Source organism: Nostoc sp. DSM 114161 (assembly GCF_052692665.1).
Map to the genome: position 1 here is coordinate 4,272,215 of NZ_CP195141.1, position 57,671 is coordinate 4,329,885.

Annotated in this window: 42 protein-coding genes and 3 pseudogenes (1 of these 45 cut by a window edge); 19 read left to right on the top strand and 26 right to left on the bottom strand. The window is 40.6% G+C overall.

The window, feature by feature from the left end; translation table 11 throughout:
• From NSTC745_RS18525 to NSTC745_RS18535, 3 genes are all read right to left on the bottom strand, one after another.
• Positions 1-226, bottom strand: the 5' portion of a protein-coding gene (locus tag NSTC745_RS18525) for an MAPEG family protein (RefSeq protein ID WP_096538973.1). 170 nt of this gene lie to the left of the window's left edge; 226 of the gene's 396 nt are visible here — the first part of the coding sequence; the start codon lies at positions 224-226; its stop codon lies off the left edge, out of view.
• 119 nt (positions 227-345) lie between these two features.
• On the bottom strand, positions 346-849 hold the full coding sequence (locus NSTC745_RS18530) for a DNA recombination-mediator protein A (RefSeq protein WP_096538972.1): 504 nt from the start codon (positions 847-849) through the stop codon (positions 346-348).
• 91 nt (positions 850-940) lie between these two features.
• Positions 941-1,480, bottom strand: coding sequence for a PadR family transcriptional regulator (locus tag NSTC745_RS18535; RefSeq protein WP_445638453.1), 540 nt, complete (start codon positions 1,478-1,480; stop codon positions 941-943).
• Positions 1,481-1,578: 98 nt separating this feature from the next.
• On the opposite strand from NSTC745_RS18535, the gene NSTC745_RS18540 reads away from it, so the two are divergent.
• A complete protein-coding gene (locus tag NSTC745_RS18540; RefSeq protein ID WP_445638454.1) occupies positions 1,579-2,085 on the top strand; it encodes a DUF4188 domain-containing protein in 507 nt (168 codons plus the stop codon).
• 136 nt (positions 2,086-2,221) lie between these two features.
• Here the strand turns inward: NSTC745_RS18540 and NSTC745_RS18545 are convergent, their stop codons facing one another.
• A complete protein-coding gene (locus NSTC745_RS18545) occupies positions 2,222-3,316 on the bottom strand; it encodes a phosphotransacetylase family protein (RefSeq protein ID WP_445638455.1) in 1,095 nt (364 codons plus the stop codon).
• Positions 3,317-4,278: 962 nt separating this feature from the next.
• Complete coding sequence (locus NSTC745_RS18550) at positions 4,279-4,779, bottom strand: fatty acid hydroxylase (RefSeq protein WP_445638456.1); 501 nt, start codon at positions 4,777-4,779, stop codon at positions 4,279-4,281.
• A gap of 908 nt (positions 4,780-5,687) precedes the next feature.
• Here NSTC745_RS18550 and NSTC745_RS18555 point away from each other — a divergent pair.
• A complete protein-coding gene (locus NSTC745_RS18555) occupies positions 5,688-5,834 on the top strand; it encodes a ribbon-helix-helix protein, CopG family (RefSeq protein ID WP_096538967.1) in 147 nt (48 codons plus the stop codon).
• Between the two features lie 440 nt (positions 5,835-6,274).
• Here NSTC745_RS18555 and NSTC745_RS18560 read toward each other — a convergent pair whose 3' ends face one another.
• Positions 6,275-6,454: a RepB family protein gene (locus NSTC745_RS18560; RefSeq protein ID WP_445638457.1), complete on the bottom strand. Its 180-nt coding sequence runs from the start codon at positions 6,452-6,454 to the stop codon at positions 6,275-6,277.
• Positions 6,455-6,896: 442 nt separating this feature from the next.
• Here NSTC745_RS18560 and NSTC745_RS18565 point away from each other — a divergent pair, with 442 nt between their 5' ends.
• Complete coding sequence (locus NSTC745_RS18565; protein ID WP_445638458.1) at positions 6,897-10,457, top strand: WD40 domain-containing protein; 3,561 nt, start codon at positions 6,897-6,899, stop codon at positions 10,455-10,457.
• A gap of 2 nt (positions 10,458-10,459) precedes the next feature.
• Here NSTC745_RS18565 and NSTC745_RS18570 read toward each other — a convergent pair whose 3' ends face one another.
• Positions 10,460-11,596, bottom strand: coding sequence for a 3-oxoacyl-ACP synthase III family protein (locus tag NSTC745_RS18570; RefSeq protein ID WP_445638459.1), 1,137 nt, complete (start codon positions 11,594-11,596; stop codon positions 10,460-10,462).
• A 13-nt stretch (positions 11,597-11,609) separates the two neighbouring features.
• The gene (locus tag NSTC745_RS18575; RefSeq protein WP_445638460.1) at positions 11,610-13,367 is read right to left on the bottom strand and encodes a ScyA-related TPP-binding enzyme; all 1,758 of its coding nucleotides are present in this window, start codon (positions 13,365-13,367) and stop codon (positions 11,610-11,612) included.
• Positions 13,368-13,706: 339 nt separating this feature from the next.
• Between NSTC745_RS18575 and NSTC745_RS18580 the strand changes: the two genes are divergently transcribed.
• On the top strand, positions 13,707-14,456 hold the full coding sequence (locus NSTC745_RS18580) for a haloacid dehalogenase type II (protein WP_445638461.1): 750 nt from the start codon (positions 13,707-13,709) through the stop codon (positions 14,454-14,456).
• 335 nt (positions 14,457-14,791) lie between these two features.
• Positions 14,792-15,043 (top strand): annotated as a pseudogene (locus NSTC745_RS18585) (DUF5895 domain-containing protein); the annotation flags it as partial.
• A 5-nt stretch (positions 15,044-15,048) separates the two neighbouring features.
• On the opposite strand, the gene NSTC745_RS18590 reads toward NSTC745_RS18585, so the two are convergent.
• On the bottom strand, positions 15,049-16,107 hold the full coding sequence (locus tag NSTC745_RS18590) for an IS630 family transposase (RefSeq protein ID WP_445636532.1): 1,059 nt from the start codon (positions 16,105-16,107) through the stop codon (positions 15,049-15,051).
• 64 nt (positions 16,108-16,171) lie between these two features.
• Between NSTC745_RS18590 and NSTC745_RS18595 the strand changes: the two are divergent.
• Positions 16,172-16,798: pseudogene (locus NSTC745_RS18595) on the top strand (DUF5895 domain-containing protein); the annotation flags it as partial.
• A 126-nt stretch (positions 16,799-16,924) separates the two neighbouring features.
• Here the strand turns inward: NSTC745_RS18595 and mltA are convergent.
• Both mltA and NSTC745_RS18605 read right to left on the bottom strand, forming a co-directional pair.
• Positions 16,925-18,184: a murein transglycosylase A gene (gene mltA / locus NSTC745_RS18600; RefSeq protein WP_445638639.1), complete on the bottom strand. Its 1,260-nt coding sequence runs from the start codon at positions 18,182-18,184 to the stop codon at positions 16,925-16,927.
• A 3-nt stretch (positions 18,185-18,187) separates the two neighbouring features.
• The gene (locus tag NSTC745_RS18605) at positions 18,188-18,442 is read right to left on the bottom strand and encodes a hypothetical protein (RefSeq protein WP_096538960.1); all 255 of its coding nucleotides are present in this window, start codon (positions 18,440-18,442) and stop codon (positions 18,188-18,190) included.
• Between the two features lie 307 nt (positions 18,443-18,749).
• Between NSTC745_RS18605 and NSTC745_RS18610 the strand changes: the two genes are divergently transcribed.
• Both NSTC745_RS18610 and NSTC745_RS18615 read left to right on the top strand, forming a co-directional pair.
• Positions 18,750-18,986, top strand: a complete 237-nt coding sequence (locus NSTC745_RS18610; protein ID WP_445638462.1) for a DUF4278 domain-containing protein — start codon at positions 18,750-18,752, stop codon at positions 18,984-18,986.
• A 251-nt stretch (positions 18,987-19,237) separates the two neighbouring features.
• Positions 19,238-20,623 carry a protein kinase domain-containing protein gene (locus tag NSTC745_RS18615; RefSeq protein WP_445638463.1) on the top strand — a complete coding sequence of 462 codons (1,386 nt, stop codon included), beginning with the start codon at positions 19,238-19,240 and terminating at the stop codon, positions 20,621-20,623.
• Between the two features lie 186 nt (positions 20,624-20,809).
• Here NSTC745_RS18615 and NSTC745_RS18620 read toward each other — a convergent pair whose 3' ends face one another.
• The gene (locus tag NSTC745_RS18620; RefSeq protein ID WP_445638464.1) at positions 20,810-21,724 is read right to left on the bottom strand and encodes a c-type heme family protein; all 915 of its coding nucleotides are present in this window, start codon (positions 21,722-21,724) and stop codon (positions 20,810-20,812) included.
• A 181-nt stretch (positions 21,725-21,905) separates the two neighbouring features.
• Here NSTC745_RS18620 and NSTC745_RS18625 point away from each other — a divergent pair, with 181 nt between their 5' ends.
• Entirely contained in the window at positions 21,906-22,784 is an 879-nt protein-coding gene (locus tag NSTC745_RS18625; protein ID WP_445638465.1) for a phosphate/phosphite/phosphonate ABC transporter substrate-binding protein, read from the top strand.
• 438 nt (positions 22,785-23,222) lie between these two features.
• Here NSTC745_RS18625 and NSTC745_RS18630 read toward each other — a convergent pair whose 3' ends face one another.
• Positions 23,223-23,627: a VOC family protein gene (locus NSTC745_RS18630; protein WP_096538955.1), complete on the bottom strand. Its 405-nt coding sequence runs from the start codon at positions 23,625-23,627 to the stop codon at positions 23,223-23,225.
• 15 nt (positions 23,628-23,642) lie between these two features.
• Positions 23,643-24,239: a tRNA-(ms[2]io[6]A)-hydroxylase gene (locus tag NSTC745_RS18635; protein WP_073643084.1), complete on the bottom strand. Its 597-nt coding sequence runs from the start codon at positions 24,237-24,239 to the stop codon at positions 23,643-23,645.
• Positions 24,240-24,565: 326 nt separating this feature from the next.
• Between NSTC745_RS18635 and NSTC745_RS18640 the strand changes: the two genes are divergently transcribed.
• Positions 24,566-25,825 (top strand): alkaline phosphatase PhoX, encoded by a 1,260-nt coding sequence (locus NSTC745_RS18640; RefSeq protein ID WP_445638466.1) that lies wholly within the window; start codon positions 24,566-24,568, stop codon positions 25,823-25,825.
• A gap of 67 nt (positions 25,826-25,892) precedes the next feature.
• Here the strand turns inward: NSTC745_RS18640 and NSTC745_RS18645 are convergent, their stop codons facing one another.
• From NSTC745_RS18645 to NSTC745_RS18655, 3 genes are all read right to left on the bottom strand, one after another.
• Positions 25,893-26,765 carry a polyphosphate kinase 2 family protein gene (locus tag NSTC745_RS18645; RefSeq protein ID WP_445638467.1) on the bottom strand — a complete coding sequence of 291 codons (873 nt, stop codon included), beginning with the start codon at positions 26,763-26,765 and terminating at the stop codon, positions 25,893-25,895.
• Positions 26,766-26,778: 13 nt separating this feature from the next.
• On the bottom strand, positions 26,779-27,255 hold the full coding sequence (locus NSTC745_RS18650; protein WP_445638468.1) for a hypothetical protein: 477 nt from the start codon (positions 27,253-27,255) through the stop codon (positions 26,779-26,781).
• A 150-nt stretch (positions 27,256-27,405) separates the two neighbouring features.
• Positions 27,406-28,665: a proton extrusion protein PcxA gene (locus NSTC745_RS18655; protein ID WP_445638469.1), complete on the bottom strand. Its 1,260-nt coding sequence runs from the start codon at positions 28,663-28,665 to the stop codon at positions 27,406-27,408.
• A 445-nt stretch (positions 28,666-29,110) separates the two neighbouring features.
• Here NSTC745_RS18655 and NSTC745_RS18660 point away from each other — a divergent pair.
• A pseudogene (locus tag NSTC745_RS18660) lies at positions 29,111-30,013 on the top strand (IS4 family transposase); the annotation flags it as partial.
• A 302-nt stretch (positions 30,014-30,315) separates the two neighbouring features.
• On the opposite strand, the gene NSTC745_RS18665 reads toward NSTC745_RS18660, so the two are convergent.
• The 3 genes from NSTC745_RS18665 to NSTC745_RS18675 all read right to left on the bottom strand — a co-directional run bounded on the left by NSTC745_RS18665 (position 30,316) and on the right by NSTC745_RS18675 (position 34,099).
• Entirely contained in the window at positions 30,316-30,675 is a 360-nt protein-coding gene (locus NSTC745_RS18665) for a VOC family protein (protein WP_445638470.1), read from the bottom strand.
• A 142-nt stretch (positions 30,676-30,817) separates the two neighbouring features.
• Entirely contained in the window at positions 30,818-31,429 is a 612-nt protein-coding gene (locus tag NSTC745_RS18670) for a Uma2 family endonuclease (RefSeq protein WP_445638471.1), read from the bottom strand.
• Positions 31,430-31,504: 75 nt separating this feature from the next.
• Positions 31,505-34,099, bottom strand: coding sequence for a tetratricopeptide repeat protein (locus NSTC745_RS18675; RefSeq protein ID WP_445638472.1), 2,595 nt, complete (start codon positions 34,097-34,099; stop codon positions 31,505-31,507).
• A 1,130-nt stretch (positions 34,100-35,229) separates the two neighbouring features.
• Between NSTC745_RS18675 and NSTC745_RS18680 the strand changes: the two genes are divergently transcribed.
• The gene (locus NSTC745_RS18680) at positions 35,230-36,948 is read left to right on the top strand and encodes a PAS domain S-box protein (protein ID WP_445638473.1); all 1,719 of its coding nucleotides are present in this window, start codon (positions 35,230-35,232) and stop codon (positions 36,946-36,948) included.
• 691 nt (positions 36,949-37,639) lie between these two features.
• Here NSTC745_RS18680 and NSTC745_RS18685 read toward each other — a convergent pair.
• The 3 genes from NSTC745_RS18685 to NSTC745_RS18695 all read right to left on the bottom strand — a co-directional run bounded on the left by NSTC745_RS18685 (position 37,640) and on the right by NSTC745_RS18695 (position 44,848).
• Positions 37,640-41,584 carry a beta strand repeat-containing protein gene (locus NSTC745_RS18685; RefSeq protein ID WP_445638474.1) on the bottom strand — a complete coding sequence of 1,315 codons (3,945 nt, stop codon included), beginning with the start codon at positions 41,582-41,584 and terminating at the stop codon, positions 37,640-37,642.
• A 927-nt stretch (positions 41,585-42,511) separates the two neighbouring features.
• Positions 42,512-43,876, bottom strand: a complete 1,365-nt coding sequence (locus NSTC745_RS18690; protein ID WP_445638475.1) for a cytochrome P450 — start codon at positions 43,874-43,876, stop codon at positions 42,512-42,514.
• A gap of 369 nt (positions 43,877-44,245) precedes the next feature.
• Positions 44,246-44,848, bottom strand: a complete 603-nt coding sequence (locus NSTC745_RS18695; RefSeq protein ID WP_445638476.1) for a glutathione binding-like protein — start codon at positions 44,846-44,848, stop codon at positions 44,246-44,248.
• Positions 44,849-45,000: 152 nt separating this feature from the next.
• On the opposite strand from NSTC745_RS18695, the gene NSTC745_RS18700 reads away from it, so the two are divergent.
• The gene (locus tag NSTC745_RS18700; protein WP_445638477.1) at positions 45,001-45,204 is read left to right on the top strand and encodes a hypothetical protein; all 204 of its coding nucleotides are present in this window, start codon (positions 45,001-45,003) and stop codon (positions 45,202-45,204) included.
• On the opposite strand, the gene NSTC745_RS18705 is transcribed toward NSTC745_RS18700, so the two are convergent.
• The gene (locus NSTC745_RS18705; RefSeq protein WP_445638478.1) at positions 45,201-45,623 is read right to left on the bottom strand and encodes a hypothetical protein; all 423 of its coding nucleotides are present in this window, start codon (positions 45,621-45,623) and stop codon (positions 45,201-45,203) included. The two genes, NSTC745_RS18700 and NSTC745_RS18705, sit on opposite strands and share 4 nt — an antisense overlap.
• Positions 45,624-45,896: 273 nt before the next feature.
• On the opposite strand from NSTC745_RS18705, the gene psb34 reads away from it, so the two are divergent.
• The 6 genes from psb34 (at position 45,897) to NSTC745_RS18735 (ending at position 54,468) form a co-directional block, all read left to right on the top strand.
• Entirely contained in the window at positions 45,897-46,067 is a 171-nt protein-coding gene (gene psb34, locus NSTC745_RS18710) for a photosystem II assembly protein Psb34 (RefSeq protein ID WP_445638479.1), read from the top strand.
• A gap of 1,048 nt (positions 46,068-47,115) precedes the next feature.
• Positions 47,116-48,177 carry an alpha/beta hydrolase gene (locus tag NSTC745_RS18715; protein ID WP_445638480.1) on the top strand — a complete coding sequence of 354 codons (1,062 nt, stop codon included), beginning with the start codon at positions 47,116-47,118 and terminating at the stop codon, positions 48,175-48,177.
• A 338-nt stretch (positions 48,178-48,515) separates the two neighbouring features.
• Positions 48,516-49,838: an FADH(2)-oxidizing methylenetetrahydrofolate--tRNA-(uracil(54)-C(5))-methyltransferase TrmFO gene (trmFO, locus tag NSTC745_RS18720; RefSeq protein ID WP_445638481.1), complete on the top strand. Its 1,323-nt coding sequence runs from the start codon at positions 48,516-48,518 to the stop codon at positions 49,836-49,838.
• Between the two features lie 231 nt (positions 49,839-50,069).
• Positions 50,070-50,192: a hypothetical protein gene (locus tag NSTC745_RS18725; RefSeq protein WP_445638482.1), complete on the top strand. Its 123-nt coding sequence runs from the start codon at positions 50,070-50,072 to the stop codon at positions 50,190-50,192.
• Positions 50,193-50,398: 206 nt separating this feature from the next.
• Complete coding sequence (locus NSTC745_RS18730) at positions 50,399-53,071, top strand: beta strand repeat-containing protein (RefSeq protein WP_445638483.1); 2,673 nt, start codon at positions 50,399-50,401, stop codon at positions 53,069-53,071.
• Between the two features lie 611 nt (positions 53,072-53,682).
• Complete coding sequence (locus NSTC745_RS18735) at positions 53,683-54,468, top strand: hypothetical protein (protein ID WP_445638484.1); 786 nt, start codon at positions 53,683-53,685, stop codon at positions 54,466-54,468.
• A 220-nt stretch (positions 54,469-54,688) separates the two neighbouring features.
• On the opposite strand, the gene NSTC745_RS18740 is transcribed toward NSTC745_RS18735, so the two are convergent.
• Both NSTC745_RS18740 and NSTC745_RS18745 read right to left on the bottom strand, forming a co-directional pair.
• Positions 54,689-55,666: a hypothetical protein gene (locus NSTC745_RS18740; RefSeq protein ID WP_445638485.1), complete on the bottom strand. Its 978-nt coding sequence runs from the start codon at positions 55,664-55,666 to the stop codon at positions 54,689-54,691.
• A 108-nt stretch (positions 55,667-55,774) separates the two neighbouring features.
• On the bottom strand, positions 55,775-56,998 hold the full coding sequence (locus NSTC745_RS18745) for an MFS transporter (protein ID WP_445638486.1): 1,224 nt from the start codon (positions 56,996-56,998) through the stop codon (positions 55,775-55,777).
• Positions 56,999-57,671 lie beyond the last annotated feature (673 nt).

The following is a 57,671-nucleotide window of genomic DNA, read 5'->3' on the forward strand; positions in this document are numbered from 1 at the left end:
CACCAGTTACGTATGCCATGAATGCGGCTGCGGCAAACACCATAAACGCCTCAAAGGAGTTCTGATGTGCCCAGGTGGCTCTTTGAGCGTATGGTGGCAATTTATCAAATATGGCGCGAGGGGCAGAAGTATCGTACCCAACACGCACGCGGGCATAAGCTACTACTAAAAATGGCACGTAAATTAGAACGGCAGCAGCAGCGATGGAGTACAAAAAAATTATCATTTTAGTTATTAGTCACTAGTCATTAGTCATTGGTCATCGGTCATTGGTCAAATACATAGACGTGCTTTAGTTTGATTGCCACGAACTAGGACAAAGGACGAAGGACTTTTGACAAATGACTAATCAAAGTAGAAGAGTGTCACCACTTTTCTTTGTTCTTCTGCATCTTGACAAGTTTGCAACAAAGTGCGGCTGTCGTGAAACGCAAAACAAATTAGTTGCTGGCAACGAGAGACAATTTCTTTGTTGCACAAGTAACTTGCTTCGGCAAGAGACAGGTTATCATTACTGGGATTTTCCACCAGATGCATTACCTGTTCTAGTTGCTGGCGCGATTCTAAGGGCTGGCGTTCCAAGCTTTGGGGCAGAATCACGGTTAATAAGTTTGGATCGGCCCGCGTTGCTCCCCGGATGGCAGCAGAATTTGTACCTGTGGCACCAGAAGTGATGATCCGATTACCCGATAAAACTAGGGCATATGTCATCATTTCAATAAGATTCTGATGTGTAATCGGCACATGACGAGAACCCAGCAAGGCAATTCTTTTAGAACCCGTTTGCTGGATTGTCGCTAGTTCTTGCGCTAATGTATCGACGTTAATAAGGTCTGTTGACTGACTCAAAGATAGACATGCATCAGATTAAACGACCCAGCTATTCTACCAAAGAGCGTGTAGGTGCGAGGCAAACCGAGTTAGACATCACTACAATTTTTCACTTTTTTTGGTTGAGTGACTGAATTACGCGATCGCACCAAGCCAGCCAATGTCTTTCATAAGTAATTCCATTCAAGAGAGTCAAATACTGAAATTGCTGTGGTTCTGACAGTTCTTGAGGATTCTGAAAGTAATGCTGTTCCAAATCCTCGTATGTAGATAATTTTTCTAAGTGGGCTTTTTGATGTTGCTCTATTTCTGCCAAAATCGTCTCCTTAGGAGCAACATAACCAGCAAAAATTTTTACAAGTAAATCATCTTTTGTCGGCGTGGGTTCGCAAGGTTGAGCAATCCACTCTTTTAACTGCTGTTCTCCCAAGCCTGTGACCCTGTAAACCTTTTTATCTGGGCGCCCTGCTTGCAGAACCGTCTCGCAACTAATCCACTTTTGGTCTTCCAACTTCGACAACTCTCGATAAATCTGCTGGTGGCTGGCTGACCAAAAAAAGCCTACAGAGCCATCGAATCGCTTTGCTAAATCATACCCACTACAAGGGGCCTCAACAAGAGCAGCTAATATCGCGTGGGCTAATGCCATGATTTTTAATTCACTACTTGACTTATGCAACTAATTGCATAATTATATTCATATGCAACTAATTGCATATTACTCGAAAACAACAAGGAATGTAACTCATGCCTCAAGTAATGCCAGGAAGATTTACCGCCGAGATTGATGAACCCTTCGTTGTGTTTCTGATTGGGATGAGAATTAATAAGTTCTTTGCTTTTTCTAAATGGATTCCTACAGCTAGGGCAATGTCGCCGATGCTACGCAGCCTTCAGCAGAATCCCGAAAAAGGGTTTTTAGGGGGAGAAGGTTTTGTTTACTCGCGGGGAGTAGGGCTGATTCAGTATTGGCGATCGTTTGAGGATTTAGAGCGTTTTGCCAGAAATCCCGCAGATGCACATCTAGAAGCTTGGCAAAGGTTTAATCGATCCATTGGTGCTGATGGCAGTGTTGGTATTTGGCACGAAACATATTTAATCGAGCCGGGAAAATATGAGGCAATTTACGGAAATATGCCTGTATTTGGATTAGCTGCCGCAACTAAGCACGTCCCAGCTAAAGGACGAACGGAAACAGCACGCCGTCGCTTGGGAGGTGACAGCGAACCTGCTGTGCCTTCGCCTGGGGGATGAGGGGCAGGGGAGGCAGGGGAGCAGAGGAGAATAATTAAAAATCAATGCCTTTCCCCTTTCCCCTTTCCCCCTTTCCCTTTTCCCTTTCCCCTTTTACCTTTTCCCTTTCCCCTTTCCCCTTTTCCCTTCCCATGCCTTAAGACAATGCCGTTGCGGGAGTTAAACCGAGTTTAGATAACAGGCGGTCAATGTCAAAATGCTCAGCCATCAGCTGGCGAATATACTGAACCTTAATCGGTTCGTGGAGACGGACTTGACCAAAAGTCCGGTCAACAATTTCGACTGTGGTTAGGGTGTCTAAGTCAACAGATAAAATGGGAATTTCTAGTTCTTCAGCACGGCTGAGAATGAACGGTGGGGGTGGTAGTTGCCCGGTGAGAATTAAACATTGGGTTGAAGTTTCTAAAGCAGCCTGCTGAATTTCGACGCGATCGCCTCCTGTTACCACTGCCATATTCCGGCGTTTGCGGAAATACTTCACAGCCGAGTTGACATTCATGGCGCCAATTGCCAGACTTTCCACCAACAAATCTAGGCGATCGTTGCGACACAGAACGTCGGCCTTTAATTGCTTAACGAGTTCGCCAACACTCACACTACGCAGTAAATCGCTATTTGGCAGCATTCCCAGCACTGGAATATCCCGCTGTTCCAAAAATGGGCGTAACACAGTGTCAACCGCTTTTAGTTCTGCCACAGGGATATCATTGATGACGACACCAATCAAGCGATCGCCCATACGCTGCTTAGCAGGCAATAATGCCTCAATTGAAAGCAACGATTTATAACGGGCTACTAACAGCACGCCAGCATCCAATACCTCAGCCACTTGTAGTAAAGATAAGTCAAACAAACTGCCTTCAGACAAATCACCAGGCCCCTCTAGCAACACCAAATCTCCTGGCAACATTTGTGAATATTGCTGTAATAGCGACTGCTGATAATTTGTTTTGTCCTCCCCACGCAAGCGTTTTTGCACATTTAGTTCATCCAAAGCCAGCATTGTAGGTGCAACACGGTTTTCGGGCAGATTCAGACTATGAGCGATGAACTGAACATCTTCTTCAATTACAGTTCCGCTAGACGAATTCAAACACGTACCGAGCGGTTTACCGTAAGCTATATCCAGTCCTTTTTGCTGTAGCTGATGAGACAAACCCAGAACAGTTGCAGATTTACCGCTGTAAGTCTCGGTTGATCCAATCAGCAAATATTTAGGGGATTTGGGCACACATGCACTCCTAATTTCAAAAGTCAGAAGAACCCACTAGGTGTTTCCTAATTCTAGTTCGTTCTGGCAAAAGCCTCTCGCTCCTAGAAACTAGGATTTATCAGAATATAGCCCTTGGAGCTTGGATGCAATACACGACGATACACAATAGGAAATTATCTGAAGCGAATTTGAAAAATGATTGTTACAGGTAAGCATTACTCTACCCCACCGTATCTTGAAAAGATAGTAAGTAGAAGGCAGGAGGGAAAAGCCAGTTTTTATTAGGGTTTTAAACTTTTGTATTTTACATTTAATTATGTCTACCTACTTAATTGCTAGCGAGTGTTGCTAAATTGCCATATGAATCCAGATGTAGAGCCGTTGCAATTGCAACGTCTATACACAATCGTCTTCATACATAAAATCAGCAAAGGCTGGCAGCTAATTATCTTTAGAAAAATTGTGTCTTTATGGCTTGAATTTAACCTCCATTCACTACACATTAAAGGTATTTACGGTTAAATTTTCCAATTTAATGTGTAACTGATGGGGAAACAGACTAAGGTCAACTAGCTTTTATGTATGTAGCCGTAGCCCGTGAAAGATAGCCCTTCTAGATCTGAGAATAGGGATTTGTTGTTTCTGATAAATATAAATCTGTCAATAGTAGTATTGACTAATTTTCTAATTTGGAACTTAAAAATCAGATAATCGTATATTATCTCGAAAATAGAGACTAGGCCCGAGAAAAGCAAATATTTTTATTAGATAACGGTCTAGCTGAAAAATGGAAAATGGCAGTAGAGAATGCAGAGTGTGGCGAGTGGAGAGATAGGGAAGCAAGGGGACAAGGAGAATAACTTCTCGTATCATTTCACGAAATTATTGATACAAATCATTCTTCTTGCTCTCTTTGCCTCCTACCTTCTGCTTCTGCCAATGCCCTATTTAAAAAATTTTTAGTTAAGCACTAGCTTCGGTTAAATACGAGAGTAGCGGAAACGAACCCTTAACAGACGTAGCCAGCGCAACCAAATTTGTGCAGGTTGTTCAAAGAAGGTAAAAATGTCACCAAAACCTAAATTAGTTTTGTGATGATGCAACCAGTGTCTCTCTGGAGTAGTAATAAATAGAATTTGGCATAAAATATTTACAGGCTTTGGAGTTTGCCAACCTAAGACGCTTATGTGCCTCCACCATACATGAAACTGACCAAGCAGTAGTCCAACAATAACGCCGATGGGAGAAAAAGACCACAGAACTACTGCTATGAGTATGTAAGGCAAAGCTCCCAAGATCCCATCTAAAAGAACTTGAGGGTTGAAAGTTAATATAGCGTAGTGACGAAAGTCCTTTTTCCAGGAGTGGTGCGTTTTTAAATGAAGGCTACCGAAAACATGCTCTGGTACGTGGTAAAAGAATGTAGATAGGAAATCGCCAAATAATAGTAATAACCAAGCAACAGCGATAGCCTCAAGCATTTTTACTCCTCAAGTTTAGTAACAAAACTCCACAGAAAATATCCAAATTTCATGCTGTCCGCGCAGACAGATGGTTTCCCAGTATCCAATAAGTATTTGTGTATCTTATGGGCCTACGCTCTAGTTAATTTGGTTGGCTCAAAGTTTATGTAATTCAGCAAGTTGCAGTTTCATCAATCTACAATCCTCCACGCACTAAAAAGTTAATGGGAAGAGCCTTGAATTTGGCTTCTACCTTTGGGTCGATTCAGAGAATACATCTATAAACCGATGGGAATACCGTATTTTAACACGGTTACTAAACAATCTTCTTACTAAGGCATACAGCTTGAGCAAAGATTGAGTTAAAATTAGTACAAATTTAGGTTAAGGCTTACTTGGACATTTTTGATTGCAAATTACTTGGAATTCAGCCCTATGTGGAACTGACCGCAAGGATGAAACAGTCCTTGTCCAAGGAAAATGAGGTTGTTGAAATGAGTAAGGCAGGTTGACAATCAAGTTGCTCGACAACAAAATCTGGGGTATCAATAATTAACTGGATACCGTAGCGAGCAAAGTATTTAATACTACTGAAATATTCTATCGATGTAGTAGGCGATCGCCTCTGGTTTTTGTGTCTGGATTTTTAGAACTTACGCACTCAAGGTCTAAATTAAATCGTCTTAACCACTCTTAACAAGCAAAGCTATTTCTATACTAAAAAGCGCTAGTTTACAACCGTATATGTCAAAAAAATAGGTGATTAAAAATGCAAGAGATCGGAAAGTACAACTGCAATATTACAATATTTACAAATTATCCTAATTTTACGTGTATCTTTGCAGATCCGAAATTTAGGTTACTTTCCAGTCGGAAAGGTAAAATCAGGTTTTGAAGTTATCAATACACGATTTAATTGTTTGAGCATGAATAAAAAATGGGCGGTCAAGCGAATTACTGTAAACTTGGCATCTAATGAAGCCAAGAACCTGGAAAAGTATTGCGAACAGACGGGCAGGCCAGCAACGGATGTCATTCGAGAACTCATTCGAGCGTTGCCAGTGATGAAATGAAAAAATGAAAGTAGTTCGCAATTTATTAGTAACGATGGAAAGGTAACAGTTTAACGATGGCGTGCTGCGATCGTTTACACCTGGCGCAGTACGCCATCATTAAGCTGCCTATGCTATAGGCACAAGAAATACACGCGCAACTACGTGGAATTTAAGTAAGGAGATTATTCTCTTGATAAGGCGATTCTAATCATTAAAAAGGTAACCTTTGAAACAGACTAGAACGCGGTACGTATGTCCGAAAAAAATATTATTCTTTTTGGAGTGCCTTTAAAAAGGCTTTATCGGGTTTGTTGGAATTATTCTTACCTTTTCTCCTCTATTGTTATTTGTAAACAAAATGACATAATAAACATTGTTAGATTGCACAATCGGGAGTCAGAGAACGTTTCTCAAGTTGAACTGTGGATATTCTGGATTCCAAACTTTTGAAACTTAGGTTATGGTAACGAGCGAATGAGTTCCTCAATCACATCCGTTGCTGTTTTACCAGTTTGTTCGCAATACTTTTCAAGGTTCTCGGCTTCATCTGATGTCAGGTTTATAGTGATTCGTTTGAGCGTCCTTTTTTTTGTGGATGTTGCTAAATTAGAAAATCTCTCTACGGCAGTATCACTCATTGTATTGATAGACTAAATATTTACAAACTTTCTTTATCAAGATTGCCAATTCACAACGGTCTTTACCAGTGAAAATCGAGATTTTAAGATTGAACTTAAGCTTTAAGCCCAAATCAGATTACTGAAAAGTTAATGTATTAAGCAACTAACATCACACGCGATCGATTTGGCATTACCCAAGTGCAACAAGCTTTTAGTTAAACAGATGATGTCAGCAAAACCCCAGACATTAGATTGTCTATTGAGTAATAGATTTTAACTTATAAAAACCATTGGATCGCCCAATGCACCTTCGATCGCTGAACATTTTGGCGTTACACTTTTTTTAAATCCTCTGCAATACGCAATTATTTTAATGTTATAAAAACTACTTAATATCTACAGCGACCTCGTAGATAATTCTTCCTAGTCACAGGTGATTAAGCAAACGGTGAATTAATACATGACTTTACAGAATTGGAAACGCAAGCGTGGCGTTGCACTTACTACTAAAGGTTTGCAAAAAATAAAAGAAGCAAAGCATCAGTCAGAAGCAAAGGAAAATTTTGGAGAAGCAAAGGAAAATTTTGGAAACAGATACACTCTTGAAGAAATGAGCGCACGCTCTGGATTGTATTCCGGTACAATCTCGAAAGTATTGAATCGAGAAGGAGGGGTTGATAAACAGACTATTGAAAAGCTGTTTTCAGCTTTCTCATTAAAAATAGATAAAAGCGACTATTCAAGCTCAAATAGTCGTCTACATTGGGGAGAAGCTATCTTTACATCAGTTTTTTATGGACGTACAGAAGAACTTAGTACGTTAGAGCAATGGATTCTTGATGAAGACTGCCGATTAGTGACAGTATTAGGAATAGGGGGTATTGGTAAAACAGCACTGTCTGTCAAGTTTGCTCAACAAATTCAAGAAAACTTTGAGTATGTGATTTGGCGATCGCTACGAGAAGCCCCACCTGTTAAAGTTATTCTCAGTAGCTTAATTCAATTTCTCTCAGACGAACAAGAAACAGAAGCTAATTTACCAGAAAGTTTTAGCGATCGCGTATCGCGCCTACTTGATTATTTACAAAATAATCGTTGTTTACTAATACTTGATAACGCAGAATCAATTCTCCGCAGTGGTAGCCGCGCTGGAGTTTATCGAGAAGGATATGAAGAATATGGTGAGCTTTTAAGGCGGGTAGGAGAAGCTACTCACCAAAGCTGCTTATTGCTCACTAGTCGGGAAAAACCAAAAGAAATAGCATTGCTGGAAGGAGAATCGCTACCTGTTCGCTCTTTACCACTAAGTGGGTTAAAAGTAGCGGAAGGACAAGAAATCTTAAAACTTAAGGGGCTATCTGCCGCAGAAGAACAATGGAAATTAATGATTGAACGCTATGCTGGCAATCCATTAGCCTTGAAGATAGTTGCCACCACGATTCAAGATATTTTTGATGGTAGTGTAACTGAATTTTTGCAACAAGACACGGCTGTTTTTGGTGACATTCGCGATGTTTTAGAGCAGCAGTTTGAGCGCTTGTCAGATTTAGAAAAGGACATAATGTACTGGCTAGCGATTAATCGCGAGTCAATAACACTAAAACAATTGCGGGACGATATTATATCACCAATACCACAAGCAAAATTATTAGAGGCTATAGAATCACTGGGAAGGCGATCGCTAATCGAGAAGGCTACACCTACCCTGATTAAAAAAACTGCATCACTTTTTACCCTCCAGCCTGTAGTTATGGAGTATATGATTACTAGCTTGATAGAACAAGTTTATGAAGAGATTGTCACTGAGAATATTGATTTATTCAGGCGTCATGCTCTGATGAAGGCGACGGGTAAAGATTATGTTAAAGATACTCAAATTCGCTTGATTATCAAACCAGTTATTAATGGGTTACTTCAGACTTTCAGAAGTAAAAAAAATATTGAAAATAAATTAACTCAAATTCTAGTAAAACTGCGAGAAACATCTCCTTTAGAGCCAGGTTATACAGGCGGCAATATTCTAAATTTGCTTTCTTGTTTGGAGACAGATCTTAGTAGCTATGATTTTTCTTATTTGAGTGTTTGGCAAGCAGATTTGCGAAGTGTAAATTTGCATAATGCAAATTTTGCTCATGCCGATCTAAGTAAGTGCGTTTTTGCTGAAACCTTAGGAGGCATTCATTCGGTGGCATTTAGCCCAGATGGAAAACTCTTAGCTACCGGAGATACTAATAATCAGATTAGCTTATACCAGGTTAGCGATGGAAAACAATTGCTTGTTTTTGCCGGACATACAGATTGGCTCTGGTCAGTGGTCTTTAGTTCCGATGGTCGCATTCTTGCCAGTGCAAGTCAAGACCAAACTATAAAGCTATGGGATATTGAGACTGGACGATGCTTGACCACCCTTTATGGACATAAGGGTGGAATTTGGTCAGTCGCCTTCTGCCCAAATAGTCATATACTTGCTAGCGGCGGTCAAGATCAACAAGTCAAGCTATGGGATATTAGCACCAGGCGATGCCTCAAAACTCTTTCAGGTCACACTAATCGGGTAACATCAGTTGCCTTCAGCCCCAATGGTTGCACGCTAGCTAGTGGCGATGATGACCAAACAGTAAGGCTATGGGATCTCAGCACTGGAAAAAATCTTCAAATTTTCTTACATCCTAATATCGGTATCTGTTCGCTTGCTTTTAGCCCCGATGGTCAAACCTTGGCAAGTGGTTGTCGTGATAAAATTGTTAGGCTATGGGACATTAGTACTGGTCAGTGCGTTCACACTTTAGAGGGTCATACTGACTGGGTAACTTCAGTTGCCTTTAATTCAAACGGGCATACACTGACCACTGGTTCACACGACCAAACGGTGAAGTTGTGGGATGTTAGTACTGGTGATTGTCTCACAACTTTATCAGGACATAGTACTAGGATATGGTCAGTTGCTTTTACTCCAGATAGCCAAACGATCGCGAGTGGCAGCAGCGACCAAACAGTAAGGCTATGGGATGTCAGCACTGGTTTATGCTTCAAGACCTTGCAAGGTTATTGTTATGGAATCTGGTCAGTAACTTTCAGCCATGAAGGTAATATGCTTGCAAGTGGTAGCGGCGACCAAATGGTGAAGTTGTGGGATGCTAAAACCGGACAATGCCTCAAAACATTGCGAGGACATAGTAATAGAGTAACATCAGTTGCTTTCAACGCCGATGGTCGTGTAGTTGCTAGTGGCAGTGAAGACAAAACAGTGAAGCTATGGGATGTTAATACTGGAAAGTGTCTCAAAACTCTGTGCGAGCATAGTAGTCGAGTCATATCAGTTGCCTTTAGTCCCAATGGTCGTCTCGTGGCTAGTGGCAGTGAAGACAAAACAGTGAAGTTGTGGGATGTCAGCAGCGGTCGATGTCTCAAGACTTTGCAGGAGCATTCTTTGGTGGTCTGGTCGGTCGCTTTCAGTTCGGACGGTCAAACACTAGCCAGTACTGGTCAAGACCAAACGATCAAGTTGTGGGATATTAACACTGGTCGATGCCTTCGGACTTTGCATGGTCATAGTGATTTTATCTGGTCAGTCACCTTTAGTCCGGATGGTGATACTTTAGCAAGTTGTAGTAGCGACCAAACTATCAAATTGTGGGATGTCAACACTACTGAGTGTCTTTCAACTTTCCAGGGACATACTAGTTCTGTATATTCGGTTGCTTTTATGGATAGTCACACCCTAGCTAGTGGTAGCAGTGACCAAACTGTCAAGTTGTGGGATGTCAGTAAAGGCAATTGCATCAGAACTTTGTCTGGACATAGCAATTTAGTTTGGTCGATCGCGTTTAGTCGCGACGGTCAAACCCTAAGCAGTGCTTGTGAAAGTGGAACAATTAAGCTTTGGAATACCTTAACTGGTGATTGCCTGACAACTATTCTAAACCCTAGACTGTATGAGGGTATGAACATTAGTGGCGTTACAGGTATAACAGAGGCAACTATTTCCACTCTCAAAGCTTTAGGGGCTGTGGATTTATAACTTTAACAACAAATTAGATTCTTATCTTCGGCATCTTTTAATACTGCGTTAGATTTATTGGTGGGATCGGAACCTAGTACCACATTCCCCCAGCGCATTACGCTTGCAGCAGCGGCTCCCGAACAACCGGAACCATAGATGAGAACTAGGTCATTTTCCTGAATTTTACCCAACTGTGCAGCATGATACAAATTTGCTACAGTGAGTACTGGCCCGAGGTTTGCATACTGTGGGTAGAGATTGAGTGTACGTTCTGGGTCGATGCCTAGTACGCGAGTGCAGAAGCTTCCAACCCAAGCTGTAGGTGTATTGAACAGAAAAAAGTCAATTTGGTCAAAAGTTACACCCGCAGCAGCTACAGCGCCTTCACAACATCTACGCAGAAACTCCTCAGCTGTTTCGCTAAGAGCATTCCCACCCTTGCCCATTTGCATACGGACAAGTGAATTGTTTTGCTCATCTTTTGTGACTTCAGCAAACAGAACTTCATTCAATGCAGCAGTATGAACGGTCTTTGTACCAAGGATTCCCTGGTTAGCTTCTAATGCACCAACTACGAAAGCCCCAGCACCGTCGCTAGTAAACCACGGGAATGTATCATCCTCGTCAAAAAAGCGAGAATACGTACAAGAAACTACTACTAGTACATTGCGATATTCTCCTGCTTTCACCAAAGCACTGGCAGTTTGAAGAGCAACTGGAGTACTTCCACAGGTTGCATCAAGGTTCCATGCAGCACCTTGCAGACCTAGTTCGCGAGCTAGGAAAGCGGCATTACCAAATCCAATTTGTTCGGGCCAAACTGAGGAAACAATCATTAGTTCAACGTCCTCAGGAGAAAGCTTAGCTGCATTGAGGGCATCTATGGCGGCGCGATACTCTAGTGTTAGAGAAGACTCACCAGGCCCAAGCACCCATCGCTCAATAGTGCCGCGAAAAGGATCTGATAGATAAGGCAACATTTCCTGGTCAAATTCGTTACTTGCAGTTGACTCAGTGAGCGAAAATAACTTTGCAAAGCCTTTTTCCTCGGCTTGAGTGACTAGCTCTGGGTATTTTTCTATGTAATAGTCATTTGTGCGTTTGATGCTTGGAAGGCTCAAAGCGATCGCACGAATACCGACTGGAGACGAAACCATATATAATCTACTGTTAATAATTTGTAGCGCCTTGTAAAATTAAACTCTGATTGCGGCTTTCAGATGGTGGTATCTGGGTAGGGTCGATAATTACGTCTACTACAAATGGGCTGTTTGCGGCGATCGCTTTTTCTAGGGCTGCTTTTACATCGGACTCCCTTTCAACCCGAATACCTTCTGCTCCCATCCCCTGGGCAATCTTGACGAAATCTGCCTGGGGAATCGTTGCATCTGCGTCATTGAACCCTAGATATGCCATTCCCTGTTGGCATATGTTGTAGCGCCCATCATTGAGTACAATCCACACGGCTGGAACTTGATATTTCACAGCCGTGTTTACCTCACTGTTCATCAACATTGCACCATCTCCCACAATGGCAACAGCCTTGCTTTTTCGGGCCAAAGCAGCACCCACTACACCTGTAACAAAATGCCCCATAGACCCAAATCCATTACTGATGCGGTAACGATTTGGCGTACTAAATTGCAGCAGATGAATTACCCAAGCAAAGGAGTTCCCTGACTCTGCCATCACTAATGCATTACTTCCATCAACTATTACTTGTTGAATTACATTCATTAGCAATTCTGGTCGTACTGGACTGCCGATACGTGGCTTCATGGCATGGCGGTTAAATATCGGCACAGGTAGAATTTTTGATATCCCAGAGGAATGAGGAAAATACTTCAGTAATGCTTTGACAAACACTCCCACATCGGATTGGATGGCAAAAGTCTTGGCACATGGATAGGCTGTTCCTGGTATCTCCGGATCGATATCAACATGGACAAACCCCTGACAAGGAACCATTAAAGGGTTCCAAAAGGAGGTGAATTCACCAAGACGTGTTCCCAGCACTAGCACGCGCCTTGGACGTTGCTCGTGCATATATCTCAAAACTGACTCATGTCCACCAAAGCCTGTGACACCTACGAACTGAGGATGGTCTTCAGGAAAGATACCCTTACCCCGTGGCGAACACATGACAGCAGCACCAGTCCTCTCAGCAAGCTGGCGAATTTCTTTTGCCGCCCCTCGTGCCCCGAAGCCCAACCAGATCGCAAAAGAACCTTCAGATAGCAACTGGGCGCATTCTGCGATTGTCTCTTGGGTTACTGTTGCCATACCGCGAGACAGATTTACTTCTGGCAAAGATATGTTTAGCGAACTTGTCTGGATGTTTGTAGGAATACTCAAATGGGCTACAAATCCTCCCGGTTGTGCTAGTCCGAGGGCAAGCCTTCGAGAAATTTCTGGAAGTTCATTGCTGGATTCAAGAGTAGTTGCGTAATGGAATATTGAACCGGAAGTAAAAATACCTCCACTAGGCATAGTGTATCTGCTGGTTTCCTGGATAGCCCAACGTCCTCGCTGTGGTGCGGAAGTTGAAGCTGACACAAGAATCACTTTAGCGCCTTCCCACCGAGCAGCTAGCAACCCTGTCAAAACATTGGTAATTCCTGGGCCTGTGGTAGCGAACACCACAACTGGGCGATCGCTAGCAAAGTACGCTTCAGTAGCCGCAAAAGCGGCTCCGGCTTCGTGGCGAAAGTGCAACATTTGAATGGAACTTTGGTGTAGTGCGGCCCACAGTGGGGCGATCGCACCTCCCGAAACCCCAAAAGCATACTCAACTCCCAGATTTTCTAGGATTTTAACCACTGCCTCTGCTACCAAAAAAGGTCTCGATGGCTTGCTATAAGATTGCTGTTCAGTTGAGTTTAATTCTTTACTGGTATCTGCTTTTATATCCTCAGATTTAGCATCCATACAAACTATCTTAGGAATACTTTCCTGTGTCTTGTAAGATTATCTCACACACGTAGACTTAACTAAATATTTATTGTCAATATCGCATACGATACTGTAAATATCAGGCTTTTAGCTTACTTTGTTTTTCTTTACATAGTTTAGTTTTTTTGTACCGTTCTACTTAGTTATCTTGACAGAATTTGGTATTTTATTGTGTATATATTTAAAGTCTAATTTGATACAAAAAAATTTTTAGAAAATTTAAGAGTGCCAGATATGGCGAAAATTCGATGAATTTATCAGCTTTTTGGCTTGTGAAAACTCAAAGCAATTAATTAAACTCCGGAGTATAAAAACGTGATTGATTTCAATAAGTACAAAGCTTTTACCTTCGATTGCTATGGAACCTTAATCGATTGGGAGAACGGTATCTTAGGAGCGCTCAAGCCAGTTCTGCTGGCACACAACCAAAATTTAGATGACAATCAAATTCTGAAACTTTTTGCTCAATTGGAAGCAGAAATTCAACAAGGAGAATACATCAAGTATCGAGAAGTTTTGAAGAGAGTAGTCGAAAAACTTGGTGAAAAAATAGGATTTGAGCCAACTAATCACCAGATAAATTCACTTGCTGATTCAATTGAGTATTGGCAACCTTTCTCGGATACCGTTGAGGCACTTAAAACCCTCAAGCAAAAGTTTAAGCTAGTAATTATATCAAATATAGATGACGATTTGTTCGCTTTCTCAGCAAAGCATTTAAAGGTGGAATTCGATGAAATAATCACAGCAGAACAGGCAAAAAGTTACAAACCTTCCTTAAATAACTTCACAGTTGCTATTGAGAGAATTAATCTTCCCTTGGAAGAAATATTACACGTTGCGGCTAGTGTTTATCATGATATCGTTGCAGCCAAATCTCTCGGACTATCGACAGTCTGGGTGAACCGTCGAGCTGGTCAACAAGGAACTGGTGCTAGTGTATCAGCAGTCAGTCAACCTGACTTGGAAGTTCCTGATTTGAAGGCCCTCGCTGCTTTGAGTTTGGGGGAGTGGGGAGATGGGGGGACAAGGGAGACAAGGGGGACAAGGGAGAATAATTTTTAACCCTTCAGTCAACAATTAACAGTCAACACTCCCAATAGCCGACCTGTTTGGCCAATGACTAATGACCAATGACTAGTGACTAATAACTAAATGACTGTTGTTAAAAAACGAAACAGGGATTGCAACATAGATTGATTCTGCCTTACTCTGGAAAAACTACTATGGCAGTTTGGCGTGACGTTCGACAGTCCTTCGCAGCTATATATTATACCATAGCTTTGGACTAACCGTAACGTAGTTGTTTCTAAACTTGAGGACAGCACATAACTGTCTCACCAAAATCTGCTTCCTGCCGATAAACTTGTTCTTTGAAAACACTTTGATAGCCTAAAACGATGAAAGCATCTGCTAATTTCGACTTTGAAGACGAGAAATTCAATGCACCGCCTTCTCAAGTCATCCCCTGGTGTCAGATGATTAATCCTCGGTATGGCGCAGATGGTATGCAATCTTACGGTTTGGCGCTGAAGCTTGACAATGCCAATGCTGTCGGCTTTGTACCAGATGAAAATTGGCAGCAAGTAGAGCATGAATTTAGCTCTGGAGTAGAAACTGTGTTTATGAGTACGACCCCACGCTTAGTTATATAGGACTAGTATTTGATTTCTGAAAAAGCTCCGTACATTTGAAGAGTGGCAAAATCAAAGGTAGTGTCTCGGAGAAACCACTCAAACATCCATTTGAGATGAGAGAACGAAGGAATCAAAGCACAGAAACGCCGTACCCAAGTTTTAGCTTGTAACCAAATATCCTCAATTGGATTTTGTGATGGGCAATTAGGGGCAAAGCGAACACAATGAATTTTCCAGTGTTCTTGAGACAAACCAAGGTTTATCTCGCCTAAAAAGTTTTGAACCAGATGTGAACGATGGTAAGAAGCACCATCCCAAAAAAGAAGTAATCTTTGGTTGGGCGACTGATCTAATAAATAACGTAGATAATCAATCGTATTTTCTGAGTTACCTGCGTTATATGCTTTGAGCAGTAAGCCTCCCTTCAAATAGTCAACTGCCCCGTAGTATGTCTGTTTATCTCGTACATTAACAACTCTCACTGCTATCTCTTGGTCAGTTCTTCCCCAAACATATCCGCTTAAATCTCCCCACATTAAATGACATTCATCAAGCAGTAATACTTTTAACTTTCCTGTCTCGATTTCCTCCCGATGCCTTGCCAACAGTGTTTCAATCTCTTTTTTTTTTGCAGCAACAGCGTCCTCGTCAGCTTTTGGATTCAAAGAAGTAGTTTTCTTCCAACTAATTCCTGCCGCATCAAATAAATCGTAATAGCTCCGTTTTGATTCATAAGTTAGATCGTATTCAAAAGCCAATTTATATTCGAGTTCGCCAAGTTCCCAACACTCCTTTGTTTGCAACCAACTTAAGATTTCTTCTCGTTGTTGAGCAGTTAAGTAGCCTTTTCTTCCCTTGTGGTTCAAGTGCAGCCCCGAAATTCCATATTCCTCGTAGGCTTGTTTCCAGCTTGTTATCGAACCAAGTGACACATCTAAAATTGTTTGAATTTCTTCATACTTGTAACCTTGATAAACCAGTTTAACTGCCAAAGCTTTCCTTACCTCACGCGCATCTGGGCGATCATCTATAAATTCTTGTAGTTCTGCGATCGCGGCTTGTAGATCCTGGTTTATCATTGTTCGTTCTTAGACAGATACACACCTCAGTATTATCTCTTAGTTTTTTCAGAAATCAAATATGATTCCTATAGTGCGGCGGGGGCCATTGTCTGTCAAAGATCGAGAAACGGGTCTCAAACTGGGTACGCTTAAAGATAACTATGATGCTTTTTTAGCAGACAAACTTAAATTTAAAACCTTTACTCGTTATTTAATTTTTATAGTGGGAGAGAATAAAAAGTTTTTACATCAATCACCACTACAATTAACACTCAATGGTGCAGCCGGAGCAAGTTTCAGCAAAACTTACTGCGACTTCCAACAAGGGAAAGTAGTTAGTGGATTCGTTGCTGAATTAGAAAAGGCTTATGCTGTTTATCGCAAGCAACCCTTGACACCAAAAGGGCCTTTATTCCACGCTCACGGAATTTTTTGCCCGATAATTGAGTGTGAAGAAAGAGGTATTGAACCAAATACAGTTTTAGTAGCTTCAACTGTAGATTACAAACATCCAACGGTGGGAACTTTAACACAATATTTAATTGCTTCGGATTCTCTGGAGTCTGCAATTATCTGCAAGACTTTTGAAGAATACAAAGAATTTGGCAAGGAACCTGTAAAATCAGAAACGCCCAAAATGGCAATGGCAGGGGTTTCTAGTTCTTATGTGTATGCTGATGAAGATGATTTTGCTTATCCGCCGTATTAGGATTAAGAGTTAAGAGTTAGGAATGAGGAGTTATGAATAGTGAGGAGTGAGGAGTGAGGAGTGAGGAGTTATAAACTATGAATTGATAACTCCTAACTCCTAACTTTAAACTCCTAACTTCTAACTTTATTCTTTGAGCAATAGATAATATAGCGAACCATTACCGCCTGTGATGCCAGCACGATCGCCTGCTAATTTCCCAGATCCCATAAAGTAATCTACTCGTCCTGGGCCTTTGATGGCGCTTCCTGTATCCTGGTCAAGGACAAAGCGACTGACTGTGCGCCTTTCGAGTTTGCCACCAGTGGCGGGGTAGGGAAATGAGTTATAAATTAGGGCTAGCGCTCCCGGAGGCATGAGAGACTTATCTGTGGCAATGGAACGTTCTGGTGTTACTGGCACATGAATACTGCCGGTAGCTGGTCTACCACCTGTTTCTTGGAAGAAAATAAATCTTTCCCAGCGTGGCAGATAATTATTTAACTCCTGGGGTTTTTGCCGGAAGTAAGCAATCAAACGTGGCATTGTCAAACCTTCTAAGGGCAGTTTGCCATCTTTGGCTAGTTCTTTGCCAATACTAGTCCAAGGGTAATCGGTTCCACCTGCATAACCAACAGACGTAGTTTTGCCATTAGTTAATTTAATTTGGGCAGAACCTTGGATATGTATCATATATGCATCTAAGCGATCGCGAAACCAAAGTATTTCTAAACCGCTTAGTTGGCTTTTATTGCCTAGCAAACCATCCTCTCCTTCCAAATCAATTCGTTTGGGGTGGGGTTTCGGCCATTGGCTGAAATCAGGTGGTAGCCGATAAAGCGGATATTTATATGTTGCAGTCCTGACACGGCTAGCGGTGTAAACAGGTTCGTAGTAGGCAGTGAATTTAACAGTACCCTTGCCATCATTGCCCACAGACTGGTAAAAATCAAACTCCCGTTGGACAGCAGCTTGTAATTGCGCTGGAGACTTAGAACTGACAACCAGTTGGCGAAAACGTAATAAACTGCGGCGGACGCGATCGAGCGTAATTTCCTTGATGGGATAATTTTGATATGCTGCGATCGCTTCATCCTTGGCTAAGTAACGCAAACTGTTGTCAATAGAAGCCAATAGAGCAAGGCGATCGCCTGTTTTACCCCTTTGGCCCCAAAGTTGGTCATCCCAACCCAAGCAACTCTGCCGCACCGTACAATTACCTCCGATGGCCGTTGGTTTTAGCGGCAGCGTAAACTCAGGGGTAGTTGGTGCTGGCAGAGGCGGTAGTTCGGGAGTAGTCGGTATTGGCAAGGGCTGTAAATTAGGAACTTGAGCAACACCCGACAAAAAAGGATTTACAAAGGCAATTCCCAAACTCAAGGAAAGCAAAGCAAGGGTTTTTCTCATCATTTAGTTGAATCTTTCAACGCTGGAACTAAAAACTGGTTCTACCCGAATTGCCACGATCCGAGAAGGACGTACTACCATATACTCCCCCTGAATATTCTTGATCGGGACGCTAATAAAGTCACTTGAAGCAGATTTTGGCACAAGTTCGCCACTATACCACTTTTGAAACTCTTGAATAGTAGGAAAACGTACTTCTTCCCGGTGGCCGGTTTCCAGTAGGAGGTATACGGCGTATTCATTTGGAGTTCTAGGCATAAGATTGAATCATTTAAAAAACATTCAACCCATTGTTAACCACGTTACCCCAGAATGAAAAGGGTAGGCATACGGGAGATGACGGGATGGGGAGATGGGGGAGTGTGGGGAGTGTGGGGAGAAAGGGGGGAAAGATTTCTTCCCTATCCTCCCTATCCTCCCACCCCTCCCACACTTCCTGCTTGCCCCATGCCCTCAAGACGACTAATTGTTTAACCAGTTCCTGAAAAAGTTTGCATAACTATCTAATGAACCTCTGATAATTCATCAACATTATTGAACAAGAGTTATTCAAGAGGCAAAATTTATGAAACTTTACTATCGTGGTCTGAGCTATGAATATAACCCAAGTAAAGTTGGCAGCAAAAAAACACAACAGCCGTTTCAACCAGTTACTCAAATTGGGCCAGCTTATAATTTAATGTATCGTGGCGTTAGTTATCGTGTCGATCCCAATTCCAAATCGGCGGAAGTTGCCACAGCACCAGTAGCCTACAAATTGAACTTTAGAGGAATCACTTATTTTGTAAATAAAATTGCATAATCATAAGTGGGCGTAGTTTTGCAACTAGCAAGTATTTTAAAAGTAGCCGTAGTGCAGATTTCTAAGAAGTTTAAAGCTTCAACAATAATATGGTGTTAAGCCGATTTGGAGTTTAGGGAGTCAGAAACTTGTAGTAAAATCCTCAAAAAACTTTGGAATTCCAACACTAGTTACATAGTTCCTTTTTCAAAAATCTTTCTAAAGCTGGTAGTTGTGCCAAGATTAATTTGAGGACTTAAGCAAGTAACACAATGCTAGGACAATTATTAGATGGACGTTACCAAGTCCTTCAAGTTTTAGGTGGAGGAGGGTTCGGTCAAACCTACATTGCCCAAGATACCCACAGGCCTGGTTTTCCGAAATGCGTAGTCAAACACCTCAAGCCAGCCACTCGCAGCGTTGAATTTCTCCAAACTGCCAGACGGCTATTTACTAGTGAGGCAGAAACACTAGAAAGACTTGGAACTCATGACCAAATTCCTCGGCTTTTAGCCTATTTTGAACACAACCAAGAATTTTTCTTGGTGCAAGATTTCATTGAAGGGCATACTCTCAAACCAGAACTACCTCCCAACGGACGTTGGACAGAAGATCGAGTAATTCAACTCCTCAAACAAATATTGGGTATTCTGCAATTTATTCATAGCCATAACGTTATTCATCGAGATATCAAGCCAGACAATATAATTAGGCGGCAACAAGACGGTAAGTTAGTGCTGATTGACTTTGGTGCTGTCAAACAAATGGAAACTCAACTACTTACAGTTGTAGGGCAAACTACGGCTAGTATTATCATTGGCACCCCAGGATACATGTCTACAGAACAGGGACAAGGTAAGCCTCGCCCTAACAGTGATATTTATTCCTTGGGCATTATTGCTATCCAAGCGTTAACAGGTATACATCCGACAAACTTTGAGGAAGACCCAGATACAGGAGAAATCTCTTGGCAGCATCAAGCTAATGTTAGCTCTGGATTGGCATTTGTGCTATCTAAGATGGTGCTACACCACTTTAAACAACGCTATCAGTCTGCGGCCGAAGTTTTAGAGGTGCTTGAGCATCTTGATAGTAAAGTAGAAGCCCAATCAACTCAACCTTCAGATTTTATCCAACCCCCTCAAGTTTCGCTTTCTCAAGAAAATTCAATTGCATATTCGTCTGCTTTTATTTTGTCTCCAGAAAATTACAATCGCTTAGAAAAAATTCTCTTGGAATTGGTCGGCCCTGTTGCGCCAAGATTACTCCAACAAGTTGCAGCCTCAGCAGGCAACTACGAAGAATTAATTAGTCGATTGGAACTTCATCTGCGAGGAAATCAACTTATTGATTTTCACAATAAAACAAGATTTCTATTTGAGAAACCTACTTTCATACAAGAATTAACTGTTAAATCCGATCGCTCTGAAATTAATCCAAATAATTTACCAAACCAAGAAGAAGTCATCAGCGACAAATTTGTGGAAAAATGCGAACGTGAGTTGGCTGATTTAATTGGCCCGATAGCTAAATTTTTAGTCCAAAAAACTGTTAAATCTTCTGGACAAATTTCTCGTGCAGAACTAGTAAAAATTTTAGCCTCAAAAATTCCCGAAGCTAAAAAAGCCTTACAATTTGAACAACGTTTACTTTCTTGAATTAGGCATGGGGCATTGGGCATTGGGCATTGGGCATTGGGCATTGGGCATTGGGCAAGCAGGGAGTGTGGGAGGATGGGGCAAGCTCGTTAGGTGTGGGAAGCTTTTTTAATTTCCCCTCTCTCCCCAAACTCCCCATCTCCCATGCCCCATGCCCTATGCCCCATGCCCCATGCCCATAAATCTTTAACTCTGATTATTCAGCATATCCATAGCTATTCTTAAGCTGGATTTCATACGATTAAATGCTTCTGCTAATCCACCAATTTCATCATTAGATATCTCTTCAAAATCAGCAGTCATGTCACCAGTGCTGACTCTTTGTGCGATTTTTTCGATTCTTTTGATTCTTTGAATTACAGCTTTTTTGATTAAAAAATTAATCAAGAAAATTATAAGTGCAAAGATAGCAATCAAAAGCCCCATAATCAATATCCAAGTACGTTTGGCATTGGCAAAAATTTCTTCTGAAGGAACAGAAATTATTTGAGCGGAAACAATGTCGTTCAGTTTCCAGCCAAAACCATTTTCAGAACCATAAGTTGCTAATTGACTCTTAGGAGCTTGCTCTGGTGTAGAATGACATCGTAAACATTGCTGCTGTGTAATCTTGAGTGGTTGGGCAATGTAAAATACCTCGCCTTCTGGTAAGCTGCGAAAGCCAGTAATTTCTAGGGTCTTTGCTTCGTTGCGAAAACGCTCTACAAGTTCAGTTTCAAAGCTATCAGCTTTATCTGCTAGATTTGTGGGGTTAAGTGTCGCATCTTTATGAAAAAAGTTTTTATATTCAGGCTTTTTGCGAAAATTTTCAAAAACCTCTTTTGAGGAAAAAGTTGGCACTATTTCAGGCATGAATGTTGGATTGGTTTCTAGTCTAGGTTCTAATAAGGGATCTATCCGAACCTGTGTATAGTTTCTAACTGCATTCACCATTTGGATGAGAATCTGCGCTTGAGAAGTTACTTCATTTTGCGCTCTGGCCTGAAGTAAACTGGATAAGGCAAGGCCGCTTCCCAAAATACTGGCGATGAAAACTAATATTAAAAGTAGATTAAATTTAGCACCTATTTTTAAGTTTTTTAACGTAATGTTGTTTAACATGACCTAAGCAACGAAGGTGGTATATAAGCTTGTTTAATATCTATTTATACCGATTACAAAACTGGCGATCGCTGAATTAATAAATATTAATTTTTTGTTGTAATTTACCTTATTTAACCTGTAAATAAGTTTATTTAAATTAGTTTTTTAAGCCAAGTTATTTTCTCAATCATAATTAGTGATGGTTTCGCGATTTTCCCGTCGTTTATTTCTGTTTAATCTGCTAGGTTTGGCATTTGCTAGTTGTCAACAAAGGCGGAAGTTTGAAGGCCCGTTAACTATTGGCGTTCTTAACTATGGTGGAGGCGAACAAATAATTAACCAATATGCTAAATTCAATACTTATCTGGGAGAAAAAACAAACTCATATATTCAATTAGAGCCTGCTTTTAATGAAAACAAAGCCGTCGAACGCCTTGAGGCACGTGCTTGGTCGTTGGTCTTTGCGCCACCGGGTTTAGCGGCTATTGCGATGGCACGTTACCAATATGTTCCTTTTTTTCCTTTAGTAGGTATTAGTGATTTGCGTTCAATTTTTGTTGTTCGCAAGGACAGTTCAATATCTGAATTAAAACAACTACAAAATCAAATAGTGGCTTTAGGTCAGTTAGGTTCGGCGACAGGATATTATTTTCCTCTTTACAACCTTTATGGTACAACACTGGCTGAAATATTGTTTGCACCCACACCAAAAGCAGGGCTGGAATTCGTAGCTCAAGGAAAAGCTAACGCCTGTGCAATTTCGGAGGCTGATTTGAGTCTCCACGCTTCACAGTTTAGTCCGACGGAATTTCGCGTACTCTTTAAAGATCCCCACTATGTACCACTGGGTGTGGTTTTGATTGGGCCTAATGTAGAGCGCAACCGTCAGGAATTCATCCGCAAAGTAATGAGCGAGTTACCTTCAGGTTTAGCTCAAGAAGTTGGCTATGTACCCAACGGACAAGTACCAGATTACAAATATATGATTTCTGTGGTAGACCGAGTAAGTTCAATTGCTTCTAATTTGCAGACTAAACCTGTGCGTTTGTTTGAATCAAAAATGCCAACAAAGAGTTAAACAATTTTGGATTTTATATTTTAGATTAATGCTATGGTTGGCTTTTCAAGTTTCTGCTTTTATATTTTTTTAGAGCAGGGAAAAGGTAATAGGAAATGAGCAAATAAAGTCTTTGGGATGTATGGGGTTTTTGAGCAGTTTAGGACATAAACTATGCTTCAACTGCTATAAACTTTGAATTTTTAACAAGTAAAGAATTCAAGAGTCAGGAGCCAGAATTCAGAATTTAATTCTATGCGGTTGGCGAATGAGTAAGTGGGTTTAATTCCCCCACTAAATCTTCTCCTTTTGAGACGCTACGCGAACGATTTAGCGATCTACAATTAGTGGCGGTTTTGAATCCCTCACGCTCTTAATTCTGAATTCTGAATTCTGAATTCTGAGTTATTCTTCAATCCAAAATCCAAAATTTGAAATCTAAAATTTTGTGAGTTGCTTTTAACTAACAATTCCCAAATTGCTGTAAACTTCGATTAAATTTCCATCAGGATCGCGAAAATGGGCTGTGCGGATTCCCCAATTTGGACGGTCTATTGGTTCGGTGACGACAGTTGCATTACTATCTTTGACTTGTTGATAGACCTCATCTACGTTATCAACTGCGAAAATCAAAACAATTCTATCTCGACTGGCAACATACGAAGGCTGATCGATTCTTGGGACTACTTGAGCCATTAATTCTTGTTTGAACAAACCGAGTTTGAGATGTCCGCTATTAAACTCAGCATATCCGCTATTTTCATCTCCCCAATCGACATCAAATTTTAGCAAATCTCGGTAGAACAAAAAAGAATCTTTGTAGTTGGAGACAAGCAGTCTCAAGTGTGTTAGTTGAAGCTTCATAGTGGCCTTGGTCTACTAACTGTGAATTCTAGGTTCTGGATGCAAAGTCGCCAGCAGCTCACTTTCAACAATTGCTAATTCATCAAGGCGTTGCATGACAATTTCTTTGTCGAAGTAAGTAGCAGCTAAAACCCAATATATACCGTAGTGACGCGCTTCGGACGCCATGAGGCCGCGATAAAATTTTGCTAATTCTGGCTCTGGACAGTGAGCAGCTAATAATCCCAGGCGTTCGTGGCTGCGAGCTTCGATTAAGCCAGTGACTAGTAAGGAATCTAAAAATCGCTGGGGTTCTTGAGGACGTACAGCAGCTTTTAGACCCGCGCCGTAAGGAGGTGGTGGTAAGGGAGCCAAAGGAATATTCCGCCGTTCTAGCCATTGGTTAACTAGCTCGAAGTGTTCTAGTTCTTCGCGGGCGATCGCTGTGAGTTCCCGCACCATTTTAGTATTAGAAGGGTAGCGGAACATAAAGTTCAAGGCCACACCTGCGGCTTTACGTTCGCAGTGGGAGTGGTCGAGTAAGATGATATCTAAGTTAGCGATCGCTTGTTCGATCCAAGCAGAACTCGTGGGCTGTTTCAGGGCATTAATAGTCGGTAACTGAGTAAGCACATCACAAAACTATAGAATTGCAATTTTGCTGAGTACTTCAGCAAACTGATTTTACAGCAGAATTCAGAGTTTTAGCGTTAAAAGGAAATAGAGAACGAGCAACACTTCTGTTCGATACGCTTTTATAATCTGGCAAACTTTTAGTTTAATTCTTTTTTTACCCAAAAAAAGCTATTAGAAATTTATATATTTCTGACATTAATTAAATCTCTTAAATAAACTGTTTTTAACCTCCTATTAAATTCAAATAAACTGCTCATCCTAGATAATTGAGGCTGGCTATTTGCAACAAATTAAGCCTCATCAAAAATATTCGGGAGCATACATTGAATCTATCTAGACGTGAGTTTTTTACCTTGGCAGGGGCATCGGCTACAGGTGCTGTTCTTCTATCTCCTTTGCAAGCCTTTTATGCTAAACCGGCGATCGCTGCGGGCCCCTACGGGAATTTAGTGCCCGATCCCAACGGAGTATTAGATTTGCCAGCTGGATTCACTTATCGCAGACTATCCGAAACAGGTCAAACGATGAATGATGGTTATCAAGTACCCGGCGGTCACGATGGTATGGGTGCTTTTGCAGGTTCCAATGGCAATACAATTCTAATTCGCAATCACGAACTCACTCCCAGTTCTAGCAATGGTTTGGGCGCTCCTACTGGCAGCAAGTACAACTCAAATGCAAGGGGCGGTTGCACTAAATTGGTTGTTAGTACTTCCCGCACTTTGATAGAACATCGGGGAGTTTTAGCAGGAACCATTCGTAATTGTGCCGGCGGCCCTACCCCTTCAGGGTCTTGGTTAAGCTGTGAGGAAACCTTTGAAACCAATAACAGCAAGAAGCATGGCTATGTGTTTGAAGTTCCCAGTAGCGCAACAACTTTTGTCACCCCCGTCCCGTTAACCGCAATGGGGCGTTTTAATCACGAAGCTGCTGCTGTAGATCCCAACACAAGGTATATCTACATGACTGAAGACCAGGGGAACGGGCTGTTCTACCGCTTCATTCCCAACCAAAGCAACAATCTCAGTGCTGGAGGCTTGCTATACGCCTTAAAGATTACAGGGTTGTCTGGAATTAACACAGCTACCGGTTTCCCAAAAAATACGCCTAGAGCAGTGGAATGGGTACAAATTACCAATCCCGATCCCACTACTGATACCGTCAGAACAGAAGGGTATAACAAAGGTGCTGCCAGGTTTTCAGGTGGAGAAGGCATCTTTTATGGTGGTGGTTATGTCTACTTCACTTGTAAGAGTGGAGGTAGTTCTGGAGATGGGCAGATCTGGCGTTATTCGCCCACTAACAATACTGTTGAACTCTATATTGAACCCAACAATTCTGGTGTCCTAGACAATCCAGACAATATTGTGGTTGTCCCCAACCGGGACATCTTTCTCTGTGAGGATGGGGATGGAACGGATTATATTCTCGGCATCACTTCCAGTGGCAGCCTTTACAAGTTTGCCAAGAATGCTCTTAATACATCAGAGTTCGCTGGGGTTTGCTTCTCCCTTGACGGTCAGACAATGTTTGTCAACATGCAGAGTCCAGGAATAACCTTTGCTATTTGGGGGCCTTGGTAACTCTACGTTCTGTTTCAGTGCAGTCAGGGTAGAGAGCGATCGCCCTGACTGAACTCTTAGCGGAACTTCAAGAATCTTCCTGTTCCAAAATGCGTTTTGCTTCTAAAAGTTGCTGTTTATGTTCTTCTGTAACTGTCGGGTATTTTAGATTTAGTTTTTCTAGTTTTGTGCAGATGATATCGGCAACTACCAAGCGTGTAAACCATTTGCGATCGGCAGGAATAATATACCACGGTGCCCATTTTGTGCTAGTGTGATTAAAAACTTCTTCATAGGCATCCATATAATCATTCCAAAAAGCTCTTTCCCGGACATCGTTAGCTGAAAATTTCCAATTTTTTTCCGGCAAGTCAATCCTTTCTAAAAATCGCTTTTTCTGCTCTGATTTGGAAACATTTAAAAAAAACTTTAAAATAATTACACCATTATCTACTAAATATTTTTCCAAATTATTAATTTCTTGAAAACGCTGTTTCCATATCTGATTTCCTTCAGGAAAATTTGGTAGTTGCTGCTTTTTGAGCATTTCTGGATGGACGCGAACCACTAAAACTTCTTCATAGTATGAACGGTTGAATATACCAATTCGACCTCTCTCTGGCAAAGCCTTCGTTGTTCGCCACAGGTAGTCATGATCTAATTCTTCTGTACTCGGCCCCTTAAAACTAAATACCTGAAATCCTTGTGGATTTACACCAGACATCACGTGTTTAATTGTGCTGTCTTTACCAGCAGCATCCATAGCCTGAAAAATAATTAACAAGGCATAAGTATTTTGAGCGTAAAGAATATTTTGGTAATTTGCTAGTCGTTCAATATCTGCTTTTAATTTAGTTAGAGCATCGCCTTTTTGATAAAAATCAGTTTTATAACCTGGGTCATAGTTTTTTTTCAAAGAAATCTTTGAACCTGGTGGAACAATAAAAGCATCGTGATTCATGTATAAAATCTCCTCATTTTCGGCGTTTTGGGGCCGGACGCATGGCTTCACGGCCTAGCATAAACATTCCTGTGATACCTAAACTGACAAACCAAACATATTGATACCAGTATTGCCGAATCTGCTCTATTGCATTGAGTTCTGGATGCAAAGTGTTTAAGTACAACAAAAGTACTAATATCATCAGCGCTCCAAAACCAATAAAGCTTAAGCCAAGACTAATTCGCGCAGGTCGCAGTTCAAAATCACTAATATTGTCTAGGTCAATTTCTGACAGATTTTTAAAAGAGTCATCTGCTAAAGATGAGGCTGTTTGCAACCTATTACTGAGTTTTGGTGGTAAAATCGGCACTAGCGTTGCTACAGTTGGGCGGCGTAACAAAGCTTCAGTATCTCGCAGCAATTCTAGTGGCTTACGAGTGGTAGTTGGTTCAGCAAAATCTATATTATTTGTAGCACTTGAAGTCTTAGCTTTGCTTTCAAAATCCATACTACGTCTCACAAAAACAAGGGTACAAGGGGACAACCCTATATATAAAGATAAAGGCTTGTCATCTGGATTAGTACATTTTATTCAAATTATTGACCCTAGATACCCAAGTCTTATTAATTCTAAATTCTGAATTCTGAATTATTATAATTATTCATCCATCTCTTTTAATGTAGCTAATGCTGACGGAGATAAGCGACTTAGATATCGGAATATCCAGTATTTAAAGATAGTATTTAAAATTACAGGAAATGTAGCAATAAATAAATATATTGCGCTGTTATTGGCTGGCAAACCTAAATGTTCTGAGAATCCTTCTAGAACAATTTCCCATCCATGCGGGGAGTGGAATCCTACGAATATATCTGTAAACAGAATAATTAAAAAGGCTTTTGCACTATCGCTAAGTCCGTAAACAACATTATCTATAAAAGACTTAACAACCACAATCTCTTTTTTACTGAAATTGATAACTAAGGCAAAAGAAATTAGTGATATTAAGTCAGCAAAAATATTACTAATGCTGCTATTACTTTTAATGCGAAATTCTTCAGATATTTCCGATGCTTTGTCTTTGATTCTTTCTTGTATGGTTTCGGATGATAATTGTGGTGCTCCCAGTAAATATTGAAATCTTAATGCTGCTTGAAAATTACGTAATTCTTGGAGAGCCTCTTTTTCCATGTCAGAATTAATGAAAATTTGAGTTGTATTCTCTCCTCGGATTTTTTCTACTATAGGATTTACTAATATTTCTTTAGATAAATGCTGAGTTACCAGCGGTACAAGAATTAGGATCAGGAAAAATCTTAGGGCAATTCTTGTTCTATTTCTAGATAATCGGTAATTTCTGGTAAAATTTTCTTCTGCATGGGGTGAAAGATCTCCTTTAATTACATTAATACTTCTACCAATAGACCCAGGAAAGACTCCAGTCTTTTGAAATGGAGATGTACTTTTAATTTCATTGATATCAGGCAAGTTTGGCAGATTTTTGGTTTTGGTTTGCTTAATTTGCCGCGATTGAGAATCAATGACTTCATTTTTGATGGCGTACTTTTCTACAATTTCATCAATAACGTGCAATTTTTCTAATAAAGCAGAATTAGAGATATCGATAATTGTCCGACTCAGTGTGAATTCTGCCAGTCTAATTTTGATAATACTTAAGTTTTTATCAAGGTATACTTGCCAATAAGACATGACATTTTCAGTATATTTTCCGGAAGCAGAAGAGATTTTTTTACCATCAAAATGCTCAATTTCAATGTTTTTAATTCTCTCGGCTGCTTCGTAAGCATCTAACAGTGCTCTTTCTGGTGTATCTAAAAACCAACGATTAGGCGATCGCCAATATTCTTTCAGCTTTTGATAAAGTAATTCTGCTCTAATTGCGAATGACTTTTTCATTTTTTATATATTATTAATTGACAATTTTTAGCAGATTTAAATAAATATTAATCATCGGTAATAGTTAACTAAACATATTATTCTCTATTACCCAAGACTTATGAGATAAATCTGTTATTTTGATTGTACACCTATTAAATGATTAGGTACAGGCAAAGGGCGATTTTCAAAAATTTTCAATTCAAGTATATCGGCACGGTGAGCAAAATAGACCTCTTGCATAAATCCAAAATAAAGAACCCCACCCCGCATTTGAAGACAGCAAACGCTCCCCTCCCCTTAGCAAGCTACGGTGTACACACAAGTCCAAGTAAAGTAATAAGAGCAGGAGTTGTGGGGAGTAAAAGGCGGTGGAAAATCCAATCAAAATACACACGCAAGCAGTTGAGGGAAAAGCATTTGGAGACCCAAGACTCTCTAAAAGGGGGCAGCATTGTACGAAGTGATGGGAAAACATCAATCAGTAAGCATTCGACAAATAAGTAAAAATACAGCCGAACAAGTAGGATACTATCGGTTTTTGGAGAATCAGAATGTGACAGTAGGGGAATTAGTACGAAGCCTATCAGATCGCTGCGTGTTACAGGTAGCAGGAAAGCATATATTAGCTATCAGTGATACGAGCGAAATTAACTTGCAATCTCATGCAGGCAGGTTGAAAGCCTTGGATGTCGGTGTAGTAGGAAATAACACAGATGTAGGATTTTATATTCATCCAACACTAGTATTAGATGCAGAAAATGGATTTCCCTTGGGGATAAGCACAGTCAAACTGTGGACTAGAGATATCAACCATCAAGATAAGCATGAACGAAACTATAGCCAATTGCCAATAGAGGAGAAAGAATCATACAAATGGCTGCGTTCAGCAGATGAAACTCAACGGTGCATCAGTGTTGGGGAAGCCAAAATGATCGCTCATATCGGCGACCGAGAAAGTGATATGTATGAGGAATTTGCGACACTCGCAAATCGAGATAATCATGTGTTGGTCAGAGCGCGCATTGACCGTCGCCTGGTGGGAAAAACCCCATCACTTTATCAATACTTAAACCAGCAACCCAGTGAGGGAACTTACACAGTAGATGTCCCAGCAGATGCACGCATTGGTAGAACCGCAAGAGAAGCATTGTTAGTTGTGCGCCGTGCAATGGTGACAATTCAACGTCCAGATAAATTGAATGGGCAGAACTATCCTCCTAGTGTGACGCTTTACGCAGTTGAAGCCGTTGAAGTTAACTCGCCACCAGGTCAAGCACCGATTCATTGGCGATTGCTCACCACCCACCAAGTCGTTTGTTTAGAACAAGCACTACAAATAATTAGATGGTACACATGGCGATGGCGCAGCCATCGCCAAGGGCCACTTTCTGGCTGGTCTGTGTTGGCAATGAGGCTGATACTACACCTCCTGATAGTAATTATGATGACTTGCCACCAACTCACATAGCACGTACTCGACCACCAGCTCATAAACCAACTCGTTTTTTAAGTTGTTTTCGACGCGGTTTTATTCAGATTATTGTCGCCTTGTTACTCGGTCAACCTTTGCCTATTGGTAGCTTCTTCCCTGAACCTTGGAGAAGTCCCACAGTTTTCTCATCTGCTTAAACAAAAAACCTGCCCTTGAAAGCATCTCCCGACTCCCCCTCACTGCTGACTCAACTCAACAATATTCCCATCAGGATCTTGAATAAACAGGGCAGGGCGACCTGAGGCACTAGGTTGAATGGGATAATTACGATCGAGCAACTCTTGTTTGGCGGCGTCCAAGTCAGCAACACAAAAGGCGAAGTGAGGGTTACGTCCCCATTTTTCGTTTTGGTTTTGAGTGGGGACAGTTGGTGCAACTATGAGGTGAATTTGATAGTTGCCGACTTGATACCATGCGCCAGCGTATTTAAGAGAACGATCTATTTTGGTTAATCCCAATACTGTGCCATAAAAGTGTTCGGAGCGTTCTAAGTCAGTGACGAGAATTGCTGTATGAAGACTTTGGGTAATCTGCATTTTGGTAAGTGCGATCGCGTTTATTTAAATTTTGACGTAGTTTGAGCTCTTGCAGTGAGTGGGAGAGATGGGGGGGATAAGGTAGCGATCGCAACTCTTATTGTTTTATCAAAACAGCAATATTGGCGTCAGTCGTCAGAATTCATCCGAAAGGTTGAAAAATCTGTTCGGCAGTTAAATCTAATTCTGGGAAAGTAGGCGAGACGATGCGCTCATTGCCTCTAAATTGAGTAACTTGGTATTCACCGTCAACTAATTGGTAAACAGAGATAGTGGGTTGTTTGGGATTACCGAGAAACTTTTTACCACCGATAGCTAAATAATCAACAATCCAATATTCTTTTATCCCTATTTCCTCATATTCACCTAGCTTTTTATGATAATCATCTCGCCAGTTAGTACTAACAACTTCGATCGCTAAAACAATGGAATCGGCAAATTTAACTGTAGAATATTTTTGCCAAAGTGGCTCTAATTTTAAAGCAGGACGGTTGAGTAATAGCAAGTCTGGAGAATAGCAAGACTGACTAGTAGGAGATTGGACTAATGCTGTTTTTGGGATGGAATAAGGTAGACCATTACGAACGTACTCAACAGCAATTTTTTCAACCAAAAATCCGACAATATCCTCATGGTCTCCCGCTGGCTGTGCCATTTCAACAATCACCCCATCATGTAATTCGTATCTTCCGCCTTCAGGCCGCCATGCTGCAAAATCTTCAAAGGTTACTAGTTTTGGTATGGCTTGAGTCATAAATTGTTACCTTGGCAACTACTTAACCTATACAGCAATCTTATCTTAGGAGTATATTCATATAACTATTTGACATCACTCTGGTAATCCCTCTAACGCCCCCCGTGCGATCGCCGCCCAATATTGATCCTTATACTCAACATATATCTCCAACGCTGTCTGCAAATGAATCCTCGCCTCTACGTAGTTTTCTTCTGCTTCTGCAAGCGTTCCTAAAGCGTGGTAAGTGATTGCTTGGGAATAGCGATCGTCAAATTCGATTTTAATTGCCAAAGCTTGTTGGTAATTGTGCCGCGCTTCCTCAAATTCACGCAATTGTTGAGCAACTCTTCCGAGCTCGTGATAGGTGCTAGCTTGGGAATAGCGATCGCCAAATTCGATATCGATAGCCAAAGCTTGTTGGTAATTGCATCGCGCCTCCTCAAATTCTCCTAATTCTTGGGCAACTGTTCCCAACTGATGGTAAGTTCTAGCACAAGAGGAGCGATCGCCAAATTCGATATTGATAGCTAAAGCTTGTAGGTAATTGCGCCGCGCCTCCTCAAATTCCCGCAAATCTTCGGCAACCATTCCCAACTGGTGGTAGGTAACACCTTGGGAGCGATCGCCAAATTCGATTTTAATTGCCAAAGCTTGTAGGTAGTACCGCCGCGCCTCCTCAAATTCCTGTAATTCTTGGGCAACTGTTCCCAACTCGTGGTAAGTGCCAGCACAAGAGGAGCGATCGCCAAATTCGATTTTAATTGCCAAAGCTTGTTGGTAATAGCGCCGCGCCTCCTCAAATTCTCGCAATTCTTGGGCAACTGTTCCCAAATTATGGTAGGTAACATCTTGGGGGCGATCGCCAGATTCAATTTTGATAGCCAAAGCTTGTAGGTAATAGCGCCGCGCTTCTTCAAATTCTCGCAATTGTTGAGCAAGCATTCCCAAATGATGGTAAGTGCCAGCACAAGAGGAGCGATCGCCAGATTCGATGTAAATTGTCAAAGCTTGTTGGTAGCTGCGTCGTGCTTCGTCAAATTCCCGCAAGTCTTGGGCAACTGTTCCCAAATGATGGTACATGCCTGCTTGCTCATAGCCATTCCCATATTCGATGTAGATAGCCAAAGCTTGTTGGTAGTTGCGTCGTGCCTCGTCAAATTCCCGCAATTCTTGGGTAACTGTTCCCAAATTATAGTATATGCCTGCTTGTTCATAGCCATCTCCATATTCGATGTAAGTTGCTAGAGCTTGTTGGTAGTTGCGTCGTGCGTCGTCAAATTCTCGCAATTGTTGGGCAAGCGTTCCTAAAGCGTGGTAAGTGAGTGCTTGGGAATAGCGATCGCCAGATTCAATTTTGATAGTCAAAGCTTGTTGGTAGTTGCGTCGTGCCTCCTCAAATTGTCGTAATTCTTGGGCAAGCATTCCCAAATGGTGGTAGGTGCTGGCAGAAGAATAGCGATCGCCAGATTCAATTTTGATAATCAAAGCTTGTTGGTAGTTGCGTCGTGCCTCCTCAAATTCCTGCAATTGTTGGGCAATATATCCCAACTGGTGGTAGGTGCTGGCTTGAGAATAGCGATTGTCAAATTCGATTTTGATTGCCAAAGCTTGTTGGTAGTTGCGTCGCGCTTCTTCAAATTCTCGCAATTGTTGGGCAACTCTTCCCAACTGGTGGTAGGTGCTAGCAGAAGAATAGCGATCGTCTATTTGTTGTTCAATTTCTAGACACTGTTGATAGAAAGTTCTTGCCTGTGTAAATTGTCTCAAGTGTAGATAAGCATTTCTCAGTTGAAACAAAGCAGCAATTTCGCCGCGAGGATTCTCAAGTTGCTGTGAAATAATTAAAGATTTTTGATAATAAATAATTGCTGTTTCAAATTGCCTTTGTTCCTTATAGGAATTTCCTAGTGTATAAAGCACATCAGCATAGAATGTGGAATCTAGAAATTCACCAGCTATTTTTTCGGCTTCTTCTAAATATTCTCTAGCTTTAATAGGTTTTTTCTGACTCAGATAAGCAGCTCCTAGCTGATGCAAAATATTACTACAACTGCGGAGATTTTCTCCTGTAGACTTATATTCCATTAGCAAGCGGTGTAATAAATCAATCCGTTCTTGCTTTTCTGGAGGTTCTAATTTGTCTATAACTCTTTCAGTATTTTGAGCCTTATGAATCGTATAATCTTCTGTAAATTCAGGTGTTTGAAAGCTAAACATCCCCGATTGCCAAGCCCAAAAATCAGGAGCAAATTTAGCTAACCGAGTCAGGGCATAATCTGGCAGAATAAACAAAATGGGATGAGGAACAGTTCTTTTATAAGCGTCTCGGACAAAGTTCAGGTCTTGTAAAACTGGCGGATAATCTCCATAAATACCAATAGAGTTTTCTAAACCTTCTACAATCAAAACTAATTTTTTGTTAGATTCTATTTCAATAGTTGGTAAGATCTTGACAATCTCATCCCTGAGGAATCGCAAATTTTCATCAGAAAATTTCAGATTTACAAACTTAATATTCTGACATTTCGGATTTGTTTTTAGTGCCTCAATTAATATTTCTACATCCGGGGAAAAATTAATTTCTACAAAACCAATGGTAAACTTTTCTGCAAAGTCTACAAAAGTGAGTAATTCAGCAAATACCTCTTGATTAAGCGCGATTATAGTATTAGCACGCTGATGATTCATTGGGTTTTGGCTAAGTTTATAGATACGACTTCCACAAGTTTAAATTTTAGGCGATCGCTGTGCGACTTTACATCTGATAAAAGTTTACTTATTGAATTTGCAAAATTTAGTAATTTTTTATACTTTGTTTGGGCAGACAAGATTTTTTGCTCTGAGTTTTGTTACCTACGACTGGATTATACAGGTGCGATCGCGTTTATTTAAATTTTGACGTAGTTTGAACTCTTGCGGGGAGTGGGGGATAAGGGAGATGAGGAGACAAGGGAACAAAGAGAATAACTTCTCAGTCAACAGTCAGCATTCCCAATGCTCCATCTCCAAACCAATAGCCAGAAGGTATTGGTAGGATTAAAGTTAAATATTGGGGAATTTAGGAGAACAAGCTGCGATGGATGTAAATTCATAATTTATTGTCAATACTGCAAAAAGCACAGATGAGTAATCTAAAGTCTATTTACTATCAGTTAAGTAAGTGGACACAATTAAATCAAACAATGTTCAGAAACATAAATTAGGCTAAAACCCTTGTTATTATTGCTTATTGCCTATTGCCTATCGCCTTATGCCAACGATACTTATTGACCCCCACTTACTTACTCAATTGCGATCTAGTGACTCAAAAGATTACTAAAAGTCGTTTTCAAGTAACCACACTGAGTTGGTACTAAAAATACTACACTTAATCAATTAATATGAATTTCAGTAAAAAAACTGAGTATTGGCAGCTTCTGTAAATTCTGACTTAACAGCCTTGTATGTTGTTCAAACGTTTGAAAGAATAGTTAAAGAATCATCAGTGGTGCTCAATTATTAATTGTTATTTCTGATTCCTGAGCCATTAATTGTCGATGAGATGATAATCTTACATAGCAATAGTTGAAATTTTTTGTTTTTCTTTCCTGAAATCTTTTAGCTAAGATCGGGAGCAAAGCTGGAGAGGTTCCCTTTGAACCAGTCAGCGGTCAAAATGCAAAACTTAGAACATCAATGGTTTTATAACTTACTGATTTTCTTGAAGTTATTAAGCTTCGATCCTAAAAAATTCTGAATTCGCACTTGTGATATTTATCTCCTCTTTCCTCTAAATCCTCATTTTCCAAGATCGGCTTCAAGCCTGCTCCCACACCACAATGAAAGACCAAGTATTAGACCGGATTTTTAATAAACCTTCTTTTCCACATAAATTTGAACGCTTGGAACTGGATGATAATTTTTGCATTATAAATACATCCGAGCAAGCGCAACGGTTTGCACATCAGCCTGAGGAGGTCACACGGGGTAAAGATATCCGGCTAAGCTTTCCTGAGTTGATTGGGCTTGAAGATATTTTAAAAGCTATCTTATATGGCAAGCAAGAATTATTTGAATTACAAGGAGTTAGACGAGGTTCAAACCAACAATCTCGTTTATATATAGATATATATATTCTCGGCGAACAACATGAAAAATTTGAAAATAGATTAATCGTACTGATTGAGGATGTTACTGACAAAATTATTTTACAACAAAAGTTGGTACAGCAAACGAATGAAGCAAATTTGCTATCCAATGCTTTAATAAATTGTAAAAGCTACATGGAACAAGTAATCGCTTCAATGGTAGATGCTTTTTTGGTAACTAATAACTTGGGAAAAATCATCAAAGTAAATCATGCTGCTGAAGAATTATTTGGTTTTACTCAGGAAGAATTAATTAGTCAACCTATCTCATTAATAATTAACGACCAAGTAGTAATAAAATCAATTTATCAGCATTTTGCTGTTAAGCAGAGTTTTCAGAATTTAGAGGTAGTTTGTAGAACCAAAACCCTAGAAAAGCGGTTGATTGCTTTTTCTTGTTCGGTGATTTCCAGAGGAACGGAAGGGCTAGAAGATATTGTTTACATCGGTCGAGATATTACTGCTCGACAGCGCCGGGAACAGCGTACAAGTGCCCAGTATGCTATCAGTCGTATCTTATCAGAATCACAAAGTATAAAGGAGGTAATTCCCCAAATTTTGGCGTCGATTTGTCAAAACCTGGGATGGGATTTAGGCGAACTTTGGACACCAAGCCAATATATCGGTACTTCAGTCAAAAGGCACAGTGTCAATGCAGTATTAAGGTGTGTGGAAATTTGGTCAAGTCGAGTAGTTTCTGGTAGAGAGTTTAAAGCAGTTACGTGGCAAACTACATATACTCCTGGCGTTGGGTTACCTGGTGAAATTTGGATTCGACGATCGCCCCAGTGGACTGAGGATATCACACAAGATGCAGACAAAAGGCGATCGCAACCTGCTGCTGAAGCTGGATTACACGCTGCTTTTGGTTTTCCCATCTTAGACGATGATGAAATCTTAGGGGTGATGGTTTTCTTTAGCCGAGACATCCAACCAAAAGATACAGAACTGTTGGAAATGGTAGGTTCTATTGGTAGCCAAATCGCCCAGTTTATCAAACGCAAGCAAGCAGAAATCGCTCTTGTTGAAAGCGAACAACGATATCGAGATTTATTTGAAAATGCTAATGATTTGATTCAAGCGGTGAATGCCTATGGTCGTTTTTTATATGTGAATCGCGCGTGGCGAGAAGCTTTTGGATACAGCGAAGCTGAAATTGCTTCTTTAAATGTTTTTGATATTATACATCCAGAATTTAGGCAATACTGTTGGCAAAAGTTTTATCGCGTGCTTTCTGGAGAAAAACAGCAGCAAATCAAAGCCAGATTCATTACCAAAAACCGTGAGACGATATTTTTAGAAGGTAATATTAACACTAAATTTATCGAAGGTCATCCAGTCGCTACTCATGGAATTTTTCGCAATGTTACTCAGCAATTAGCAGCAGAAAAAAGCGAACATTTACACTGATATTCATGCTAGTGGTGGTGAACCGAATCGTGTTGAAAGAGTAAAAGAGTTTGTACCCATGAAACGAGGAGGTAAAACAACTGAAGTCGCAAAAGCAATTTTGTAGTTATTATCAGCTGAGGCTTCATATACAACAGGTTCATTTATTGATGTTTCTGGAGGTAAGTAATTACAGCCAAACTACTGCCTGAATATCAAATATAAACTAATCAAAAGATTGAATAACTCAAATCTAATAAGCTAGAAACTAAATAATGAAGTAAAAAGTTTGATACAGATTTAACCATTGAAAACTTTGGTAATCCTCGTTTTTTAATTGCGTGCTTGCACGCTTGGGATAAAATAGGCAACAGACGATGTTAAGTGGTGATTTCGCTGGTTTGCTTATTATTCATTGGTTGTAGCCCAACGGTTAATCCTTGTTTACTACTAAATAACGAAACTATACTGATAAATGATTGGTACGCTTGACTATAATGAGATAAGCGCCTAACGCACCGCTATCAAACACGGTGCGTTAGGCTAAAACCGTAACCCACCCTACTTAAGATTTACTACGATTGCCTATAGCTACAGCATGATGAAAATAAATATGCATAAATAAATGCAATGCGAGGTATATGGAATTGTACCTCGCATTGTTAAGATTATTGATGTTGCTTGCCGTGCAGTAATTGAACCCTAGCAACCTTTAAACAACTACAAAATTGTTGTTAGTTAATGACAAGCCAGCAGATAATTGTGCAAATTGTATCTTACTAAACGCAGCTGCACTACCATCTTGGTCAAAGAACAATGCACCTGTAGTCGAGTTATAAATAAATCGCTGCTCGCTAGTACTTGCAGATGTTCCAATGGTAAACTGACTCGCTTGAAGTGAGCCAATTGATAAGCCGCCACCAAAACTATAACCATATATCTGGATTAGTTCATTAGTAGCGTTGAAGTCATAAATAGTGTCAATACCCCCATTGTAATTATAGAAACCAAAGGTATCAGTGCCAGCTCCTCCAGAAAGGCTATCATTACCGTTTCCACCATTAAGGGTATCATTGCCATTGCTCCCAACAATCGAGTCATTATTGCCCGTACCTGAGATATTTAATTGTTCGAGATTATTGTAGTTAACCCGATACATACCCACTGTAATTGAGCCAGTGTTAGTAGTAGCATTGAATGTCGAGGTAATTCCCCCAGCAGTAGAGTTGTAAATGGTGAACAACGAATCATTACCATTACCCCCATCTACTGTTTGAATCACTAAATCAGGTAAGTCAGTATCTACGGAATTAGTGATTACATCGAAGGAATCATTGCCATCGCCCCCAGAGAGGAGATTATCGCCTGTTGAACTGCTAACGCTCAAGCGATCGTCACCAGCACCTCCTTCTAGGGTATTATTACCAGAGGGGCGAGAGTCGGAGTAATCATAGGAGGCGTAGTAGCTGTAGTCGCCAGTGATGTCAAGATAATCATTGCCATCGCCCCCAATAAGCAGGTTATTACCTTTTGAACCGCCAGCACTCAATGTATCGTTACCAGCACCTCCATTGAGAGTGTTATTGCCTAAAGTGCGAGAGTCGGAGGTGGGGTAATATTGGTTGGAGTACCTGCCAAAGATGGTTAGAGAATCATTGCCATCGCCCCCAAGGAGCAGATTACTGCCTTTTGAACCGCTAGCACTCAATGTATCGTCACCTGCACCTCCATTGAGTGTGTTATTGCCTAAAGTGCGAGAGTCGGAGGGGAAGTAGTCACCGTCAGGGTAGTCAGCGCCAGAGATGTCTAGAAAATCATTGCCATCGCCGCCAAAGAGCAGGTTATTGCCTGTTGAAGCCACAGCAGTCAATGTATCGTTACCTGCGCCTCCATTGAGAGTATTATTGCCTGTTGAACCTTTAGCACTGAATACATCGTCACCAATACCACCATCAAGGCTATTGTTTCCCGCACCGCCAATGAGAGTATCATTACCAGCACCGCCAATGAGAGTATCATTTCCGGCATTACCCCTCAAAAGATCGTTACCACTTAAGCCGTTGATGATATCGTCACCCCCCTGACCATTCACCACATCATTGGAGTTGTCAAAACCTGTAACGTTGTTGTTGAGGTCATTGAGGAAGGTAACAGTGTTTTTGTTCAACAGGGTAGTTTGAGTGGAATTAGCATCAAACACATCAATACTGTTGCTGATGCCGGTTTGTCCAGTAAACAGGATATTCTCACTACCGAGGTTTTCTAGTTGGAAATTTTGGAGAATGACTTTGCGAGTATTGTTATTAGATAAATCCTCAAAGGTAATTTCTAAATTGTTACCGTTTTTAGTTAATTGCAGATTTTGAGCACTAAATAAACGGAAGCTACTGTTATCTATAAATTCCAAAGTGTCTAAGGAGGCATCGAAATCCGTGATTATGTCAGTACCGATGTCATAGTAGCTCTCTAACAAGTCGTAAACAAATTTATCATTGCCGGAACCACCAGTTAAGGTGTCGTTACCCTTCCCACCTTTTAGGACATCATTACCTGCACCGCCAATAATCGTATCATTACCGTCATAGCCTCCAAAGAGCGTATCGTTGCCATTGTTGCCCACAATCTTGTCATCGAAGGCTGTACCAAAGATATTTAATCGTTCGATATTCTTGTAACTAACCCGATTATTACCTGCCGTAATTACTCCAGTGTTAGTAGTGGCATTGTAAGTCGTTGTAATACCTGTTGTATCACTATAGTAATTGACTGACAGTACATCGTCACCTTGACCGCCATCTATTGTGTCTTTGCCAGCACCGCCTGTAGAGAGCGTATCATTGCCATTGTTGCCCACAATCTTGTCATCGTAGGCTGTACCTGAGATATTTAATCGTTCGATATTCTTGTAGCTAACCTGATAAGTGCCTGCGGTAATTGAGCCAGTATTAGTAGTGGTATTGAATGTAGTCGTGATTTTTGCTGTAGCATTGCTATAATCAGCAGACACTACATCGTCACCCTTACCTCCATCTATCGTATCTTTGCCACCATTGCCTGTGGAGAGTGTATCGTTGCCATTGCTCCCCAAAATGTTGTCATTGAACTCTGTACCTAAGATATTTAATCGTTCGATATTTTTGTAGTTAACTTGATATTTGCCCGCTGTAATTACTCCAGTATTAGCAGTGGCATTGTATGTCGAAGTAATTCCTTGGCTAGCAATGCTGCCATCGACAGACAACAAATCGTCATCCTTTCCTCCATCTACTGTTTGAATTGCTAAAGTATCAGCAGGTAAAGTATTTAGATAAAACGAATCATTGCCATCGCCACCAGAGAGTAGGTTATTACCTGTTGAATACTCAGCAAGCAGTGTATCGTTACCAGCACCACCGTTGAGGGTGTTATTACCTGAGGTGGGATCGTAAAAATCTCCAGCACTGGTTCCGATGACATAGCCAGAGACCGAGAGTAAATCATTGCCATCGCCACCAGAGAGTAGGTTATTGCCTGTTGAATACTCAGCAAGCAGTGTATCGTTACCAGCGCCACCGTTGAGGGTATTATCACCTGAGGAGCTAAAACTATAGTACGATCTATAAGCATCAAAGCCAGAGACTGAGAGGCGATCGTTGCCATCGTCCCCAGAAAGGAATCTATTGCCTTTTGAAGTCACAGCAGCTAAAGTATCGTCACCAGCGCCACCGTAGAGGGTGTTATTGCCTAAGGTTGCAATATAGCTATATCCGTAGTCACTACTCAAGTAAGACGCGTCAAGAATATCATTGCCATCCCCGCCAAAAAGTAAGTTATTACCTTGTGAACCCTCAGCGCTCAATATATCGTTACCAGCGCCACCATTGAGGGTGTTATTGCCTGTTGAAGAGTCAACTTTTAAGGTATCGTCACCAGCACCACCAACAAGGGAGTTATTGCCAGTAACCTCAACGAGGGTGTCATTTCCCAGACCGCCAATGAGAGTATCATTCCCCGTACCACCACGTAGCAAGTCGTTGCCACTTAAGCCATCGATTTTGTCATTACCTCCCTGACCATTAATGACATCATCTGAGTTGTCTAAACCTGTAATGTTGTTGTCTAGGTCATTGAGAAAGGTGACTGTGTTCTTGATGCCGATGCTCGTATCGGTAGAATTGGCATCTAGAACATTAAAGCTATCGGTAATGGTAGTTTGCCCATCAAAGATAATATTGCCAATAGCTGGCCTACTACCAGAAGCTTTCAAGTTATCCAAATCTTCTAGTTTGAAGTTTTGCAAGATGACTTTTTTAGTAATTGGCGCTAAAACTCCCCCTTCAAAGGTAATTTCTAAGTTTGTGCCATTTTGGGTAAGTACCATATTTCGTGCAGTCAATCCTTCCCCATAAAATTGGATGGTATCAACTTCAGCAATGACTGATGCTGTTGGGTTTGTTCCTTTACCTACACCACCAAAATCAGTAATAATATCAGTCTCATCAGTACTATAGATAAAGTAGTTATCGTAAACAAATGTATCCTTACCGCCCCCACCTGTTAAGGTGTCTTTGCCTCCCTGACCATTAATGACATCATTCCCAGCTTTGCCATTGATTGTGTCGGCGTCGCTAGTACCATATAGGGTATCGTTTGCGTTGGTTCCAATGATATTTGACATAATTTTTCCTACCTGAATCGATTTCTTAGGGTAAATTAAGTTCTTAAGTTGCTGTGAATGCTGTTTGAGCGCACAAAATTTCGCCGAAAGCATCATGTTTCGGCATACCTTATATCACATTGGAAAATTACGGAAAATTACAAATTTTCGATGACAAATCTCCTTTTGAGTTGCTTGCAAGTAGTATTTATCCAACTATTGAGGACTATCTACGTCTTAAGCAGCGTACAAATTTGTGAGGATGTAGATTCACAAAAACAACTACTTTCACAGTTGTTTCAACCATCCTCCATTAGTTGTATTGGCAAGCATTTAGCGTAGACATTACTGAACAAGCTTCAAAAACCAAGCTACAATTCCCCAAACCAAAAGTTAATAATTTGGTTGGTTCAATGGCTAAGTCGTACTAGTTTGAAAATAGGGAACACTTGACAGGGATAGGAGCAATAATCTCAATACCTTTTTTGGGCGATGCCTTCAGCAGTCTTCTCTACGAGACGCTGCGCGAACGCCAACGCCCTTAGGTATTTGGCTGACAAATAGTAAATATCTCAGATAACATCATACTAACTTAATATAGAATATTTACTTACATTTCTGGATTTAGACAAATATCTTTGCATATTCTTTATATTAATTGCTAATAAATCTATACATCAGTACTCAACTTTGTATATGCTTTATATTTTGAAAGCCAAAGGGTGTTGTTGCTGAATAGTAAGAATGTAAATTATACTTATTACCTGTTCCCTCTCCAGCATCAAACTGGCAACGAAAACCAAAGCTAACTACAGAGTTCGCAATTGGAACTGTTACGATACTAAACATAGGGCAGGTTGCTCGATTTGTTGTTATTTTCAGCTTACTATCCGCTTCTTCCCTTATCCCGAACTCAGGTTTATTCAGATGCGTTTGTTTGCCATTCGTTTAGCGCCTTTGAGCTTTCACTACCATTTGACACTCACCAGAGGGAACAATAGTAATACCACGGCGCACAGGTTTAGCTGGACGTTTATCTAAAAGCGTCAATTCGTAGTGTGATAGTACAGTTGCGATAATTAGCTTCATCTCTAACATTGACAATCCCATACCGATACAACTGCGGCTACCACCTCCGAAGGGTAAATATTCATATGGTGAGAACTTACGGTTGAGAAAACGCTCTGGCTTAAATAAATGTGGTTGTGGATAAACTTCTGGACGGCGATGCGCCAAGTAAATACAAGGTATTAATATTGCTCCAGGCTCAAACTCATAATCCTCTATTTTTACTGTCTGTGCCACCACACGAGGTTGAGAGATAAGCGCGATGGGGTAAATCCGTAGCGATTCTTTGCAGACAGCAGTGAGGTAAGGAAGCTGGGTGATTTCTAATAGATTGGATGGATGGAGAGTGTCTAATTCATTAGATAATTTTTGCAATATTGATGGTTGCGAATAAATCCAATAAAAAGCCCAAGCCAATGCCGAAGCGGTAGTATCGTGTCCAAGAAATAGCAGCGTAAGTAACTGATCGCGTAATTCACTATCAGTCATTGATTCGCCGTTCTCATCATGGGCAGATATTAGCAACGATAGGATATCTTTGCCTGTACTCTTCCCATGAAAAACATTTTTATCAAAGTGTTGGCGGCGTGACTCAATTTCAGCATAAATCAAGGCATCAATTTGCTGTTGTTGCCGCAAAAATTTACCCCAAGGACTCCATTTTCCTAAATCTTGCTGTAAAGGTGTCCAAAAAAACTGTATAGAGTTCAACGGCGAGTTTACGTACTCTAAAAAAGGTTCAATTAGTTGTTTGAGTTGTTCGTACCTCTCTCCATTATTGAGTCCAAATACTACCCGTAAGATTATTTGTAAGGAGATTTCTGACATCCAATCACGAATAGAAAGGCGCAATCCCGGATGCCAATTTTCCATCGCTTGTAAAACAAGTTCAACAATTAATTGACTATAGCTATTAAGCTCTCCATGCATTGCAGGCATTAGCAACTGGCGCGTTCGTTGGTGTCGCTTTCCATCCTGCATAATTAAAGATTCTGGCCCTGTTAGAGGTTGAAAAACATGGGTTATTTTGCCTAACTCCAATTTTGCAGCTTCCGTGACAAAAATCGTCCCAATAGTTTGAGGGTTGCTAAAAAATACTATAGGTGGAGAATTATGTCCAAGTAGTCGCAGACTAAAGGTTTCTCCATAAAGTTGGGCGCATGATTCAAGGAACTTAGTAGGATTGAGGATAGTGGATAGAGTTTGTAGCAAAAATGGTGAGCGAGGTTCATTAGGTAATTTCATAGAAAGTTTATTTTTGAATCTTGCGTTGTCATCTGATTGGCTAAAGTTAGAATTGTAACAGCGATCGCATAGTTATTTGTGACACCTTCAGCTTTATCTGTTTTAAAGAATAAAACAGTCCTGCCGTTTTGTGCGATCCATAAATCGGCGATTGATGCGATCGCTGCTGATACTCAAAGGTGTTTTGATTGCTAATAAAAACCGTTAAATTTGTTTTCTAGCAGTAAGCTATTAGGCATTTAACTTGCAGATTATTAATTTAGAGAAAGTCAATTTCTCTTTTCTGCTCTCCTGCGGTTTACACTGCAAATTAGGTGCTGAATAACTTATGAGTACCCTTGGTTATGAGAACGGGTTGGATAGTTATAGTTAAGGGACTTGCATTCCGCGTTGCACGGCTGGACGTTGCTGCACTGTCTCTACCCAGCGTTGGAGATTTGGGTAATTGTCGAGTGTTAAACCTTGAAATTCATAAATCGCTACCCAAGGATAAGTCGCAATATCGGCAATAGAATAGTCACCACAGATAAATTCATTGTCTTGGAGTTGTTTATCCAAAACACCATAAATGCGTAACGTTTCCTTTTCGTAACGTTCGATGGCATAAGGAATTTTTTCCGGGGCAAAGCGTTTAAAGTGATTGAGTTGTCCAAACATCGGCCCGACACCCGCCATTTGGAACATCAGCCACTCTAGGACTTGAAAACGGCTTTTTTGGTCTTTAGGTAAGAGTTTATCGGTTTTTTCGGCTAAATAAATTAGAATTGCCCCCGACTCAAAGACTTTAATTCCAGTCTCTCCATCGACAATGGCGGGAATTTTACTATTGGGATTGATGGCGATATATTCAGGTGTAAATTGCTCTTGTTTAGTAATATCAATTTTGTAGACATTGTAGGGCAATCCGACTTCTTCCAACATAACGGAAGCTTTACGTCCATTGGGCGTGGTGAAGGTGTAGAGATCGATCATGTGCTTTACCCTAGAATATTCTCAATTTCCGAGGGTAGTGTACCTTTGATTAATAAATAACGATATTCACCAACAGAGAGATAATACGCTCGATGCCAACGCCAGATCGAGTCGATTGTTGATAAATATCGGCTTTATACAGCGTTGCATAATTGAAGTATGAATTTGAGCGATCGCTATGGAATGTCCAAGGTGTGTATCAACTCATATCCGTAAGAATGGTAAAAAATCTGGTAAACACACATTACATATGTGCTAATCGTGGTCGTCAGTTTATAGATTCTTATGAACAGCAAGGTTACCCTGAAGCAATAATTCTCTACAAGAGCGATCGCCCTTCATCACTCATCGATTAATTCAGCCAAAATCCACCTATTTTTCCATCTTTGAGGCTAAGTCTAGCTAAGACATCATCACTGCCATCAACAAATGTCAGTTTCCATAAATAAACTTGATAACCTTGCTGCTTCAGATTTCCTAAGAAAACTGCCGAATACCCTTTTTTGAGGCGAGGAGCCAACTGTCCACTAACTTGTGTAAATGTTTGCTTTGTAATGCCTTCTTTAAAAGTAGCATTTCCTTGAGATATAAACTGAGTGTAATTGTTTTGTTCGACGGCATTTATCAGGCTTGTAAAAGTTTTTTGCACAGACTGTTCTGGTTGATTACTTTTAGTTATTTTTACTTGCTCGTTCACAGCTTGCACATTTTTTACAGCTAAAGTCAAAGGTGACATGATAACAACTGCTGCAACTACCAATCCCATCTTATTCATTTATTTTGTTGACCTCGTTGAAAACTTCCGCTAGTAGTCTGCCAACCCAAAAATGCGCTTGCGAGGGCTGGGGAAAGGGAAAAGGGGTAAGAAAAAACCTTTACCCTTTAACCTTTTCCCCTTTCCCCTACTTCTGCAACAAGTCTATTATGCATTCCTGATAAGCGATTTTTATCACTGCTATTAGCCTTTTTATGTCAAGTCCTGTTGACCAATTGTAACAATATTGTTATATTAGTTTACATAAATTAATAAAAAAGCAATAAAAAAACTATGTACACCACAGTTAATGAAGACGGCGTTCTCAACAACTACCCCACTGAACCCCAGGTATACTGCGCTGAGTACCCAGCAGTTTGGGAACAACGTAATTACGTTGTACAAGGTGCAATTGCAACTATGTTTGTTACTGCTCTAGTTTGGGTTGCTTTTGCGGTTAGTTAAGATTTTTAACTTCGGTATCGGTATCTGCCATTGACAAAAAAGATCGATCGCCCTCGGTAGTTAACGCCGGGGTTTTTTGTTTGGGGGATTGCTCAAGTTTTCTCTACTTGGGGAGCGATCGCAACAATGCTCAAGTTTCCTCGCTTGTAAATGAACAGAGCGATCGTCCCTCTAGAACGATGATAAATTTTGGGATGTTGAAAATGTTATTTCAGTCTGTTATCAAACACTAGCTTTACTATAGGAATAATATTTGGTTTCTAAAACAAATGAGTATAATTCTACTCTCTGCTTTCTGTTGTCTCCCTAATTACACAAATAATTTCAAAATCAAAGTAAATTTCTGTATTAATTCATGAAGTTAATTTATTAGTTATTGATAATTAAAGCTTTGCAAAAAGCCATTTCGTTGATTGAAGATTCTCTGCGAAGATCCAATACAGTCTGGAATAAAAGTAAGAAAAGTAATAAAAGTGGGATCTTTTGAGAAGCACATACTTCTTTGCTCAAAACCTGCTATTGTTACCTTTAAGTAATAAATTATCTAAAAAATATAACAGATGTAAAGAAGGAATTTTCTTTGAATCACCAATGTTAGACACTGTTACGATAGACAGAAATGTATTGTTCTGTATTGCAGATATGTAATATCTTTCTTAGGGATTGTATATAAAGTGGGATGATTTAGCAACTTGCAAAATTCACCCACAACTCAACAATAGCTTGCGGCAATTAATTTCATTGTTGTGCAACTTCCTTTCTCGGATGTAGTAAGTCTACAACATCTTATGTTGTGGGCGATCGCTCATTTGATTTTTGAAATCTAAGATAGATTGACAATACAGAAACTCCTTACAAAAGCTGCTACCTTGCCAGCTATTTATGCCTCTATTTCAGCTGTAATACCAGCTAAGACTTCTGCGGAAGCTGCATCCATCGTAGTTTATCCAAGTCTATCGAGCAGCAAATTTAACAAAATTATTTGTGTAGTAACACAACTAGTTAACTCCAATTTTCAAGAGAATTAAATTCACCATTGAGGCATATTATGAAAGTGAAAGGATTTTTTCGTCAAGGTCTCCTGACTTTAATCGGAGCTTCTGTATTACTTTTGCAAACTTTTACAACTGAAACAGCAAAATCAGAATCTGTTGATTCTACAGTATATTGTTCTAAAACTTACTTACCTGTAGCCCTTGCACCTGGAGTAACAAAACAATATCGAATTTATGGCGAACTTTGCGGGCAAAAGTCGCTTAAACAAAAAACTGTTCATGTATTAGTTTCAGGTATTACATACGACCGCAATTATTGGGATTTCCCATACCAAAAAGAGCGTTACTCTTATGTTAAGGCTCTGACAAAAGCTGGTTATGCCACATTTAATATTGACAGAATTGGAATAGGTAATAGTTCTCGTCCGCGAGCAGATCAGGTGACTGTGCAATCTAATGCTTTTGTACTGAATCAAGTAAATCAAGGGTTACGGGAAGGCAAAATCAATAATGTGAAATTTAAGCACATTATCAATGTAGGCCATTCCTTTGGATCTGTTGTTGTCATCGAACAGGCGAGTCAGTATGGCGGTGTAGATGGGGTAATTATTTCTGGATTTTTGCACAAGTTGACTCCAGAATTACAAAGCTTGCCTAACTTTGTATATCCAGCACAATCGGACTCACGTTTTAAAGACAAGGACTTGCCAAATGGTTATCTGACGACTTTACCAGGAACGCGAGGGCAGTTGCTTTACAATCAGCCCAATGCCGATACAAAAGTCATCAATAAAGATGAAGAACTTAAACAGACATTGACAACTGGCGAAGCAGCAACATTTTTCCCAGCTGTTACTTCTGAGATTTCAAAAAAAATTCGCGTTCCAGTTTTGCTAGTAATTGGACAAAAAGATAATCTTTTCTGCTCTGATAAAATCTGTAGTCGAGAAAATGTGGCGGCATTTGAAAAGCAATTCTTTTCGCCTCAAGCGCGATTGCGGGTGTATGTCCAGCAAGATGCAGGGCACTCTGTGAATCTACATTTAAATGCATATGACTGGTACAAAGTAGCTGGTCGATGGAGCGATCGCTTTGTTGAAAATAAGGATAACTAAGACACTCAAATAAAAGATACAACTTTTATTTTCCTAAACAGCGATCGCTTGGTTGATTAACTGGCAAGCGATCGCTTTTATTTCATTTAATTTTTAAAATAAGATTGGGGCAACAGGCAACGGGGAAATTAGCATAATTTTTCAAATATTTTATTTTTATAAATAAATAATGGTGCTTAAAATCCAATATTCGGGTACGCTTTTAAAGCTGTTCCCTGCTCCCTGTCTGAAGGGTATGCTAATTGCTGCTAGAATTAATACTCCACTATGCAAAATTCAAAATCCCATTGATTTTAATTGATGACTTAATATAGTTGGGTCAACTGGAAAATATAACTATGGAAAAACAACCGATACAAGTAATTGGAGGTGGATTAGCTGGGACAGAAGCAGCTTGGCAAATAGCCCAGGCTGGAGTGCCGGTGATTTTATATGAAATGCGTCCAAAACGCTTTAGTCCTGCACACCACACAGAACATCTGGCAGAATTAGTATGTAGTAATTCCTTTGGGGCAATGGCAAGCGATCGCGCCGCCGGATTGTTGCACGAAGAATTACGTCAGCTTGGTTCTATTGTCATTCAAAAAGCTGATGAACACGCCGTTCCTGCCGGTGGGGCGCTAGCTGTAGACAGGGGACAATTTGGCCAAGACTTAACTCAAACTCTATCCACTCACCCTTTAATTGAATTCCGTCGGGGTGAAGTCCAAGCTATTCCCGAAGGAATTGTAGTTTTGGCAACCGGGCCTTTAACCAGTCCCGATTTGGCAGAAGATTTGCGCCGCTTTACAGGCATGGAATACCTCAGCTTTTTTGATGCGGCTAGCCCGATTATCGTCGGAGACTCCATTAACCGTGACATTGCCTTTATGGCATCGCGTTATGACAAAGGTGAAGCTGCTTATCTCAACTGTCCAATGAATAAAGAGCAGTATTTGAGGTTCCGAGAAGAACTCTGCAAAGCCGAACAAACAGAACTCAAGGATTTTGAACGGGAAACAGCGAAATTTTTTGAAGCCTGTTTACCCATTGAAGAACTAGCACAGCGGGGAGAGGACACCATGCGTTATGGCCCGCTTAAGCCAGTGGGTTTATCGGATAGTCGCACCGACGAACGCCCCTATGCTGTAGTACAGTTACGGCAAGAAGATAAAGCCGGCCAACTTTGGAACATGGTAGGATTCCAAACTAATTTACGCTGGGGCGAACAAAAGCGCATATTCCAGCTAATTCCTGGTTTGGAAAAAGCCGAGTTTGTGCGGTTGGGAGTGATGCACCGCAATACCTTTATTAATGCTCCTCAGTTGATGCATCCGACTCTGCAATTTAAGGGGCGTCCAACTTTGCTAGCAGCTGGGCAGTTAATTGGTACAGAAGGCTACACCGCAGCCGCAGCTGGCGGTTGCTTGGCGGGAATTAATGCAGCACGGTTGGCTTTGGGCAAAGAACCCTTGACTTTACCAGCAACAACAATGATGGGGGCGTTATTTGAATTTATCAGTTCTGCTTCGCCCAAACACTTCCAACCAATGCCGCCCAACTTTGGAATTTTTCCGGAACTGGGTGTGAAAATCAAAAATAAACAAGAGCGTTATGGACGTTATCGCGATCGCTCTTTAGCTGACTTAGCAAATTGGAAGGCAAATAGCGTTGACTGTTGATTTACAACGTATTTCAGATAAATAAAGTAAACGTGTAGGGACGCTAAGCTTGGCGTCCCTATGATTATCTTTGCCTCGTAGTGTGCTGAATCGATTAGGCGATCGCACCAAGAATTATCCATCTCTACCTACTACCAACAAATTCTCTGCTGCCTTGAAAATTGAGCGATCGCCCCAAACAACACAGTAATCGTTAATCCCCAAGCCCAGTAACTATACGGCAGTTGTGCTGTGAGCCTTCAACCGGATGGGATATTTAGTGCGATCGCAGCACCACCAGCACTTAGTATAGACACTATCTGTCGCAATCATGATTCAAATTCGTATTCAAACAACAATGTGGCAGATGTATAACAACCATTTTTCAAATTTATCTAAGTAAAAACCGTAGGTTTTTTGGTGTTAGAGAGTGCAGCTTTACTAAATCTTTAAATTATCAGAGATATATTTACTGTTATTTAAGTATTTTTAACCAGAAATTAATTCCTTTTTTGATTGTAATATGCGAGTATTACATTGATTGAATATATTCGATCCGTCAAACCTCAAAGGTATATATTATGGCGACTATTGCTGGTACTCCCAACAATGATTTTTTGTCGGGCACTATTGGTGACGATCAAATTTTTGGTGTTGGAGGTAATGATAATATCTCTGGTGGTGAGGGAAATGACCTCATCGATGGTGGACAAGGTAATGACACACTGTTTGGTAATGGTGGCAACGACATCTTTCGGGCTAGTCAAGGAAATGACAGCATTAATGGTGGTGATGGTACTGACGTAGCAGACTATAGTTACTTGAATAAAAGCATCACACTGTCAGGTGTGGGCACAATTACAAAAGCTGGCGGACTCGGACAAGACCAAGTATTTAAGGTAGAAACAGTTATTGCTGATGCCGATGTTGCCAACAACACCATAGATGCATCTGGCTCTTTGCCTGGAGTGTCCGCCACTGCTGACCTAGAAGCCCAAAGTATCTCTGCCAACAATGTTCCTGGTTTGGGGACATTAACGTTTAATGTAGTCAACTTTGACAATGTTATCGGCACAAATGTCGCTGACAGCATTAAAGGCGATGGACAAGCTAACCAATTATTTGGTAAGGCCGGCAATGACACCATCGATGGTAGAGGTGGTAACGACCTCATTGATGGTGGAGACGGTAATGACGACCTAGCAGGTGGTAGTGGCAATGACACCTTCAAAGGCGGCCAAGGTAACGACAGCATCAATGGTGGGGATGGTATTGATACCGCAGATTACAGCAAGTTGGGTAAAACCATTACCCTCTCAGGTGTTGGCACAATTACAAAAGCTGGCGCACTCGGACAAGACCAAGTATTTAAGGTAGAAACAGTTATTGCTGATGCCAGTGCTGCCAACAACACCATAGATGCATCTGGCTCTTTGCCTGGAGTATCCGCCACTGCTGACCTGCAAGCCCAAACTATCTCTGCTAATAACGTTCCTGGTTTGGGGACATTAACTTTTAATGTAGTCAACTTTGATAATGTCATCGGCACAAATGTCGCTGACAGCATTAAAGGCGATGGACAAAAGAACCAATTATTTGGCAACGCTGGCAATGACACCATTGATGGTAGAGGTGGTAACGACCTCATTGATGGTGGAGATGGCAATGACGATTTAGCAGGTGGTACCGGCAATGACACCTTCAAAGGCGGCCAGGGTAACGACAGCATTGATGGTGGGGATGGTACTGACACTGTAGACTACGGCAAGCTAGGTCAAAGCATTACCCTCTCAGGTGTTGGCACAGTTACAAAAGGTGGCGGACTCGGACAAGACGAACTCTTTAAAGTCGAAAAGGTTATTGCTGATGCCAGTGTTGCGAACAACACCATAGATGCATCTGGCTCTTTACCAGGGGTATTCATCAACGTTAACTTGCAAGCTCAAAGTATCTCTGCTAATAACGTTCCTGGTTTGGGGACATTAACTTTTAATGTAGTCAACTTTGATAATGTCATCGGCACCAATGCCAGCGACATCATTGCTGGCGACAACCAAAGTAACCAATTGTCTGGCAATGGCGGCAACGACATATTTAAGGCCAGTCGTGGTAACGATAGCATTAATGGCGGTGATGGCATTGATACCGCAGACTACAGCAAGCTAGGTAAAACCATTACCCTCTCAGGTGTGGGCACAGTTACTAAGTCTGGTGGATTTGGTACAGACCAAGTATTTAAAGTAGAAACAGTTATTGCTGATGCTAGTGTTGCCAACAACACCATAGATGCATCTGGTTCTTTGCCTGGAGTATCTGCTACTGCTGACTTAGAAGCCCAAACTATCTCTGCCAATAACGTTCCTGGCTTGGGGACATTAACATTTAATGTGGTCAACTTTGACAATGTTAAAGGCACAAATATTGCTGACAGCATTGCTGGCGATGGACAAGCTAACCAATTATTCGGTAACGCTGGTAATGACACCATTGATGGTAGAGGTGGTGACGACTTAATTGATGGTGGAGATGGCAGTGACAACTTAACAGGTGGTGCAGGCGATGACGCCTTCAGGGGCAGCAAGGGTAACGACAGCATCGATGGTGGCGATGGCATTGATACCGCAGATTACAGCAAGCTAGGTAAAAGCATTACTCTCTCAGGTGTTGGCACAATTACAAAAGCTGGCGGATTCGGACAAGACAAACTCTTTAAAGTCGAAACTATTGTTGCTAATGCTAGCGTTGCCAACAACACCATAGATGCATCTGCATCTTTGCCTGGAGTTTTTATCACTGTTGACTTGCAAAATCAAAGCTTGGCTGCCAATAACGTTCCTGATTTGGGGACATTGCCATTTACTGTAATCAACTTTGACAATGTTACAGGCACAAACGCCAGTGACAGCATTGCTGGCGACGGACAAAATAACAAATTGTTCGGCAATGATGGCAATGACACTATCTCTGGTGGCTTGGGTAATGACACTCTCTCCGGTGGCAAAGGTAACGATAGTCTCGTAGGTGGCTTTGGTGCAGATAAGTTTTTCTTTGCCAGTATCAGCGACGGTCTTGACACAATCAAAGATTACAACTTTGGCCAGAGCGATAAAATCCAAATTTCTAAAGTAGGGTTTGGTACTAATAGCCTTGCTGACTTTTTCTACGATACCTCTAGCGGTAATTTGTCTTTCCTGGGAACTCAATTCGCCTTCTTGGAAAACGTTTCACCCAATATCAGTATTGAATTGGTCTAAAAAGTGATATCGTTGGCGAGGCGATCGCAAGTTAAAGCTTCTTGTTCAAAAGTACTGGTTAGTACTTTATCAATATCAAATTGAAAGTCCTACAAACATGAGTAATTGTGTTTGTATTACAGGCTAAAAGTTGTGTTGCAAAAAAAGACGCTTGGCTAGAAAGTATGAATTGTCTCAACTTTCATCGCCCAAACTTCAAAAAGTTTTTGCAACACAATTACTTAGTATTACTGGTCACAATTTACCCAGCTTTCACTTATTTACAGATTCAAGCAAATACACATGGGATTCATCGCATCTGTATAAAGTGGATAAAGTAGTGTAGTTGAATTACTTAAAAAAATCCTCATCTTTACAAGTTAATCCAAGAAAATTGCACGGCAGTTATCAGGCTGCACTAAAATATGTAGAGCAGGGAACGCTGATATACTTTATCAACCTCTTATTTGCTGTAACTTTTGATTTTATATAAAACTTCAATATTTTCACTATATTCTGTAAGATAAATTCATTACTATAAATTTAAATTTTGTGTATATTAAAAAACAAGTCTAAGTTAGAGACAATACTGTTTTGCTCATTTTAATATCAAAAATTGAGGAGTAAGCCTAGTGGCAGTTAAATTGAATCAATTATTGAAGTTTCCAGTCAAATATTTACCAGCAATTACAGCTTTAATAACTCTTTTTTCGTTACCAGTTAAAGCAGCTACATTTTTAGTAACAGATCGCACTACTTTTGGAGGTAATGATGAAGTTGATTGGGTAAGTTTAGGTAAAGTATTCCAATTCAATCCCATCACTAATGAGATTTCTGGTCTTTTACCTAACTCCTTTTCAGCAACATCCGAAGGTGGTTTGGGGTTGGATGTAAATATAGCTCCAAGTGATAATCCTTTAATTACCAAACCATTTGTCTTTCAAACTTCACCTTTTCCTGGTATTCGGACTAACTTCGCCAACGGTGACTATGTTCTCTTCGGAGGTATAGACGTAACAGGTTTTGGGCCTAATGCTTCTTTTCCCACCGATGGTAACGGCGGGCCTTTCACCATTACTTTTGATAAGCCTGTTTTTGGCGCTGGGACTCAGATAGCTGTAGACGATCGCTTTACATTCGATGCATTTGTCTCAGCCTATGATATTAACGATAATCTTTTAGGTACTTTCTCGGCCCAAGGCACTTCCTCACTGCTGTTGGATAATTCCGCACTTTTCTTGGGCGTTCGTAGTGATGAAGCAAACATCTCACGGCTCGTTTTTAGTAGTTCTTTCCCCGAACAAGGTTTGGCTATCAATAAGGTCAGCATTATTGGAGTTCCCGAACCAACTTATACCTTGGCAATATTAATTTTTGGTGTTTCCGGTGGCGTTTTGAGGCTACGCCAACGAAGTTAATGCTCCCACAAGTTGAAATAGCTTTAATTTACAGCGCTTTTCATTTGGATGGAATACATGCTTGAATACTAAATTCTCGTAAGGGCACAACATTGTTGCGCCCCTACTGTGGTCTATTCAACTGCAAATTGCTGTAAGAATTTAGTAGGGTGCGTTGTCGCGTAGCGTAACGCACCCTCAATAATTCAAGGTTAGCCTACGGCATAACACATCCTACTTATTACGTCTTGACAGGTAAACGAGAAATTGCCCATAAGAACGACACGAACATAAAGTAAATCACACCAACTAGCCCAAACTCAATCAAAGGAATATAGGTTACTTCGTAAATTCTGCCTAAGCCGCGTTCAGTTAATGTATAAACCGCTAGTACACTCACTAAAAAAGCTGCGTAGATAATGCGTTTAGTCCAAATACCCACAGGTAAACCGTGGAGTTGGGTAATTACCAAAATGCCAATAAAACCAAAAAGAAATGTTGGCCATTTGCTCTGTCCCAGCATCCAAGACACAACTACACTGTGTAACAGCACCATAATTTCCAAACTAAATGTCCACCAACGGTTGACATGGGTGCGGTTAAAAATCAACGATGATTGGAGCAGCAGCAAAAACATATAGAGAAATCCAATTAAGTGCCCCGAAGTCGCTTCCATTGGATGGTACCAAAAGGTGTAGATAGCGGCAAAGGAGAAAAAGTAGCCGTGGTACAGCTTGATAATTTCCAAAAACTGTCGATGAAATGGGACAGGATTACCAAAAAATAAACCGCGTCGAGGTGTTTCTAAAATCAGTACCAAGACTAATAGAAGTACGACTGCGCCTTGGGAAGCCCAAATTGAAGTATCTTGAGCCAGAGCATCGTACCAAATATATGTTTGGAGAAAATGCAAAGCTATAAATGTAAGATTAATACCAAGCATCAAGTAATTAATTGGGTGCAAGGCTGATTTGTATTTCAGCCGCGTTTGCTGCGCCCACCAGATACACCCCCAGATGCTAAACTGATGCCCAAGATACATACCCCAAGCCGTGACTCGACTCCAAAAAGTTGGGTTGGGAAGCTTCCAGTAGTACCAGTTTAATCCTTGGTCGGGAAGTTTGATGATGCTTGCAGGAATGCTCCCACCCACCCAAATTCCGTAGGTGAGAAGAATACTGATAAAGATGCCTATAAACAATATTCGGCGACCAGTCATACTAATTTTAGATTTTAGATTTTAGATTTGGGATTAAAAGACTTGAGTACCAGACTGTTAGCAAGAATTATTTAGCTTGGGTATCAAAACCTTCAGAATTCAAAATTCTTACCTAGCGACACGTTCTACTTTTGGTTGAGATACACTTTTAGTTACTCGCAAACTCAAAGTCAAAGCTAACAGAATTACTAACGAACCACTCAAGAAAGGAGCCGAACTTCCAAATTTCATAAAGCTAGCTCCTGCCCAGGTAGGGCCGCCGATGCGGGCTAATGCAGAAGAAGAACTGGCAATTCCTAATATTTGTCCTTGTTCTTCTGGGGCTGTCATCTGAGAGATCAAGCTGGTCAATATTGGCTGGCTGATACTAATTCCCGACGCCACAAGTATGATGGCAATTAACAAGAAAATTAAGCTTTGTGAGAATCCAATTAGTAGTAACCCTAAACCTAATCCAAATATTCCCAAAAAAAGTAACTTGATTTCACCCAAATGTTTTTTGAGGAATCCGATAAGTCCTCCTTGAATGACTGTACTTACAATCCCCATGAAGGCAAAAAGATAGCTAGTTTGTTGAGGGCCCCAATTTAATTCTTGTTTAGACCATAAAGCCAATGTAGAGTCCATAGCCGCAACAGCAAAGGTCACTAAAAAGTAGATACCAATGAGGATAGACAACTGTGGACGCCTAGATAGTTCTAGCCAATTGAACTTTGGCTGATGGTATTGATGAGCTTGGATTTTAGCTTTGCTCTCAGAATTTAGGGATTCTGGAAGTAATATCAAAGCACAAAGCAATGCTAATAAAGATAATCCACCTGCGAATAAGGACGGTAGATGAAAGTTGGCACTGTTGGGATCGGAACCTGTGAGAATACCTCCAATAGCCGGGCCGAGAATAAAACCAAGACCAAAAGCCGCTCCGATCGCGCCCATACCACGAGCTCGATTCGCTGGAGTGGTAATATCTGCTATGTAGGCCTGAGCAGTGGCAATATTCCCTGCCATCATCCCGGCAAAACCACGAGCAATAAACAACATCCATAATGAGTTGGCAATACCTAACCCTATGTATGCAATTACAGAACCTGATAAAGTGAGTAATAAAATCGGACGGCGACCGTAGCGATCGCTAAAACCACCCCATAATGGTGCAAATAGGAACTGCATTAAAGAATAAATAGCTACAAGTAGAGTGGCTTCATTTGGATTTGCGCCAAATTCTTGAGCGTATAAAGGCAGTATCGGCAGGATTATTCCAAAGCCAAGTAAGTCTATAAATACAGTCAAAAATAAGACAAATATAGCTTTGCCATTATTTTTATTCTCCATAGGTGCAATTCCCTTTGATAAAAATATCTGTAACTTTAATTAGTTTTCTTGACATCAGGGAACGCTTGTCGAACGAGACTCATTCAAGCCAAACGATAATCAATTCAACCAAATTTGTCGAATCTGAACGTGGTTGAGCCAAATTGCGTGGAACAAACCTACTATAAAAATCAAACCAATAATACTACTAATGCAAGCAACTATTATCTCGTGCTTCCGTATAGCTTTTTGTATCTTCGCGTCTATGATGTCTTCTAAATCTTTGTATGTCATTTAGTTTAATTTTGCTTAAAGTAAGAATGATGTTTGGGCTTATGTATTTATATTAAGCTGAAGTATGTACGAAACCTCTAACTGATCTGCCTAATTAGTAACAAGCTATTAGAGCTTATTACCAATTAAGCTTATTACCAATTCTTGAAGAAAGGTATACAGATAAATGAAAATAAGAATGAGGAAAGGCGTGAATTATATGGGAAGTTTATACAAAATAGTGTTTTAAGATAGTTTGACACAACTGAAACAATATTAGATTAACAGAAAACGAAACCAGGAAAAGAATACAAATTAACTTCAACTAAAAATTTTGGCATTTAACATGCCAAGAACCTTATTGCTTGACGCAAGGTTCCTATATTACAGGACGCTCTACCTGTAAAATCTATAAGCTACG

Bases quoted from the DNA above. Each gene is read 5' to 3' on its own strand.
- NSTC745_RS18730 (WP_445638483.1), top strand. From the start codon at position 50,399: ATGGCGACTATTGCTGGTACTCCCAACAATGATTTTTTGTCGGGCACT.
- NSTC745_RS18690 (WP_445638475.1), bottom strand. From the start codon at position 43,876: ATGAAATTACCTAATGAACCTCGCTCACCATTTTTGCTACAAACTCTA.
- NSTC745_RS18665 (WP_445638470.1), bottom strand. From the start codon at position 30,675: ATGCAGATTACCCAAAGTCTTCATACAGCAATTCTCGTCACTGACTTA.
- NSTC745_RS18715 (WP_445638480.1), top strand. From the start codon at position 47,116: ATGAAAGTGAAAGGATTTTTTCGTCAAGGTCTCCTGACTTTAATCGGA.
- NSTC745_RS18645 (WP_445638467.1), bottom strand. From the start codon at position 26,765: ATGAATCACGATGCTTTTATTGTTCCACCAGGTTCAAAGATTTCTTTG.
- NSTC745_RS18625 (WP_445638465.1), top strand. From the start codon at position 21,906: ATGGTTTCGCGATTTTCCCGTCGTTTATTTCTGTTTAATCTGCTAGGT.
- NSTC745_RS18675 (WP_445638472.1), bottom strand. From the start codon at position 34,099: ATGAATCATCAGCGTGCTAATACTATAATCGCGCTTAATCAAGAGGTA.
- NSTC745_RS18565 (WP_445638458.1), top strand. From the start codon at position 6,897: ATGACTTTACAGAATTGGAAACGCAAGCGTGGCGTTGCACTTACTACT.
- NSTC745_RS18630 (WP_096538955.1), bottom strand. From the start codon at position 23,627: ATGAAGCTTCAACTAACACACTTGAGACTGCTTGTCTCCAACTACAAA.
- NSTC745_RS18680 (WP_445638473.1), top strand. From the start codon at position 35,230: ATGAAAGACCAAGTATTAGACCGGATTTTTAATAAACCTTCTTTTCCA.
- NSTC745_RS18650 (WP_445638468.1), bottom strand. From the start codon at position 27,255: ATGGATTTTGAAAGCAAAGCTAAGACTTCAAGTGCTACAAATAATATA.
- NSTC745_RS18540 (WP_445638454.1), top strand. From the start codon at position 1,579: ATGCCTCAAGTAATGCCAGGAAGATTTACCGCCGAGATTGATGAACCC.
- NSTC745_RS18615 (WP_445638463.1), top strand. From the start codon at position 19,238: ATGCTAGGACAATTATTAGATGGACGTTACCAAGTCCTTCAAGTTTTA.
- NSTC745_RS18605 (WP_096538960.1), bottom strand. From the start codon at position 18,442: ATGCCTAGAACTCCAAATGAATACGCCGTATACCTCCTACTGGAAACC.
- NSTC745_RS18535 (WP_445638453.1), bottom strand. From the start codon at position 1,480: ATGGCATTAGCCCACGCGATATTAGCTGCTCTTGTTGAGGCCCCTTGT.
- NSTC745_RS18695 (WP_445638476.1), bottom strand. From the start codon at position 44,848: ATGATCGATCTCTACACCTTCACCACGCCCAATGGACGTAAAGCTTCC.
- NSTC745_RS18740 (WP_445638485.1), bottom strand. From the start codon at position 55,666: ATGACTGGTCGCCGAATATTGTTTATAGGCATCTTTATCAGTATTCTT.
- psb34 (WP_445638479.1), top strand. From the start codon at position 45,897: ATGTACACCACAGTTAATGAAGACGGCGTTCTCAACAACTACCCCACT.
- trmFO (WP_445638481.1), top strand. From the start codon at position 48,516: ATGGAAAAACAACCGATACAAGTAATTGGAGGTGGATTAGCTGGGACA.
- NSTC745_RS18620 (WP_445638464.1), bottom strand. From the start codon at position 21,724: ATGTTAAACAACATTACGTTAAAAAACTTAAAAATAGGTGCTAAATTT.
- NSTC745_RS18705 (WP_445638478.1), bottom strand. From the start codon at position 45,623: ATGAATAAGATGGGATTGGTAGTTGCAGCAGTTGTTATCATGTCACCT.
- NSTC745_RS18685 (WP_445638474.1), bottom strand. From the start codon at position 41,584: ATGTCAAATATCATTGGAACCAACGCAAACGATACCCTATATGGTACT.
- NSTC745_RS18670 (WP_445638471.1), bottom strand. From the start codon at position 31,429: ATGACTCAAGCCATACCAAAACTAGTAACCTTTGAAGATTTTGCAGCA.
- NSTC745_RS18570 (WP_445638459.1), bottom strand. From the start codon at position 11,596: ATGGTTTCGTCTCCAGTCGGTATTCGTGCGATCGCTTTGAGCCTTCCA.
- NSTC745_RS18655 (WP_445638469.1), bottom strand. From the start codon at position 28,665: ATGAAAAAGTCATTCGCAATTAGAGCAGAATTACTTTATCAAAAGCTG.
- NSTC745_RS18555 (WP_096538967.1), top strand. From the start codon at position 5,688: ATGAATAAAAAATGGGCGGTCAAGCGAATTACTGTAAACTTGGCATCT.
- NSTC745_RS18610 (WP_445638462.1), top strand. From the start codon at position 18,750: ATGAAACTTTACTATCGTGGTCTGAGCTATGAATATAACCCAAGTAAA.
- NSTC745_RS18550 (WP_445638456.1), bottom strand. From the start codon at position 4,779: ATGCTTGAGGCTATCGCTGTTGCTTGGTTATTACTATTATTTGGCGAT.
- NSTC745_RS18745 (WP_445638486.1), bottom strand. From the start codon at position 56,998: ATGGAGAATAAAAATAATGGCAAAGCTATATTTGTCTTATTTTTGACT.
- NSTC745_RS18590 (WP_445636532.1), bottom strand. From the start codon at position 16,107: ATGATAAACCAGGATCTACAAGCCGCGATCGCAGAACTACAAGAATTT.
- NSTC745_RS18575 (WP_445638460.1), bottom strand. From the start codon at position 13,367: ATGGATGCTAAATCTGAGGATATAAAAGCAGATACCAGTAAAGAATTA.
- mltA (WP_445638639.1), bottom strand. From the start codon at position 18,184: ATGAGAAAAACCCTTGCTTTGCTTTCCTTGAGTTTGGGAATTGCCTTT.
- NSTC745_RS18560 (WP_445638457.1), bottom strand. From the start codon at position 6,454: ATGAGTGATACTGCCGTAGAGAGATTTTCTAATTTAGCAACATCCACA.